Raw genomic sequence first — 57,671 nt, 5'->3', positions numbered from 1 at the left:
CAGAATAAAAATTACAATAGTGTAACAGATTTTTCGAATGGTGATTTTTCAGTTGCCTATGCTAAAGAGGATAGCTTATGGAGTTTTGAAATAGGAGTAACTAATTTGTTTGAAACTAATTTTAAGCGTGACATAGATTATTCGGACTATGTGATTACCGATACCAAAACATTCATAATGCCTAGAATAGTAATGTTAAAAGTAAATTACAAGTTGTAACTTATTGTATGGTCAATTAAAGATAAAGCCAAAGGGTGCCAAAATTTTTAAAGCATTAAAAACTAGTAATATGAAAAAAGCACTTATATCTATCTTTTAGCTTTATATAGTTTATGTATAAGCTGTAATCAACATCAAAGCCAGCATCAAGTTCAATATCAAGGGAAGGCATTGTATACCATTCAAGTAGATAAGGAAAGGTTGGCGCATTATCTAACCGAAGGATCGGATAACAGCTATATAAACGCCATCTATAAGTTCTCTAACGGAGCTCAATTTTCATTACTACTTGATACAGATAGGTCTGTTTTTCGATTCAATAGCAAACCAGATGATCATGAAATAAAAGCAAAAGGTGTTAGTGCATTCTTAATTTTTTTTCATTTAAGTGGAACTATTTATTCAGATCTGGATAAGGGGAAAAGTTATCAACTTAAAGAAGCAGGTTCGGCAACTCATTTGTTAGCCCTTCCTTTAGAAGGCATTAATTGGAACATTACTACCGAAAGTAAAATGCATGGTAAATATAAGGTATATAAGGCTACTGCTATTTTAAAAGAAAAACGTAATTTACACTTAACCGCTTGGTTTTGTAGAGATGTACCAACCAAATTTGGACCAGGTGTGTATGCCGGGCTTCCTGGTTTAATTATGGACCTAACAGGGGATCAGCAAACGAAAGGAGTATTAAAATTTAATTTAAAATTAGAGACCCTTACCAAAGGCAACCAAGATATTACTATTCCTTTTGATACGTATAAGGTATATAATCAGCAAGAATCAGATGAAATTTACAGAAAGCTTAATGGAAATGCCAGACCTTAATAAGGCCTATTATAATGTAACATTACACGCTCAACGAGGTAGGTACTAGCTTAATATACTGGCACAAATACCTAATCCTACTATTAGGTAAATACCTGCTGCAATAAACAATTTTTTGGCTATAATTTTCTTCTTCTTCAGTATTGCAAATCCAATAATGACCATGATGATGGCTGGAGACATCATTACAAGGGTTACTGTTAGTATAAATATACCTAAATTTTCCATATCTTTAAGTGAATAAGGTAATTAAAATTAGCTATTTTTCAGAAATTAATCCTTCTAAAATGGTACGTTTCTCATCTCTGTAAAAAAGATTCATGGTTTCAAAAGGAATAATTTTATAATCTTTGTTTACAATGTGTACGCACGATTTTTTAATGGCTCTTACATCAAAATTATAGGCATCTATAAACTGCATGATAATAACACGAAATAAATTATCATATCCCAGATTAGGAGCATCAATTTGTGGCAAGCAGCACATAATAGATTGTAAATTCTCTTGTGCACATTCAACTGAGTTACCGGTACTAAAAAGTTCAATCATTTTACCATGCAGATGCTCATCTTGCTCGTATACAATGGTATTTTTGCTATTATCTAACAAATCGGTCGGGTTTACATAGCGTGTCAACGGAAGCACTTCATCACCTAATTTTAAAGCATACCCCATCACCAATGCATCGGGGTTACAAGGTACAGGTATTAAATCATCGGTGTTAAAAACACTGGTTTGTTCCAATATTTTTCGGCGTACTTCTGTGAGTGTAATACGGTCGGTTTGGGTATTAAAGTTGTCTAACCTACCTGCAATTTGTGTAGGCTGAATGGTAACTCCTCTTACACATTTTTGTTGCAAGCCAAAGTCTATTACTTTACCAATTTCGTGGTCGTTTAGCCCTTTTTGCAAAGTAACAACTAAGGTGGTTGATAGGTTTACCTTATTAAGGTTTTCAAGCGCTTTCATACGGGTATCGTATAAGTCTGCACCTCGTAGTTCTTGCAATACGCTATTTTCAAAAGAATCAAATTGCAAGTAGATTTCAAAGTCGGGAGAATAGCTCTTTAAGCGTTTCGTAAACTCAAGGTCTTTAGCAATTTTAATACCGTTGGTATTTAACATTAAATGGCGTATTGGCAACGACTTCGCATAATCTAATATTTCAAAAAACTGTGGGTGTATGGTTGGTTCGCCACCACTAATTTGTACCACATCGGGTTCCTTTTCATTGGCTACCACTACATCCAGCATTTTTTTAATTTCTTCCAGTGTACGGTGTCTTCCGTAATTGGGAGATGAACCCGCATAACACGTAGGGCAGGTAAGGTTACAACGGTCGGTTACCTCTACAATCGTTAAGCACGAATGCTGTTCATGGTCAGGGCATAAGCCACAATCGTACGGACAACCATAATGCGTTTTGGTGTTAAATGTATACGGCATTTCAGAGGGCTTGTTATAGTTTCTGATGTTTTTATAATAGGGTACATCATCGGCTATAAGAATTTTAGAGGCCCCATGTTCCGGGCATCTTTTAAGCATGTATACGTTGTCGTTTTCAAAAACTATTTTAGCGTCAACGCGTTTTAAACATTCTGGGCACAGGCTTAATGTAAAGTCATAGTACGTGTATTTTCTTACCGGCATAAGTAACTAATTTTATGATGGTTTTATAATAATATTGATAGCAAATAACACATAACCATTGTATAGAACTGAGCCCTGCCACAAAAAATACATTGGGCTTTAAAAATTCTATACATAACCTAAAACCAAAATACGCTAACATAAATAGTTTAAAAATGGTTCCGTTTGGTAATGTATATGTTTTAAGTAATCGTTTTAAAAAGATGAATAGACATAGTAAAAATACCAGTTCATATAGGGCTAACGGATGTCTGTTAACTCCATCACCCAGATTCATTCCTAAGAAAAAGGAGGTAGGTTTTCCGTAGGTAAACTCATTAGTCCCTTTTAAAAAGCAACCTATTCTACCAATAAATATGCCTACAATAATGGGAAGTGTAAACAAATCACCCGAGGATTGTTTTTCACCAATCATTTTCTTGGCTATTTCAACTCCCAACAATCCGCCAAACAAACCTCCCATTATGGTTTTCGCATTTAGTAGTAGCATCATGTTCTCTTTCGTGAGTTTAAAAATCGGATTCTCTAAAATTCCAACAATGCGCGACCCTAAAAAAGCACCCAAAGTGGCACCTATAATAATAGAGAGTCGGTTGGTGCTGGTAATATCATCTCTTTGATTTTTACGCAAGTACACATAATACCGGAAGCCTACAAAAAAGGCTACATATTCTAGTATCCAGTGAATGTTGATATGAATACCAAATAGGGATGGCTCAAAAGGTATATGCAATGGTTACGGTTGAAAAATAGTGCAATTATATACGTTAAAACTACAAAAAATTGAATTTAGTATAAATGTTTTAATTTTGCAGCTTAAATAGAATACATTTTGGTAAAAATAGGAAACATAGAGTTAGGAGAATTTCCGTTGTTGTTAGCACCAATGGAAGATGTGAGTGATCCGCCATTTCGCAGGCTGTGTAAAATGCATGGGGCAGATATGCTATACTCAGAGTTTATTTCTTCTGAAGGGTTGATACGTGATGCGATTAAGAGCAAAATGAAGCTGGATATTTTTGATTACGAGCGCCCTGTGGGTATTCAGATATTTGGTGGGGATGAGGAGGCTATGGCGATGTCTGCCAAAATTGTTGAAACCGTAAAGCCCGATGTATTAGATATTAATTTTGGGTGCCCGGTAAAAAAGGTGGTTACCAAAGGAGCCGGAGCAGGTGTATTGAAGGATGTAGATTTAATGATACGTCTTACTAAGGCAGTGATTGATAGCACTAGTTTACCGGTAACCGTAAAGACACGTTTGGGTTGGGATGATAGTTCTATTAATATAGATGAAGTTGCCGAGCGTTTACAAGATGTGGGTGTAAAAGCCTTAAGTATACATGGTAGAACCCGAGCTCAGTTGTATAAAGGTGAAGCCGACTGGACACATATTGCTCGTGTAAAAGAGAACCCTCGTATTACCATGCCTATTTTTGGTAACGGAGATATAGACACTCCTGAAAAAGCATTGGAGTACCGAAATAAGTATGGAGTTGATGGTATTATGATAGGGAGAGCTGCCATTGGATACCCTTGGATATTTAATGAAGTTAAGCACTTTTTTAAAACCGGTGAGCATCTAGATCCGCCTACCATAGCAGATAGAGTAGAGGCGGCTAAAAACCACCTTATCTGGTCTACGGAATGGAAAGGAGAGCGTTTGGGTATTATGGAAATGCGTAGACACTATACCAATTACTTTAAGGGTATTCCACATTTTAAAGAGTATCGTCAAAAATTGGTGACCAATGATAATTTAGAAGAGTTATATGGTGTTTTTGATGCTATTCTTGAAAATTTTAAGAATGTAATAAAGGCTTAGTCATTTTTTACTCAATAATTGAGATTAAATGCTTTGTGGGCTTGCCCCGAAGTAGGTTAGTACTTAAAAGTGCTATAGCTGTTTTTGATTTTTGTTATAATTTTAAAGCAACCTTCTCTATGAATTGTCATCTATAAATAATAATAGATAAACATTAAAAATCTTATTCATGAATAAACTATTTGTATTGTTAATTACTTTATGTACATTTTGTAAACTGCAAGCACAGAATCAAGATGAATCTAATTATTTTGGAAATAATGAAATAAAATTAAACGTATTATATACCTTAATTGGTTTGCCTGAAGTAACTTATGAACGAATACTTGATGAAGAGTCGGCTATAGGTATTTCTATTGCAACTGCTATAGATGAAGACATCACTTTAAAATTTATAGCATCTCCTTATTACCGTGTTTATTTTGGGAAAAAAAGGGCTGCTGGTTTCTTTTTAGAAGGGAATGTATCTTTTCTCAGTATTGAGGATGATTTAGAATATGATAGCCTTCTTATGGGAACTTTTTATAAAGAAGAGAACAAATTGGGTTATGGAGTAGGTATAGCTGTGGGAGGTAAATTTATGACGCGTTCTAATTGGGTAGCAGAGCTATACACAGGTGTTGGTAGAAATTTTGTGGATAGTGAAAATTATCAATTTTACCCTAGAGCTGGTATTACTATAGGAAAAAGGTTTTAAGTATACGTTATACGTAATTCTAAAAAATGGTTGTGATTTTTAAAATCACAACCATTTTTTGTTTATATCAATATTTTTTACACTTTTAATTAGATAATTCGTATTTTAACACAAAAATATTTTACAAATGATTAAAAAAGTAGTTTCCGGAGTTCATGAGGCTTTAGAAGGTGTTACCGACGGAATGACCCTTATGTTAGGAGGGTTTGGTTTGTGCGGTATACCCGAAAATTGCATTGCTCATTTGGTAACCTTAAATATAAAAGGACTTACATGTATTTCTAATAATGCTGGTGTAGATGATTTTGGACTGGGATTATTGCTTCAGAAACGACAAATACGTAAGATGATTTCTTCTTATGTAGGGGAGAATGATGAATTTGAAAGACAAATGTTAAGTGGAGAGCTAGAGGTAGAATTAACCCCTCAAGGTACGTTAGCTGAAAAATGTAGAGCTGCAAAAGCAGGTATTCCGGCATTCTTTACGCCCGCAGGATATGGTACTGAGGTAGCTAAGGGTAAAGAAACTAGAGAGTTTAACGGGAAAATGTATTTAATGGAAGAAGCTTATAAGGCAGATTTCGCTTTTGTAAAAGCTTGGAAGGGAGATGAGGCTGGTAACTTAATTTTTAAAGGAACCGCCCGAAATTTTAATCCGTGTATGTGTGGGGCTGCTAAGGTAACAGTAGTTGAGGTAGAAGAATTAGTGCCCGCAGGAAGTTTAGATCCTAACCAAATACATGTACCAGGTATATTTGTAAATAGAATTTTTAAGGGTGAAACCTACGAGAAACGAATAGAGAAACGTACGGTTAGAACAAAATAGCTTAGTATCCATTTTAATGATAAAAAGATGTTAGATAAAAACGGTATAGCAAAACGCATAGCAAAAGAAGTACAAGACGGTTATTATGTAAATCTTGGCATTGGTATACCTACGTTGGTAGCCAACTTTGTTAGGGAAGATATTTCGGTAGAATTTCAAAGTGAAAATGGGGTATTAGGTATGGGCCCTTTTCCGTTTGAAGGGGAAGAAGATGCAGATATTATAAATGCGGGTAAGCAAACGATTACTACCTTACCTGGGGCAAGTTTTTTTGATTCGGCTACCAGTTTTGGTATGATTAGAGGAAAGCATGTAGACCTAACTATTTTAGGAGCCATGGAAGTTTCTGAAAATGGCGATATAGCCAACTGGAAAATACCCGGCAAAATGGTAAAAGGTATGGGAGGTGCTATGGATTTGGTTGCCTCTGCAGAAAATATAATTGTTGCTATGATGCATACCAATAGAGCAGGAGAATCTAAACTATTAAAAAATTGTACGCTACCACTTACGGGAGTAGAATGCGTAAAAAAAATAGTAACTAATTTGGCAGTATTAGAGGTAACCAATGAAGGTTTCTTGTTATTAGAAAGAGCACCCGGAGTTACCGTAGAAGAAATACAAAAAGCAACCGAAGGAAACTTAATAATTAAAGGGGATGTACCCGAAATGATACTTTAAAAAAGAAAGAAAAAGACTGGCTAAAAAATATGTTTGTTAGAGCGATTAAGTACAAGTAAAAGCTCTTTATTTATGGCCAGTCTTTTCTGCTATTAACTAACGTAAGACGAAGCGACTTCTTTATGTTGAGTGTTTAAAGTTTTTGGGATAAGGGATAAAATTTTAGCAGTATTTTGTCTGCTATTCAAATAATGCGCTTCGTCTAAATCGGTTCTTCCATAAGAAGGAATCATATCTTGAATTTTAGTTTTCCATTCACTATCAAATTGTTCAGGAAAACATCTTTGAATAAGACCAATCATAATAGAAACTGCGGTTGAAGCACCTGGAGATGCACCTAACAATCCAGCAATAGAGCCATCTTGTGCACATACAATCTCGGTACCAAATTTAAGGGCACCGCCTTTTCCGTCTTTTTGAATAACCTGAACACGTTGTCCGGCTAATTCTTCATCCCAGTCTTCTGCTTTTGCATCTGGGAAATAATCTCTTAAGGTAGCAATTTTATCTTCTTTAGATTGTCTTACCTGATCTATTAAATATTTGGTTAATGGAACATTATGAGCTCCAGCAGATATCATAGGAATGATATTGTCTTTTCTCATAGATCCCATAAAATCCCAATAAGATCCGTTTTTAAGGAATTTTGTAGAAAAACCTGCAAAAGGACCAAAAAGTAACGTGGTTTTACCATTAATTCTTCTGGTATCTAAGTGAGGTACAGACATTGGTGGAGCGCCTATTTTAGCTTTACCATATACTTTTGCCTGATGCTGTTCTACTACCTCAGGGTTGTTACATACCAACCATTCACCACTCACAGGGAAACCACCATAGCCTTTAGCCTCTTTAATATTAGATTTTTCTAAAAGTGTAATGGCTTTACCTCCGGCACCAATAAATACAAAGTTGGCTTTTTTGGTAAATTTCTTTTTGGTAGTAAGGTTTTTAACCTTTAATTCCCAAGACCCATCGGTTTGTTTTGCAAGGTCTTTTATTTCATGAGCAATATGAAGTTCTATATCGTTATTAAACATTAAGTTTAATAAAATTTTTCTAGTAAGTTCACCGTAATTAACATCGGTACCAGACTCCATTCGGGTGGCAGCAACAGGCTCGCCCGGCTTACGATCTTTCATCACTAAAGGAATCCATTTCGCAATTTGTTCCGGATCTTCCGAATATTCCATGTCTTTAAATAACGGATGCGTTGTAATGGTTTCCCATCGTGTCCTTAAGAAGTTAACATCATCTTTACCCCAAACAAAACTTAAGTGAGGTGTTGCAGAAATAAAATCTTCAGCATTATCAATTAAATTGTTTTTAATAAGATAAGACCAAAATTCTCTGGAAAGTTCAAAAGAACTGGCAACATCTATGGCTTTTTTAATATCTATTGAACCATCTTCATTTTGTGGAGTGTAGTTAAGTTCACAAAAACCGGCATGTCCGGTTCCGGCATTATTCATAGCATTCGAGCTTTCACCAGAAATTACATCTAATTTTTCGTAAACAGTAATCGCAAGAGTCGGATATAATTTTTTAAGTAGTACAGCAAGCGTTGCACTCATAATTCCGGCTCCTATTAATACAACTTCTTGAGTTTCAGGAACAGAATTCTTACGCATGTTATTAATATTTAGGTAGCACAAATGTATAACATTACGACTTAAAGAATTATAAAATTTTTATTAAAAAATGATAAATGTTAGTTTTTCAACAAAAATTATGAACGAAAACGTTTTTTTATTGCATTTTCTTTAGGGATTGCGTCGATTAGGTTGTAAGTATATTCTGATTTTGGATGCGAATAAATAAAATCTGCGTCTCCTAGTTCTTCTATTTTACCTTTGTTCATTACAATGAGTTGATCGCTCATGTATTTTACAACGGCTAAATCATGCGAAATAAATATATAAGTAAAACCAAAATTTTCTTTTAGTTCGTTTAGTAAATTGAGTACTTGTGCCTGTACCGAAATATCTAAAGCCGAGACCGATTCGTCACAAATAATAAGTTTGGGTTGTAATGCTATGGTACGGGCAATACCAATACGTTGACGTTGCCCTCCTGAAAATTCATGAGGATAGCGGTTGTAATGAGAAGCATCTAACCCTACCCGTTCTAATAATTCAAGTACTTTTTCTTTACGTTCTGTATCATCTTTGTAAAGTTTGTGTACTTTCATGGGTTCTAAAATAGCGTTGCCAACACTTATTCTAGGGTTTAGAGAAGAATACGGATCTTGAAAAATAAGCTGAATTTCTTTACGTAGTTTTCGAACCTCTTTAGTAGCTAATTGGGTAATATCGGTTCCTCTGTATACAATACTACCTGCAGTAGCTTTATCTAATTGTAAAATGGCATTTCCTAAGGTAGATTTTCCGCAACCACTTTCACCCACCAAACCAATGGTTTCTCCTTCATACACATTGAAAGAAACATTGTTTACTGCTTTAAATGTATTGTTTTTGCCAAAAATTGAAGTATGTGTTATGTATTCTTTCTCTACATTTTTAACTTCCAGAATGGGTGGTTTACTGTAGAGTTGTGTATGTTGTTCAGTTCTTTTTTCAGAGGTTATTTCTTGGGTGCTGGTAGTATTATTTAAAAAGTCAGAGATTGTGGGTAATTTTGCCAGTCTCACCTCTAATGAAGGTCTAGAGGCTAAAAGTGCCTTGGTATACGTATGTTGCGGGGTATTAAATATGGTATTGGTGGTGCCTTGTTCTACAATTTCTCCCTTGTACATGACCAATACCTTATCTGCAATTTCTGAAACCAGCGTAAGATCGTGTGAAATGAATAGAATACTCATTTTGGTCTGCTCTTGTAATTGCTTTAAAAGTTTAATGATTTCCTTTTGTACGGTAACATCCAAGGCCGTAGTAGGTTCATCGGCAATGAGTAATTTGGGTTTACAGGCAATAGCCATGGCTATCATTACCCGCTGTTTTTGTCCGCCAGAAATTTGGTGCGGATATTTATGAAACAACACTGAGGGTTCTGGTAGCTGTACCTTTTCAAACAGGGCGATTACTTTTGCTTTCATCTCTTTTTTGGTGAGGGAGGTATGCTGTTGCAAAATTTCCATGACCTGTTTTCCGCATTTCATAGACGGATTTAAAGAGGACATAGGTTCCTGAAAAATCATGGAAATTTGATTTCCTCGAATGTCCTGAAAAGCTTTTTCAGATAATCCGTTTAATTCTTGTTCCTGAAATTGGATGTTTCCGTTGGTAATGGCACTAATTTTTTTGGGAAGCAACCCCATAAGAGCCAAAGACGAAACCGATTTACCGCTGCCCGATTCACCTACAATACCTACAATTTCATTAGCTCCTACTTCATAGGAGATGCCATGAATAACATTGGTAAACTCGTTTTCTTTTTTAAACGCAACAGATAAATTGGTAACCTTTAACATAGGCTAAAGATAGGGAAATGCTTTAATAAGCTTCATTGCACCTTATAAAATTGTTATTAATTGTATGATATAATGATTTATTAAATAGCAATTAATTGTAACATAAGTACTATTTTGCATACCTATGCAAAAAATAGTATAAGATGACATTTTCTCAGTGGTTGGTATTTATACTGGTAATACAGGTAATCCATTTTTTAGCAACTTTTAAACTATACCAAAGAGCGGGCAGAAAAGCCTGGGAAGCAATTGTACCTATTTACAACGCGGTAATTTTAATGAAAATTATTAACCGCCCATGGTGGTGGGTATTGTTGTTATTTGTACCTATTATTAATTTGGTAATGATACCTGTTATATGGGTAGAAACTATTAGAAGTTTTGGTAAAAACAGTACTAAGGAAACTTGGTTAGTAGTACTTACCCTTGGTTTTTATATATTTTATGTTAGCTATGTAACTAATGATGCTTACATTAAAGACCGAAGTTTAAAACCAAAAAATGTCTTAGGAGAGTGGACCAACTCTATTGTGTTTGCGGTTGTAGCCGCTACTTTTGTGCACATCTACATTATGCAGCCGTTTGTGATACCTTCGTCATCTTTAGAAAAAACATTGTTGGTAGGCGATTTATTATTTGTGAGTAAGTTTCATTACGGAGCAAGGGTACCTATGACTATGGTATCGGCACCTTTTGTACATGACACACTACCATTGGTAAAATTGAAGTCGTATTTATTTGACGACAGATATGAGGAACGTAACACCTCTATCTGGAACAAGTTTCAATTACCTTATATGCGTTTACCTGGTTTACAAGATATAGCGCGTAACGATATTGTGGTGTTTAACCAGCCGGCAGATACGTTACTGGATATGAATGATTTTCATCCAGATAGAAATTATTATAAGCCTATAGATAAAAAGACCAACTTAGTAAAACGTTGTGTGGCTATTGCAGGTGATAGTTTAGAAATAAGAGAAGGGTATGTATATATAAACGGAAAACGTACAGTATTGCCAGAGCGTGCCAAGCCACAATATATATTTAAGGTAGATACAGATGGCCAGCAGATCCCTTATGAAATGTTGGTAGAACGCTATGGGTATAGAGAAGGAGGTTTTAATGGAAAAGAGTATACGCTAGTATTGACAGATAAAGAAGCCGAACTTATTAAAAGCCATCCGGCAGTTAAGAGTGTTACTAAAATGCTGACGCCTAAAGGAGTTAAAGATGCTGTTTTCCCATATATTGATTCATTGGATTGGAATATGGATAATTTTGGTCCTATTTACATACCTAAAAAAGGAGATGAACTGAAAATTACAAGAGCAAATCTTCCATTTTATAAGCGTTTGATTGCTGAGTATGAAAATAATAATTTATCGGTTGCTGGAGATGATATTTATATTAATGGTAAACAAACCGATACGTATACAGTAAAGCAAAATTACTATTGGATGATGGGCGATAACCGTCACCGATCTCTAGATGCACGTAAGTGGGGGTATGTACCTTTTGATCACGTGGTTGGTAAACCGGTGTTTATTTGGATGAGTTATGAGAGCAACGCCAGTGGTATTAAGAATAAGATACGTTGGGATAGGTTATTTACTACGGTTGGTGGAGATGGTCAGCCGAAGTCCTATTTTTGGTATGCAGTTGTAGTGGGGGTATTACTGTATTTTGGATCTAAATTTTATAAGAAGAAAAAAGGATAATAATTAGACCTACTATTAGGTATTAAGAGAGTTTAACTTTTATAAAAGTTAAACTCTTTTTTTTACTCAATAATTGAGATTAAATGCTTCGAGACTTGTCTTGAAATAGATATGCAATGCTTACTAAATGCTTTGTGAGCTTGCCCCTAAGCGTTTACCGCTTTTTTTAGAAAGTCTTAGTGCTTAGCATACCATTTTTGTTTTAAAGTTATAATGGTTCGTACAGCTTGTTTGTTAGGATCATTTTTATAAAACTCAGATATCCAATTAAGATAGTTTAATTGAGGTATAAAGGTATACCCTATTTTTTCACTGAATTTCTTGTAATGCTCTTCTAAATACTCCGGGTTTTTTAGCATGTCACGGGCATTGGTTTGGTAGCCTTCAAAGATAGACAGCATACCATTATACATAGAAGGGATTACTACAGTACCATGGTCGTATTGGTGAAACACCTCATGTTTCCAACGTACGTTTTCAGGGTTGTATTTTTCTAATACCTTTTTAAAATCCATGTTGGGAAGCGTCATGTTTGTAACATCATCTGGTGAATTATTATGGTGTGCTAACACCATGTACAAACTTGTTTTTTTAGTAATAGTATGGTTAGCAAATATACGATCTGCTTTTTTAAGCATTGATTGGTTGTCCCACCATAAACTAGGATCTAATGCCAGATAGGCATTAAAAGGTGCATCTTCTAAAAATGCATTTACCACTGCCAAACCACCAAAGGAATGACCAACTAATATGTGATAATCTTCGGTTCTGTAGTTGGCCTTAATGTAGGGTAATAATTCAGTATTGATGTATTTTAAAAAAGCTTCATTACCGCCACCATCAGCAAACATAGGTTGTTCATTTCCAGAATGGTCTATACCTTCAATTTTAGAAGGTGTAAGATCGCGGGTTCTATGTGTGTTTTCTATACCTACCACAATCATTTTTGGGATAGAAGCATGCGGATCTTTACTTAAGTTTTTTTGTATACCCACATAGCTTTCAAAATACATTTCACTATCTAACAGCACTACTATTGGGTAGTTTTGCTGCGGATATTTTTCGTAATCGTCAGGTAAATGAATATTAAGGGTGCGCTCTTCGTTAAGTACCGCAGAGTGGTGTTGTATTGTAAACCCAACCAAAATAGCATCGGTTTGTGCAAAACTGCACAAACCAATGAACAAACTAGTTAATATTATAAAATGTCTCAAACTATTGCCTTTTTTTTTCTTTTGTTTGCCCCACCATACTATAAATCCGGTTATAGGTAAACTTGTGGCTACAATACCAGCCAAAAAGGTAAGCAGCTTACCAAGTTGCCCCCACCATTGTCCCATGTGTAATTGCCAAACCGTATTTTCGGTTTTTTCATGGGTAAGGGTTTCCGGTTTAATAGTAATTTTTTCACCCGTGTACTTATTATAGGCGGTTACATCATCTTTTTCAATACTCTTTAAACCTGGTTTACCGGTGGTAAAGGTAAATGAACCCACTTTTTCTGATTGGTATACCCTAATAGAAGCCGCTTCTTTTTCAGGATATTCCTCTTCAAGAGTTTTATAAGCAAAAGTAACCATATCTAGTTGTGTTTTGGTACTATCTGCTTTTGGTAGGTAGTGCATTAAACCAAGCTCATCACCGCCAGTAACTTTTACGGTAACATCCATTAAGGTATGAAAGAATATGATAAGTCCTGTTCCGCTTAAAATAACACATAATAGCAAAGAATAAAATCCAAAAACATTGTGCAAATCATAATTCAGACGCTTAAACTTAGCGCTCCATTTTACCGTAAAACTGGCTTTTCTTGTAGTCTTGTTCCATTTTTTTGGCCACCATAAAATAAGCCCAGTGATACTGCTTATAAAAAATATAATGGTAGATACTACCACAATCCAGCCACCTATAGGGCCTGCCAATAGTTGTGCATGTAGATGTGCCGTAATAAAGAAAAAATAAATGGTGGTATCTTCTTTAAGTATTTCCCCGGTATAAGGGTCTATGTACATCAATAACATTTTCACATTTTTACGATCAAAAATGCGAAGCCTCACACTACGTGTAGGGTCTTTGTAAAAAACAGCTTCTGATATACCGTAAAGTGAATTTTTTGCTAAAACACGTTCGTTAATTTCGGCATAGGTAAGGCGTGTATCTCCGGGGGTTACGTATTTGGCATCTCCTGCCGATAAATCCATAATCTCATCACCATAAACAATAATGGTACCTGTTAAACAAACAAATACCACTACAATACCCGATACAATACTAGGCCAAAGATGAATCCATGCTACAATTTTATTAAAGGTAGAAGACCCTTTTTTCTTCATGTGTTGTTTTTCTTTCATAGTGAATTGTTGGGAAGGTAAAGCTGTATACTTGAGTGAACAAAAAAAGAAGTTGACCCTTACGAGTCAACTTCATGTAATCGGAGATATTAGAACTTGTATGTGAAATTCACTACAAAATTTCTAGTTTTTTGAGGTTGAGCCCAGTAATTGGCAGCCCAATATTCTGTATTTCCAATATTGTTAAGTTTAAAACCAATACGGTATTTAGGTTTTTCAAAGAATACAGTTCCGTTAACAACAGTGTGTTCTGGAATGGTAAAAGTGTTAGCATCATCTAAATAAGAGTCTCCTACGTAGTTCCCACCTAGTCCAATACCAAAACCTTCTAAGTTACCAGACATAAATTTATAAGTAGTCCAGAAGTTAGCCACGTTATACGGAGTAGAGTAAGGTCTGTTACCTTCTACATTCTCGTCAGCTTTTGTGTAGCGACTTTCGTTATAACCGTATCCTGCAATAATGTTCCATCCAGCAATTGGGTTGGCAATTACTTCAAGGTCTACACCTTTACTATTACGGGTACCATCTTGTACGGCATTGTAAACTCCAATGTTATTTGCATCCGGTACACTGCGTACAATATTTCTAACCTTAATGTCATAGTAACTAGCGGTGAAACTCAATTTGTTATCAAATAAATCGGCTTTAATACCTCCTTCCCATTGCGTTGCGTGTTCAGGTTTATATGTTTGAGTTGAGTTATTGGCTGTTTCCTCGGGAGTTACGTTAGAAAAACCATCCATAAAGTTACCAAAAGCGGTTAATTCATCTTTAATAATTTCATAGGTAGCACCAAATTTTGGAGATAGAGAAGTCTGGTCAAAATCAGTTGTTTTATCAATAAAGTGGTCTACACGTAGGGCAGCCATAATATTTAAACGGTCTGCAATGGTTAACACATCAGAAAAATAAGCACTATAGGTTTCTTGTTCACGTTTTACACTTGCATACGGATCGTTTTCTCCCAAAGTAGCTAAATACGATTGGTAGTTAATATCAACTTCAGGATCATCAGGTGTAATAATATCATATACAAAACGTGTTCTTTTATCTTTAGTAGTTAGGTAGAAATAGTCTAAACCAACTAATAATTTGTTCTCTACGTTCCCAAAATTCATGGTACCTGTAAAGTTTTGTTGTACCTGTGTGCTATTAAAATTACTTTCAATATTCATAGGCATTCTACGTACCTGACTATTATCTAAAAATGTTAAGAATAAGTAGTTGGCACTATTGTCTGTATTGGCAGTAGAGATGTTGGTTTGCGATGTCCAGTTATCAGATAATTTATATTCTGCCTGAGCAAATACGTTGAAAACATCGGCCTCACTTTGTAGTTGGTCACTACCGTACGAGTAGTCAAAATCATAATCCAACCCGTCAAAGCTGGTTGCAGTTACCCCACTACTAATACCAAAATAATTGCTAGGTCTATTGGTATGGTATAGTTCTGCTTCAATATTTAAGGTTAAACGGTCACTAGCCAAATACGTTAAGCTTGGCATTACCGCATAATTTTTTTGGTGTCCGTAGTTCTGAAAACTTTTCTCGTTGTGTTTAGCAGCATTAATTCTAAACAAAACTGTTTTCTCTTCGTTTAACGGAGCGTTTAAATCTGCTGTAATTCTAGACAATCCGAAGCTACCTAAATAGTAAGCTACTTCACCTTTCATAGTGCTGAACGGTTTTTTAGTTACCTTGTTTACAAGCCCACCATAAGAAGTTAAGGTAGAACCAAATAAGGTTGCAGATGGCCCTTTTATAATTTCTAAGCTTTCTACGTTAGCCATATCGGCAGTAGTTACAAAGTTGGTAGCCATACCGTTACGCATGTTAACGCTGGTACTAAATCCTCTTAAGTATAAAGAGAGTCCAACCCCACCAGAACCAACACTTCCTACAATATTACTTGCTCCGGGCGCAGATTGTAGTGCACTGTTTACATCGGCTACCATTTGGTCTACCAAAACTTGTTTGGTAATCACTGAATATACCTGTGGGTTTTGCATATATGTAATTGGCATTCTAGATACCATTTTACTTTCTTTTTTGCTGTATTTGTTTTGGTTAGCTTCAACAACAACCTCGTTTAACACTTCATTTTGCTCTTTAAGTGTAAAGTTTAATACCAGCTCGGTATTATCGGTAACAATCATTTTTTTGGTTTGAGTTTCTAAACCAACATAGGCTACTTTAAGGCTGTACGTACCATCGGGTACACCGCTAATAAAAAAGTATCCTTTGGCATCGGTAGTAGTACCTAAAGCAGTTCCTTCTATAGAAATATTTGCCTGAACTACCGGATTTCCGTAACTATCGGTTACATGCCCTGAAACCGAATTGGTAAGATGTTTCCTAAAAGAAGTTGAGGTTTTCTGCGTAGTTGCATTACTAAATTGTGGAGTAGTTAATACAAGGGCTAAAAGAGTACAGGTTAACGTGAGGTGTAACTCTTTTATGTGTTGCGGAAATTTCATTTTATAATTTGTTTAATTTTCCCGCAAATATAAATACTTATTTAGATTTAATAAAAATAAAGAAACGAAATATGCTATGCTATTTATAATTTTTGTAAACAACAATGTTTACATAGTACAATTGTTATATTGCTAAGGATTTTATAGGTAATCTTTTAAAATGTTTTTTGAATATGGTTCCGTTTTTAAAGAAGTATAGAACCACCATTTTATACGGTGTTAGCTTGGCAGCCCTTCTTTTTTTGTTGAAGTGGCTAGAGTTGCGCTTTATTATTTTTCATCATCATTTTGAAATTTACATTGGTTTTATGGCAGTTATTTTTACCGGACTAGGTATCTGGATTGCCGGAAAATTGACTAAACCAAAAGTAGAGACTCGCGTAGTTGAAAAAGAAGTTTACATTATACCAAAGGAAACCTTTACCATCAATACACAACAATTAGAGACTCTTGAAATTACTAAGCGTGAATTGGAGATTTTACAATTCATGGCATTAGGACATACCAATCAGGAAATAGCTTCGGAATTATTTGTATCTGTAAGTACCGTAAAATCGCATAATCAGAACTTATTTGCTAAATTAGAGGTACAACGACGTACGCAAGCCGTAGGGAAGGCAAAACGATTAGGGCTTGTACCCTAACTCATACTTTGGTACTAAAAAGGGGAAATTTTGTAAAAATGGCCAAAAGTATGAGATGAAGATTTGGTAAATGCTTTACTATTGCTGCGTTTTAAAAACTTATTACAATGAAAAAAATTACACTTACGTACGGACTTATTGCGGGTGCAATTGTTGCAGCACCTATGTTATTAATAGCAAATTATGTTACCAATTCCGATGGAGCTATTGACTTTCACAATTCCATGCTTATTGGTTATGCTTCTATGCTTTTAGCCTTTTCTATGGTATTTGTGGGTATTAGAAATTATAGAAATAACTATAACAATGGAGTTATAGGTTTTGGTAAGGCTTTTACCATTGGGGGCATTATTGTATTAATTGCCTCTACTATTTACGTTGGTACCTGGCTGATAGATTATTTTTATTTTGTACCCGATTTTGCTGAGGTATATGCTAAGGCAACTATAGCCGATTTAAAGGCTAATGGGGCTACACAAGCAGAAATTGATCTCCAGATACAAGAGATGGCTAGCTTTGCCGAAATGTATAAGAATCCGTTTTATAATGCTATGATTACGTATATGGAAATACTGCCTGTTGGATTGGTAGTTACCCTTATTAGTTCCCTTATTTTAAAGAAGAAAGCAACAAACTAAATTAGTTAGGAATACAGTAGGTTTATAAGTAGTTTAGGGTTTACAATATAACCAATCATTAAAATACATATAAACCTATTGCTTTTTGTAGTATCATCTATTCTAGTATTCTTAAAGTTTGAAAATTAGTTAATTTAAGCGCTAAGAGTGGAATATTTAATTATCAAATATTTTATTCTGTTTTCACTTACACATGCAAAATCTCATCATCGTTTAACAACTCTTCATTTCTAAAGCGTAGAAAAATTTGTGCAACGGCAATGGTATCTTTTTCGCAATAGGTGATAATACGATCTATATTTTTTTCTTCGTAAAAAACAGCACGTACCTCGCTACCATCTATATCGTCTTTAGGAGAAGGAATACCCAAAATATGGGTAAGCAATTTTAAGGAAGTATAGTTTTTAAAATCGCCAAACTTCCAGAGTTCCATGGTATCTAAATGGGGTACTTCCCAAGGTTTTTTACCAAACAGATTCAGCTTATAAGGTATTTGTATGCCATGTATTATCATACGTCGGGCAATGTACGGAAAGTCGAACTCTTTCCCATTATGCGCACAAAGCAATTGTTGCGGATGCTGGTAATGGGTGTCTAACAGGTTTTTAAAATCTAATAATAACTGTTTTTCTTCCCCGTAAAAGGTAGTTACCCTAAAAGAGCGGGTGTCTCCTTTTAACACAAAATACCCAACCGATATACAAATGATTTTACCAAACTCTGCCCAAATACCGGCGTTGTTATAAAACTCTTCTGCTGAAAACTCCTCTTTACGCTGGTAGGCCGATTTTAGCTCCCATAATTTTTGGGTAGTAGCATCCAGCTCGTCAAAGTTTTCTACTTCGGGCACGGTTTCAATATCAAGAAAAAGGATTTTATCTAAGCTAATTCGCTGTAGCATGTTCCATCATTTTATAGGCCTCGTCTATATAGCCGTAGGTATCTGCTGTAAACGGATCTCCAGGATATAAACGTTCTTCAGGGCGTGTATGTCCAAGCCTTACAATAATAACATTATCTTCTGGTTGTACAATAACATATTGCCCTAAATGCCCGCGTAACATAAAAAAGTCTTTATTGCGGTGATGCATTAGCCATAGTCCATAACCATACTCCGGACTCTCTTTAAATCTGGCATGGGTAGATTTTAATACAAATGCCTTAGGTAAAATACGTTTGCCATTCCATACCCCGCCATCTTTGTATAGTTTCCCCATACGTGCAAAGTCACGGGCATTACTGGCAATACAACAGTAAGCCTTTTCCATGCCGTGTTCTTCGCTATCTACTTGCCAAAGGGCTTCATTTTCGGCACCCATAGGTTGCCAAAATTTTTCTTCAAAATTTTCAGCCAACGATTTTCCTGTGGCTTTTGCTATCACCATACCTAATAACTGGGTATTACCACTAAGGTAAATGTACTCTTTACCGGGTTCTGAAATTATAGGTATATCTAGCATTACGCTACGTAAATCCTTATCAAAATAGGCTTGGGTGGTTACACTAAACGGACTGTAATAGCTCTCGTCCCATTCCATACCCGATGCCATCGAAGATAAATCACCTACGGTAAGGTCTTTGGCATATTTCCCGGGTAAATCAGGAAAATATTTTACAACCGGTTCTTCTAAACTTTTTATATCTCCACTCATAATAGCATTTCCCAATAATGCAGAGACCATGGTTTTGGCCATAGAAAAGGAGTTGCTTTTACTATCTTTATCGTATCCGTCAAAATATTCTTCGTACCATAAACTATCATTTTTAATAATAAGGTAAGCCACACTTTTATTGTCTGTATTTAGTGTGTTTAGTTGGTCTGTAGCCTTTACCGTATTATAGTTGGTATGTATAGGCCAGGCCTCTGGGTGCGAACTTGCCGGAATGATGTGGTTGTCAAATTCTTTATAGTCTTCTAGAAAGGCAGTGGTATGACCATTAAAATAAATTGTTTTTACTGCGGTGAATAAATATCCGTATCCAAGGGCGTATAAAGCAATGCATCCTACCACTAGTAGAATGAATAGCCATTTAAAGAATTTTTTTATGAATTTCATTATTTGATAGATTATGCTTAAAAATAATGAAAAAATTTTAAAATAAAGACTGTTGTTTTACGGGATTTTCATGTTCGAGTAGCCATTTTTTTCTCCAAAGCCCACCTGCATAGCCTGTAAGAGAGCCGTCTGAGCCTATCACTCTATGGCATGGTACTACAATCCATAAGGGATTTTTACCGTTGGCTGCAGCCACAGCACGTATTGCTTTTATATCGCCAAGTGCTATAGATAGCTCTGCATACGAAGTAGTTTTTCCGTATGGAATTTTTAACAAAGCATCCCAAACCTTTTTTTGAAAGTGGGTTCCTTGCGGATTTAACAAACAGCTAAATTCATTCAGTGTTCCCTCAAAATACTGTTGTAACTGACTAACGCACGATTGTAAAACGACGGGTATTTGAGTAGATATATCAAGTTCCTCATCGTGCACTTTTATGTATTGAATTCCGTTATTATCACCTCCAATTTCGGTAGTGCCAAGAGGTGTTTTTATAAAAGTGATCTCAAGATTTTCCATTGTTTTCTTCTTCAATCATTCCTAATAATCTGGCACGGCGTTCCCAGTTTTTACGAGCCAGTTGTTGTAAGTCTTCTATAGAATCGCTCTCATCCATAATTTCTAAACCTAACAAGGTTTCAATCACATCTTCCTGCGTAACCAATCCGCTAACCGAACCGTATTCATCTATCACCAATGCCATATGGTTTTTACCTTGTATCAATTCCTCAAACAGTTCTGGTATGGGGCGGGTTCTGTTGGTAATAAGTATGGGGCGTCTTATATTTGCTAAGGTATTGTTTCCTTTACCATTAGCCAACGCTTCTAAGACATCGGTTTTTAAAACGAGTCCTTTAATATTGTCGCTATCCTCATGGTATACCGGAATACGAGAAAATCGAAGTGTTTTATTTTTTTGGTAAAAGTTTTCTATGGTATGGGTTTCATTGGCAATTTTCATTACCGTACGTGGGGTCATTACATCTTTGGCCAAAATATCATTAAAAGAGATAAGGTTTTTAATAATTTTAGATTCCGATTCCAAGAAAATGCCTTCTTTTTCGGCAATCTCAGCCATGGCACTAAAATCTTCTCTACTTACCATAGAGGCATGTCCGCTACCACCAATGAGTCGTGTAATACGTTGAGCCAACCATAAAATACCTGTATATTTTAATGGGAAAATCATTATTTGTAACGCTGTAGTTGTAAAACCTGCTAACTTTTTCCAGTTAGAGGCGCCTATAGTTTTAGGTATAATTTCTGAAACCACTAAGATTAAAAAGGTCATTACCGCCGATACAATTCCAACTGCGTTAGCACCATCACCAAAAATATGTTGGGCTTGCGAACCCACCAAAATGGCACCTACCGTATGGGCTACGGTATTAATGGTTAAAATACTTATGAGAGGTTTATCTATGTCGTTTTTAAGCTGTTCTAGTGAATGTGCATATGTTTTGCCTTCTTCCTTTTTTATTGAGATGAAAGTAGGCGTAATGCTTAGTAGTACGGCTTCTAAAATCGAACATAAAAAAGAAAAGAAAATAGATATTACCGCGTAAACTATTAGTAGTGCCATTAATTTTCTAAAAAAGTTATACTACTAAGTTAAGAAAATAGGTTAATTAGCCTCTTAAGGAAATGTAAAAAGAAATTGCCGGGTTAACGAGTTTTGTTAAAAGTACTTACCAATATAGGAAAAAGCGTTAAACGAGAAGAAATGAAATAAAAGGGATTGGCAGTCTTGTAACCATTAACCACGGCAATTGTAGTTGTTGCTTTATAATTTATGTATTTGGTATACCATGTTTTTTGCCTGCTCTACAATATGTTTACAGTGTAGTTGATTCGGATATGTTTCATCAAAGGCATAAAACTGTTTTGATATATTGGCGTTTTTTAGGGTCAAAATAATTTTGCTAATAATACTTTTGCCATCTTCCAGAGTCTCATTTTCGTAGGAGGCAGATAAACTGGCTTCATGTTTTTTATCAAATTCTAAATAGTTTTCGGCGCCTGAATGATGGTCAAATACCAAACCTCTTCTGTTTTCTTTATCAATAAGAAACACCAAGTGGCCTACCTCTTCAGGTATACAACCCGAAAGATTATATTGGGAGGCTATTTGCTTAATTTGGTTGGTAAATCCTTTACTTTTTTTACGTTCTCGTAGCGCCAGATATAAAATAGGCCCTATAAATATTCCTAGGAATAGAATACCTAAAACGGTTACATTATTGCTCATTATGTATGGTATTAATTAATCTTATTTTTCTAGTGATTGCTATGAAAAACAGTTAATTAATAGAAGAAATGAGATGGGAAAATAATGTTGAGAAGCTGTTGCTTCTTAGTGTGAGAATTAAAAACGGCCTTAGTACTAATATCTAAAGCCGGAATATGTAAAGAGTGATTTTGATTTACTTTTGATTGGAAAACGGTATACTTTTGTACATCTTCCTTTTGTTGATCGGAATGTGAAATATTTATTTCCTCAATAAAAGCAACGGTAAATCCTTTATTATTTAAAGGGTTTATGTGTTGGTTAGTAACCGTAGTTTCTTTAGCTGCTGCTACTGTTGCTTTACCGTCTGCTTTAGAAGTAAAAAGCAAAAACGTAAAAAGTGCTGCTATAAGACTAAAAATATGTCTGTTACTAAATTTCACATTACAATATTAAACTATTCTATAAGAGTACTTTTTAAAAAAAAGTTAAAAGATTACTAGATAATCGAGATTAAGCGCTCTTAGACTTGTCTCGAAATTAAAATGTAATGTGGGCTTGTTTTAGAGCAGTTTACCAGCCTATGTATCTTGGAGGAGTGATGTCGTTTAAATTAAGATATACAATTACTTGCCCTCTATGATGTGTCACATGATCTTGCAGTAGGTTTAGTATTTGCAGTTTTGTTTTAGATCCTGCAAAAAATTCAACCTCTGCAATTAAGTCCTCTGGGTTTGTTTTACCAATAGCGTTTCTACCATTAGTAAATGCTTTGTGAAGAATAGCTATAGTTTCTTCTTTGGAGGTAATGCTTTGGTATTTATCAATTTTTTCACCGTTAAAATATGTATTGCTTAGCCAGTTAATATTGTTAGCAATATGCAACAACTGGTCGGCAAAAGTCATTTCTCTTTCTGTAGGTTTAAAGGTGTACTTCTCTTGCGGCATTGCCTGAGCAATTTCTATCAGATAATTTTCAGAGTTGTTCCATTTTTCTTGCCAGGCAGCAATAGGGGTATTTTGAGCCATAAGTGTTGAAGTTAGCATTAAAAATAAGATAACAGGAATGTACTTTTTCATGATTGAGTTTTTACATCAAACAAAAATCCCCGAATATACTTCAGGGATTGATGCTATTTATTTTTCTATTTGTTCAAAAGTATAGCGGCTTCTTTTGCAAAATAGGTAGAAATTATGCTGGCCCCTGCACGTTTAATACACATAAGCTGTTCCATCATAATTTTGTCATGGTCTAGCCAGCCCCTTTCAGAAGCAGCTTTTACCATGGCATATTCACCAGATACCTGATATACCGCTACCGGAACATCAACCGCATCTTTTACTTCGCGTACAATATCTAAATACGCCATACCCGGTTTTACCATCACTATATCAGCACCTTCGTTAACATCGTCTATAGCCTCTTTAATTGCTTCAATACGGTTGGCATAATCCATTTGATAAGTTTTCTTGTCTTTGGGTACTTCCATACCACTTTCTTTTGGTGCAGAATCTAATGCGTCACGGAAAGGACCATAAAAAGCCGAGGCATACTTAGCACTATAGCTCATAATACCTACATTATGAAAACCTTCTTCTTCCAATACCATACGGATAGCTTCTACACGACCATCCATCATATCACTTGGAGCTACAAAATCGGCTCCTGCTTGGGCATGACTCAAACTCATTCTGGTTAAGGCATCTACCGTAGCATCATTAATAATTTGACCATCTTCAATAATACCATCATGTCCGTAAATAGAGTATGGGTCTAAGGCAACATCGGGCATTACAATCATTTCTGGTACAGCATCCTTTATGGCTTTAATGGTTTGTTGCATTAACCCATCTTTATTCCATGCTTCTTTACCGGTATTATCTTTAAGAGTATCACTTACCTTTACATAAATATTCACCGCCTTTACTCCTAAGTTCCAAAGTTCTTTTACCTCTTTTACAGTACCATCTATAGATTGCCTGTAAATGCCTGGCATAGAAGCAATTTCTGTTTTTACATTACTTCCTTCGGCAACAAACATTGGAAACATAAAATCTTGCGGACTTAAACTTGTTTCTCTTACCAGACTTCTAATAGATTCATTGGTTCTTAGTCTTCTATTTCTTCTTAATGGAAACATATTTTTTATATTTGATACAAAGTTACTAAGATTTATATCGTTGGCTATTTAATTAAGAGGTTAGTTTAGGTTAAACCCACTCTTGAGGATTTGCCAATACCTCCAATAATTTAGCTTCATCGCTTCCTTCTTCAGGGTGATGATTGTACACCCATTGTACATGTGGTGGCAGGCTCATTAAAATGCTTTCAATTCTACCATTGGTTTTTAATCCAAAAAGGGTTCCTTTATCATGTACCAAATTAAACTCTACATATCTGCCTCGTCTTATTTCCTGCCAGTTACGGTGTTCTTTAGTGTAATCGATATGTTTTCTTTTTTCAACAATAGGGGTATAGGCCTCTAAGAAACTGTTGCCTACTTCGGTTACAAAGTTATACCATTGTTGCATAGTCATGTTATCTGATGGTTTGCAATAATCAAAAAATAAACCACCTATACCACGGGCTTCGTTGCGGTGGGTATTCCAAAAATATTCATCACAGCGCTGCTTAAAGTTTGGATAAAATTCTGGATTGTGTTTATCGCATGCCGATTTACATGTAGCATGGAAATGTTGGACATCCTCTTCAAAAAGATAGTACGGAGTTAAATCTTGTCCACCGCCAAACCACTGATTAATAATGGTTCCATTCTCGTCATACATTTCAAAATATCTCCAATTTGCATGTACTGTAGGTACAAACGGATTTTTGGGATGAATCACCAAACTTAATCCGCAAGCAAAGAAATCGGCTTCGGCTACACCAAACATTTTTTGCATGGTATCGGGTAGTTTACCATGTACAGCAGAAATGTTTACACCTCCTTTTTCAAAAACAGCTCCGTTTTTAATAACTCGTGTTCTCCCACCACCACCTTCGGGTCTGTCCCATAGGTCTTCCTGAAATTTTGCAACACCATCTATGGTTTCTAACTTGTCTGTAATAGTATCTTGTAATTGCTTTATATAGGTGTAAAAATCTTTTTTCATTTAATACTTTTGCTTAAAGTTTAATTTTTATGCTATTAATTGTGGTATGTATCTAATTTGATGAATATAAAATGTTTAGATTCTTAAAAAAGGTGTTAATATCTTTTTAAAAATTTAATTTATATTACATTTGGAAAAATTTTCAAAAATCAGATAGTATTAATAGATGAAAAAATTACTAACGTTACTTATTTTACTTGCTTCTGTTTTCGCATTTGCCCAAAATTCGGTTGAACAGAAAATTCAAAATTACCTAGATGTAAATTACAGTACTTACAGACTGATATTTAACGATGTACAAGAATGGACAATTGAAAGTACAGCTACATCTAAGGCCACCAAAATTACCAATTATTATATAAAACAGCAGTATCAGGGAATTGATATTTTTAGAGCTGTTACTAATGTTTCTTATAAAGATGATGCTGTTATTAATTTAGGTAATAGATTTTTAGCTAATGTAGAAGATAAAATTAACACTACTAGTGCTGGCATAGGTGTTACAGATGGATTTGCAATAGCTTTAAATGCTACTGGTTATGATTTATTTACCACTAGTGTTATTGAGAAAAAGGATGCCAATAATTATGTGCTAAGCAACGGTAACTTAACAGATGAGCCTGTACAAGCAGAATTAGTATTTGCTAATTTGAATGATGGACAGACTCTAAAACTTGCTTGGGATTATACGTTTTTTGCACAAGATCATAATCATTATTGGAGTATTCGTGTAGATGCTGTTAGTGGTGATGTTTTACAGAAAGAAGATTGGACAATTTCTTGTAATTTCGGAGATCACTCTCATGCCTCTGTGGCCGATATGTTAAACGCGCATGCTAAAAAGAATGTATTTGATTTTGAAAAAATTGCGGCGGTAGAAACGAACTCCTATATGTTTAATCCTCCTTCGGCTACTTATAATGTTTTACCGTTTTATGTAGAAAGCCCCAATCATGGATCTAGACAATTATTAACAAATCCAGAAAATTTAACAGCTTCTCCTTATGGATGGCATGATATAAACGGTGCTGATGGTGCTGAATATACAATTACACGTGGAAATAATGTATTGGCGCAAGATGATCCTGATGGTGACAACGGTACTGGTTATTCACCAGATGCAGGATCTACGTTAGTTTTTGATTATACGTACCCTGGTACAAGTGTACAGGCATCTAATTACATAGATGCAGCGGTTACCAATTTATTTTACATGAATAATATTGTTCATGATATTACGTATCATTATGGTTTTGATGAAGCGAATGGTAATTTTCAGAAAAATAATTATGGTAATGGAGGAACTTTTTCTTTCTTAGGTGATTATGTGAATGCCGATGCGCAGGATGGAGCAGGAACAAATAATGCAAACTTCTCTACACCAACAGATGGTAATAACCCAAGAATGCAGATGTATTTATGGACTTATGGACCTTCTCCAAAATATTTAACAATTAACGCTCCTTCTTCAATTGCTGGAGAGATAGTTTCCTTAGATAATGTTTTTGATCCTGGTCATGTTGATTTGCCCGCTTCTCCTAGTGGAATTACAGCGGATTTAGTTTTATTTGATGATGGTGTAGGTTCAGATACTTCCGACGCTTGTACTGCTGCTGTTAATGCTACTGAGCTTAATGGTAATATTGCAGTTATTAGAAGAGGAGATTGTACATTTATAAGCAAGGTACTTGCTGCACAAAATGCTGGTGCTATTGGGGTTATTATGGTTAATAATGTTTCGTATGCTGAAGATGGAGAAAATGATTATGCAAATATGTCTGGTGCAGATGCGAGTGTTACTATACCAGCTATTTTTGTTTCTAAGGTAGACGGTGAAGCTATTATTGCAGCAATGTCAAATGGGAGTGTTACGGTAAATGGAACTTTATCTGAACCAGCAGAAGTATTTATTGAGTCTGATGGTGATTTTGACAACTTAGTAATTGCTCATGAATACGGACATGGTGTTTCTACTCGTTTGACTGGCGGATTTGGGAACTCTTCTTGTTTATATAATGAAGAACAAATGGGAGAAGGATGGTCTGATTGGTTAGGGTATATGCTTCAAATTGAAACTGGAGATACAGGAACAGATTATAGAGGTGTGTCTACTTTCTTAGCAGGTCAAGAAACTGACGGTGTAGGTATTAGAGAGTATCCTTATTCAACCGACTTTACTGTAGATCCGCTTACATTTGGTGATACTAACAATTATACATATACATATGATGGTGTTACTTATGTAGATGTGCATAGTGTTGGTACTGTTTGGGCTTCTATGTTATGGGATTTAACTTGGGCTTATATTGAAAAGTATGGATTTGATTCAGATATATATAATGGTACTGGCGGTAATAATAAAGTTTTCCAATTGGTACTTGATGCTATGAAGTTACAACCATGTAGCCCTGGATTTGTGGATGGTAGAGATGCTATTATTGCTGCAGATTTGGCAACAACTGGTGGTGAAGACTACTGCTTAATTTGGGAGGTATTTGCTAACAGGGGGTTAGGTGTTAATGCAAGTTCTGGTTCTACAGATAGTATTACTGACCAAACGGAAGATTTTACAGAGCCTGCTGCGGGATCTAACTGTACATTTCTTAAAACGGAAAGTTTTGATTTAGGTAGTAACGTAAGTATTTATCCAAATCCTTCTACGGGAGTATTTAATATTGAAATTGCTGATTTTACGGGTGATGTAGAGGTTACAGTTTTCGATACGAATGGTAGAATTGTTTATGAGGATATTAAAACGAACTTTAGTGCACAAACCCAAATTAATTTGAGTAACGTAGATAAAGGGATGTACATTATTCAATTAAAAGCAGACGGTGTACAGTACGTAAACAAATTGATGAAAAACTAATTTTTTAATAGCGAATTAATATATAAAAAGAGCGTTCTGAAAAACGCTCTTTTTGTTTTTATATGAAAAACCTTATGTTTATAAATATGATTTAACCTGACTTATTTTTTGAATTAAGCCAAAAGAGAATATGTGATTTTTATCTTGAGCATATTCATATATAGCGATTATGGTTTGCGCTAGGTTTTGTTGTTGTATATCTTTTTTAATTTGAAGAATCTTAAAAAGTACATCTGCTAAGAGCACATAGTTTTCAAAGGATAAATCTTTTTTTTGTAATATATCTAATAGTATTTCTTTGTTAATGGTTTCAATATTGGTTACGGATACCCCTAATAAGTCCTCTAGTATACTATCTACTTGTGCATTAGAATCATCAGGTATAAATTCTAACTGAAGAATTTTACCTAAGGCTTCTGTAATACGTCTTTGATGTTCGTCTTTAAAACCTTTGGTTAACATAGTGAATTATAATTTATAAGTAAGCATCAAGCCGCCTTCATAAGGTAGCCAGTCTCCACTAATATCAAAATGTCTGCCCCAGTCTTGGGCCTCATCTCTATCATATTGTTCCCCTGTGCTTAATAAGAATCCTCTGTAGTAGCTACCTATAAATCCACCTCCTATGAAAACTTCAAGTCCCCATTTATCATTTAGTTTGTGGTTATATCCTATAGATATGCCCCCAAGGTATGCATACCCTACCTGATATTTATCGGTATCCCAGTAGTTATATTTTTGCATTTTAAAGTTGGCGCCACCAACATTTAAACCTCCAAAAAAACCTTCATCTATCGCTTTAAGATGATATCTGAACTCAGTTATTAAGAAGAAAAACTTTTGAGGACCTCCATTTACAGATTCCCAAAAAGAAGCAGTTGCACTCGTTTGAAAAGACCAATTACCACCAATACTAGTTTCTACGGCTATATTGGGTATTAGAACGGCTGCGAGCGGTAAATTACCCTTAATATAGGTTTGAGCTTTTACATTGGTAGCTTGGAAAAGGCAAATAAAAAGTAAAAGGGTCGTAAGTAACGTTTTGGTTTTTTTCATCTTTTTAGTTGTTATGTGGGTGATATTCTTTAACAGCATCAACAAAAGCTTTGGCATGGTCTACCGGAATATTTGGTAGAATACCATGACCTAAATTTACAACATAATTGTTTACCCCAAAATCATCAATCATGCTATGAACCATTTTTTTTATGGTTGGAATTGGAGATAAAAGTCTTGATGGATCAAAGTTTCCTTGTAAGGTAATATTACCACCAGTTAGGTAACGTGCATTTTTAGCAGAGCATGTCCAGTCTACTCCCAATGCAGAAGCCTTACTCTTAGACATCTCATTTAATGCAAACCAACAACCCTTACCAAAAACAATTACTTTGGTATATGGAGCAAGTGCTTCTACTATTTGATTCATGTAATACCAAGAGAATTCTTGATAATCTTGCGGAGATAACATACCTCCCCAGCTATCAAAAACCTGTACAGCATTAACCCCTGCTTTTACTTTTTCTTTAAGATAGGCGATAGTAGTATCGGTTATCTTTTGTAATAGTTTATGTGCTGCTTCGGGTTGAGAGAAACAGAAGCCTTTGGCGATATCAAAATTTTTAGAACCTTGTCCTTGTACTGCATAGCATAAGATGGTCCATGGAGAACCAGCAAAACCAATTAAAGGCACTCTGTTGTCTAGCATTTGTTTGGTAAGTTTAATAGCTTCCATAACATAGCCTAGCTCCTCATGAATATCTGGTACAACAACCTGATCTACATCTTTCATAGAACGAATAGGATTTGGTAACCAAGGTCCCACACCTGGTTTCATCTCTACTTCTATATTCATGGCTTGTGGTACTACCAAAATATCCGAAAATAAAATAGCCGCATCTGTTTGTACAATGTCTATAGGTTGCACGGTTATTTCTGCAGCAAGTTCTGGTGTTCTGCAACGTGTAAAGAAATCATACTTTTCTTTTAATGCCATAAACTCTGGTAAATATCTACCTGCTTGTCTCATCATCCAAACTGGTGGACGACTTACTTTTTCATTAGTAAGAGCCTTTAAAAAAAGATCGTTCTGTATCATTGTATCTTTATAGTTCCGTATTAAAAATATATTCTTCTCGTCTCGAGATTAGATGTTTCTATTTGTCTTGAAGTGTTTAACCACTTGTACAATTACATTTTCAATAGTAGGTTGTGTAGCTGTAATTATATTGTTGGTATAAGGTCTTACAGTGTCTTCTGTTGTTTTACCAATACAAAACGCCATGGCATTTTGTAGTTTATTGCTAAAGAAAAAGCTTTCTGCTTGTGATGGACTAAAAAATAAAACGGCATCAAATTTTCCGGGAATATCTTGTGGTGCAAAAAAAGTTTTGTACGCCACTATTTCCTCTAAAGGAATATTGTTTTTCTTCAACATTCTTGGCATTTCTTTTCTCCTAATATTCCCACAGAAATAGCTAAAACGCTCTTCAGGTAGGTGCTCAATTATATAGGATCCTAATTCTTTAGAGTTAGGAAAGCTCTTTATCACGTTTAAGTTTTTAGAGGCTAGTAAAGAAGCGGTTTTACTCCCTACACAATAGAAATTAGCGTTGCTAAGAGTTTGTATTAAATGATTGTGCTCTAAACTTAAAACCCCGTTTTTGCTGGTAATAATTATATGGTCATATTTAGGAGGCTCTACAACATCTATAAAGGCTATTTTAATAAAATCTGTATGCACCAAAGCAAAACCTTTATTTAGCAAAAGTTCTTGCTGAGAAGAGGTTAATTTTTTTGCAGAAAGGATTCTAATGGTATCCATTACGAGTTTTTATCACAGATTTTTGAAATATTATCATTTAAACCAAACACTACCAGAATGTCATTTTTCTCAATAACGGTATCCGCAGAAGGAATCCCAATAACTTCCATAATACTGGTTGTGTTACCAATTATATTGGTTTTTTCCTTTTTTCTAAGAATGGTAATGATGTTTAATTTATATTTTGCTCTAATATTTAAATCAACAATAGATTTGCCAACAAATGCTGGAGGCGTTTTAATTTCTGAAATAGAATACTTAGCATCAATCTTAAAGTTATCTACAATATTTTTAAGGTTGATTTTATTAGTAAGTTTTTCAGCAGCCTCCTGCTCAGGGTGCACAATAGATACAATTCCCATGGCTTGCAGTACCGTGTCGTGAATAGGAGATAACGAACGGCTAATTACCTTCGCATTCGACATTTTTTTAATAATAGCGGTGGTAATAATAGCTGCCCCCTCATTTTCTCCAATAGCTACTACTGCCATGTCTGCCTGTTTCATAGGTAATGCCTGATATCCTAATTCATTGGTGGAATCCATACATACACTATGGGCAATTTTATCTTTCATCATGTCTGCCTTGGTAAGATCTTTATCTACACCTATCACTTCATTACCTGTTTCTGTTAAACTTAGGGCTAACGACATTCCAAAATTTCCGAGTCCAAAAATGATAATCTTCATTTTTCTTAGTTTATTAAAATGTTTTCCTGAGGATATTTATAAAACTTCTGTTTTACTTGTTTAAGCATTCCTATCATTAAGTTAAGCATACCAATACGGCCAATAAACATAACGGCTATAATAACATATTTACTTGGCGGACTTAATGTAGGTGTTACATTTAAGCTTAAACCAACCGTACTATAGGCCGAAAAGCACTCAAAAGCAATAGCTAGTAAATCTTTGTCTGGTTCAAAAAATAGAAGTAATAAAATGGCTACTCCTATAACTATTAAAGATATACAAATAATCGCAAATGCTTTATTAGTGGTACTGCTTGATATTTCTCTGGTATTTATTTCGATTCGTTTTTTACCTTTTGCTGTAGCTAAAATGTTTAAAGTAGCAATGGCAAAAGTACTAGTTTTAATACCACCACCCGTAGATGCAGGAGAAGCTCCAATCCACATTAATAAAATTACAAATAGTAAAGATGGTGTGGCAACCTGAGTATAATCTACCGTATTAAAACCGGCAGTTCTTGGGGTTACAGATGAAAACATAGCTGTGGTAATTTTACCGAAAGCAGTGGCGTGTTCTTTTAATGTATGTTGGCCTTCTGCAAAAAAGAAGAATACAAAACCTACAACCAATAATATAGAAGTGGTAATAAATATAATTTTAGAGTTTAAGGTAAATACCCTAACCGGAAAATGTTTTCTTCTTTTAATAAAGAAGTTTACAAATATGGCCTTAAAGTATGAAAAGGTATTAAATACAATGTTGTATCCCAATCCTCCAAAAATAATAAGCACCATAATAATCCATTGTAGTGAATAATTGAATCGTAATGATTCTGCATATAAACTAGCGGAAGAAGTGGAAAAACCGGCATTACAAAAAGCCGATACCGAATGGAACAATGAGAAGAATATTTTATCATTAATCTCAGCATTGTCTATAATAGTATAATAGATAGAAAAAGCACCTATTAACTCTAACGATAGTGTAAATAATACAATGCTTACAGCTACTTTAAAAACATCTTGTAAATGCTCCGAAGCGGTAAAATCTTTTACATACATACCTTCTCTAAAAGATGAGGTTTCCTTAAAGAAGAAAGCAAAGAAAGAAGTAAAGGTTAAGATACCTAACCCACCAATTTGTATAAGTACTAATATTACAATTTGCCCTAGTTGTGTAAAATCTTTTGCGGTATCCATAACAGCTAAACCAGTTACGCAGATAGCGCTTGTTGAGGTAAACAATGCATCTGTGAAGTTAATACCGTGGGTAGATACTTTTGGGAGCATTAGAAAAAATGCGCCTATAAGTGAAAAAATACCAAAACTACCTACAAACAGAATAGCAGGGTTGAAGTATATTTTATAAATATATTTTATTAAAAATGTTAGTCTTAGCAGTAAGTAAAAGAATAAGCCGACTTCAAAAATAACCTTGGTTCGTAAGGTTAATGAGAAGATAGAGGCGTCTTTGTGATAAACAATATACGTAATGGCAGTTAAGATAGTAACGGCTATAATAGCCATGTTAACGGCAACCGTACGTCTGGAACTTTTATCTTTATATTGAAAAAACTTTACAATATTAAAGGTTAGTAGCAGTGCGCTGAGTGTAAAGAAGCCAACTAATTTATAAGGTCTATACCCTTCGTTAATGTTAAACCCGAAGTCGAATATTAGGAAGAATAAGATAAAAACATCTATAAACCTATATATATTTTGAAGCGTCTTCTTATTCATTAGTTGATTTTGGCTTAAGTACTTCTCGTATTTTTTTCATTAGTTCAGAACCACCATTATTCAATACGTTAGTAGCACAAATATTACCAAAGTTACTAAAGGATTCTTTAGCGATACTATTTTCTACAATTAATTTTTGTTTACCATCTAGGCTAAATAGCCCACCTTTAAAGTTAATAACGTTGTTTTCTATAGTAGCTAACGCTCCTATTGGAGCGGTACACCCACCTTCTAAAGTTCTTAAAAAGTCACGTTCAACATGTGTACATATATCGGTATCTTCGTCGTTTAACTTTGCAAGAATGTTTTTTGTATAAGTGTCGTTTTCCATGGCAACCACCAACATAGCCCCTTGTGCGGGTGCTGGTATCATCCAATCTAATACGGTATGGTTTTCAGGGGTAAGCTCAATACGTTCCAATCCGGCTTTGGCAAAAATAGCTCCGTCCCAAGAGTTGTCTTCCAGTTTTTGTAAACGTGTATTAACATTTCCTCTTAGATCTTCTACTTGATGCTGCGGGTATTTATGTAGCCATTGGGCTTTTCTTCGTAAACTTCCGGTAGCAATGGTTCCGTTACCTTCAAAAAAAGCAGTATTTCCTTTATGAACTAAGATGTCTTCTGAAGGAGCACGTTTTAAAACAGCCGCTTTTACAATACCTTTAGGTAATAGTGTAGGTACATCTTTCATGCTATGTACCGCAATATCTGCTTTACCGGCTAACATGGCAACATCTAAGGTTTTGGTAAAAATACCGGTGATGCCAAGTTCGTATAAGGGTTTATCTAAAATAATATCTCCTGTAGATTTTACAGGAACTAATTCTGCTTTATACCCAAGGCTTTCTATTTTACTTTTTACAGTGTTTGCTTGCCATAGTGCCAATTCACTATCACGTGTACCAATTCGGATTGTTTTCATTAAAAATCTTTTTCCAGCTGAAACACTTGCTGAATTAATTCAATACTAACATCTGTTGTACCTCCCGAATCTTTTAAGTGGTTGGCAAAATGTGTAGTAATTTTTTGAATAATTCGGTTACTTAAAATCTCTGCTTGCTGCTCGTTAAAATCAACTATTTTTTTGCGTTGATAATCAATCTCGGCATCTTTTAAAGACTTAAGTTTTTTGTTTAGTGCTTTAATGGTTGGTGCAAATTTACGAGTTTCTAACCAATCTATAAATTCCTTTTTAATTTGTTCAATAATGGCTTCTGCCTGAGGAATGTATTGTCTTCTGTTTTCTAGCGTTTCATTGGTTAATTGCGACAGAAGATCTAGCGGAACTAAGGTTACATTATCCAATTCAGCAACGTCTTCAGCAACGTTGGCAGGTATAGATAAATCTAAAATCAATAATTTTTTATTTGGGAAAATAAGCTCTTTAGAAATAGTAGGGTTCTGAGCCCCAGTAGCCACAATAAGAATGTCTGCCTTTCTAATTTCAGAAGGTAAATCGGCGTAATCTTTAACGGTAAGATCAAACTTACCTGCAATTTTTTGTGCCTTATCTTTAGTTCTGTTAATTAAGGTAATCTTATTGTTTTTAGTATGTTTAATTAAGTTTTCGCAAGTATTTCTTCCAATTTTTCCGGTACCAAATAACAGAATATTTTTTTCGGAAACATTAGACACGTTGCGCAATATATACTGAACCGAGGCAAAAGATACAGAAGTAGCTCCTGAAGATATTTCGGTTTCGGTTTTAATTTTTTTACTGGCTTGAATTACCGAGTTGGTAAGACGCTCTAAAAACGGATTGGCTAAGCCATTTTCTTTAGCAGATACAAAACTTTGTTTAATCTGACTAATAATCTCAAAATCGCCTAAGATTTGGCTGTCTAAACCAGTGCCTACTTTGAACAAATGCGCAATGGCGTCGTGGTTTTTATGAACATAAGCCACTTTGCCAAACTCTTCTACGGTACCATGCGAATGCTCGCATAATAATTTAATAAGTTGAAATGGGTGTTGGGCAAAACCATATAATTCAGTACGGTTACAAGTAGAGGTAACCAACAGGGCATCTATACCTTCATTTTTAGCTTGAAGTAATAGATTTGATTTAGCTATATCTGATAAACTAAAAAGACCACGCGTTTTAGCGTCGGCTTTTTTGTAACTTAGACCAATAGCGTAAAATGTACTATTTTTAGAAATATTATATCGTTCCATTTGCTCAAAAGGAAATACGAAAACAAAAGTAGGCTTGTTGAAAATAAAAAAGTAACGCTAGAAGTACTTTTTTTATCGCTTAAGGAGAATGCATGTTACGAATGCCTTGAAACCCGTATAAAGTTATATATTAGCAGTGTTTGAAAGGTTTTGCACAACTCTAGTTTAGATTTGTTCTAAATAAAAATAAAATTAGATGATGGAAGAAATATCAATTAAAAATAACGCTCAAGGTACTTCAGAAGAAATTAGAATTGAGAATGGTTTCATTGTTTTAAAACATCAAAATGATACCTCTGAAACGGTATTGGTGACAAAGGATATTGACTGTAGTTTTATTCAGTTTCACTTTAGTTTGAAGGGCACCTCTAAATTTAACTTTAATGAGGGCGCATATAGTTTAAATGTAGGCGAGGAGAGTGCTTTGCTTTTGTACAATCCGAAACGAAATTTACCTATTAATTTAGAGATAGGAGCTAATTCGTGGTTGGTATCTATTTTAATTTCTATTCAGAAATTTCACTCGCTGTTTTCTACCGAGGCCGGTTATATCGACTTTTTAAGTACCGAAAATAAAGATAAGAAGTATTATAACGATTCTAAAATTACGCCAGGGATGGCGGTGGTATTGCATCAGTTATTAAATACTACCTTAAATAAATATATTCAGACTTTATATACGAAGGGTAAAGCGTATGAATTGTTGAGCTTGTATTTTAATAAGGAGGATGCCGATATAGAGCAATGCCCATTTTTAATTGACGAGGAGAATATTTTAAAAATAAGAAAAGCCAAAGACATTATCATAGCCAACATGGCCGAACCACCCGGACTGCAAGAGCTTGCCAATGAGGTAGGGTTGAATGTAAAGAAATTAAAGGTTGGGTTTAAACAATTATACGGCGATCCTGTTTACACCTTTTTATTTGATTACAAAATGGAGTTTGCTCGTAAGATGCTGGAAAGCGGGGAGCATAATGTAAACGAAATTAGTTTACGGGTAGGGTATAGTACTCCTAGTCATTTTATCTCGGCGTTTAAGAAAAAATATGGTACCACCCCAAAGCAATACGTAATCGCCTTACGATAGAAAAGAGGTATCTTAATAAAAATTCTTTATTCGTTCTCGGTCTTCAAATTCTATTTCCTCAAGTATATTTTTTATCAATTTTTCTTCTGAAGTGTATGTGTTAATGAGTTTACTTGTGTAGTCTATAAACTCCAGTGAAGGGTTTTCACTCTCAGGGATGTATAGAGCTTTTAACTTTTTGTTTTCGGTACCTGAGCTATATTTATAAATTACTTTATAGATGTATACCATAAATTTTCCTGATTTATTCGTAATACATTGTTTTGTGACTTGCTCATAACTTTTAATTTCAACATTAGAACTGAGGTTTCTAAATAGATATCCTATGTTTAGAGAATCTTGCTGAAAGTATTCTCTAGGAAATAAATTCAAAAGCTCGTACTCGTCCATTAATTCATATAATATTTGTCTGGTTTTTTCACTTTTAGCATAGCTAATAAAGTAATTAGAGTTAACAGGTTCACCTAGTTTTTTATTAATTAGCTGGTACACTATTTTAAAGTATGTATTGTCCGACTGTTCAATTTTCTTAAAAAAATCACTTATTTTTTGTTGCTTTTTATAAGGATATAGAAGCGTAATATAACTTGGTAAAAGTGATTCTTTGTAAGATGAATAGGATTTGTATCCATTAAACCCTTTGTAGTCCTTTTTTAATTCAATATTAGCTTCGTTTAAAAATTGTCCTATCAAGTGTTTGTACATTTTCGATTTTATTTTTTTCTGAAGAACCAATTGAGACAATAATTTTGAAACGGGTAATTTATAATTTTCTACTAGCGCGTAATCTAACAATTCTGGGAATAATTCTTTGCTAAGTGAAAGTGAGTCTGAAATGGTAGCTATAAAATTTTCTTTTATAATTGTTTTTACCGGGAAGTCGGCCTCTAACAACGCTAAAATATCTTTTACAGTTTCTTCATTTTCTTTTTCAGCAAGCGTATTTAATATGTATCCCTGAATATAAGAATCGTGATAAGAATCTATGTATAGCTTTTTAAGAAACGGTTTTACTCTTTTATCATTAGATGTAGCAATAGATCGTATAAACATATGCTTAATAGCTTCCTGTTTTTTAGAAAAATTAAAGTTGGAAACATAATAGAACAAAGAGTCGAGATGTTTATCTGAAAACACTATTTGATTATATATTTCTGTTACTATGGTGTCATTAGCTCTAAGTTTTTCAAAAAACAGAGGTGTTTTATCTTCAAACGGACTTTTTCCTTCCAGTGAATCAAATGGTGTGAAATTATTGTAGAATTCCGTTACATATTTAGTAGGTGTATTTAGGGTGTCGGTAACCGTACTAAGTATATAAATATTCCCTTGTTTATAGACACGTTTTATGTAAATAGCTCTACTACTAAGTGTATCTGTGAGCGTTCGTTCTTCGGTGTAATAATCTGTTCCCTCTTGAGTTCTTACAGGTAAATTTTCTTGTATAAACGTACGGTATTTTGGTAAGCTAAATTCGGTATCCCAAAGACTGTTTATGTTGTTGTACATCTGATAATCAGGAAGTCGAATTCTTTTTACTTCTATAGCTTCGTTACTATCATTTCTATAATTGTTTTTTAATATATAGCCTTCGTAATCATGGTCTCTTTTTTTATTGAAGTACCCATTGTTATAATTACTTTTTTTATAATTGGGTGGTAATTTAATAGTAGTGAGGGTTGTAAAGCATAGCCCAGTATCTTTTACTTTTTCATATGCCTTTTGGTAGGAGGGTTCCTTAGTTTTAAAGGAGTTGAAAAACGTATTGGCATCATCAACAGAGCTGTTAAAAGCAGCCATTAGGTAATAATTGTCTTTGTTTAAAGTAGTAGCCACATATAACTTAGCGTTTGTAGTTGAATCTATAATGCCAGATGAGGTAAGCATTGGGTGATTGTTTTGTAGTGCTACATCATTATAAGAAGGAGTTGAATTAAGCGCTTCATAAAACCTTCTTTGCAAATGTTTTAATTCAAAATAATCTTCTTCAATATAGTCGTAATCATGTAGTGAAATATTTTCTACTATATAATAAGCTCCTGTTGCTTGGTCATATGCCTGAAGTAATTTTTGACCTGTGTGATTCGGGTTATAGAATGCATAATCATCTGGCATCAGCACTTCAAAACTTTCATTGTAATCGGTGATTGTTTCCCATGTATTATGAGGTGTTTTAAAAGTAACTGAATTAAAAATTTCATTACTATAATTGAGTACGAAATCTTTCTTTCCACTCATTTTTAGAATAAAAATTTCAGTAGGGGTTTCATACAGATGAAAACGCTGATAATCGCCATTTTTTAATTTGCTAATAATCTCTAATCCCATATAGGGTTTAGTATCTAGTTCTTTTTTAGAAATAATAACTCCGGGTATAGCTTCAAAAAATAAGTCTTGAAGTTTCGCCAGCGTAATACTATCGGTACTCGGGATATAATTAAACTTACTATGTCTTAAAAGACTAATGTAAGAACCGTTTGTTAAATCTGGTGAAGCATAATATATGCCATTAGTACTTTGTCCGAAGTTATATAATTTAGTAGGTAATTTTAAGGTTATAATACTGTCTTCAGAAGCGGTTTCTTGTAATTGTATGGGTACAAAAGTATCTTCGAACTTAGCTTTTATGTTAGTTCCTATTTTAGATTTTTCAGAGGTTATAGGAGTTAAGGTGTATCCAGCATCTCTTAGTAGTTGAATAACGCCATCTTCACCGGCAAGGTGTGCTGCGCCAATACCCGTAAAGGTAGAGCCTTTTTGTATGGTGCTTATAATACCCTTTGCCATTACCTTATTACGTTCATACAGCATGTACTTAAGATAGTTGAACTCGTAGAGGGCTTTTTGTAAAGAATCAATTAAATAAATGTTGCGCTCTCTGTAAGCATTTTCAATAAGCTCACCGTAGTTCTCATTATTTTTTTCCATTCGGGTTTTTAACCACTCATCGGGGATCTTTTTAATATCGTCTTCATTAATAAGATTCATTAAAGAATCCGATTCTTTTAAATCTTCAAGCGGTACAAATTGTTTATTACCTTTTTTACAAGCCTGATAAATAAACATGTCCAGATATGTTTCGTCCTGAAAATTTTGTGCAAAAACATTGGTTCGGTAAAGTATGTTGTTAATCATACTGTTGTCTATACCCAGTGTAGTAGCAACTTGTGTTAACTTAGGGAGCTCAATAACAACGCTTTTATAAGTAGTTCCTCTGTCGTAATTGTTAAAATCTATTGATAAGGGGCTGTCTTTATAATAATCTAGCCATAAATTTGGATCGCTTTCCAGTGCTACATATTCGGCCTGATCTAAAGCTTTAAAAAATACATCATCTAATCTAAAAGCAATTTTATTGCTTACGTGCATAGTACCGTATAAATAGGATGGTTGTTTTAAATTGTTACCTGTAATTTTCCAAAGCAGGCTATTGTTAGAAGTAGTTTGTGCAAAGCAAAAACCAATGCTGAAAAACAGGACAAAGAAAAATTTAAAACGCATTATATACAGGTTAGATATGTAAAAATAGAATTAAATACTAATTTTGAAAAAAAATAACACATGAAAGGCGTATTATTTGTGAATCTTGGTTCTCCGGACAGTACTGATCCTAAGGATGTAAGGAAGTATTTAGATCAGTTTTTAATGGATGAGCGCGTAATTGACAAACCTTATTTGTTAAGAGCGTTTATTGTTAAAGGAATTATTTTAAATACCCGTCCAAAAAAATCAGCTGCTGCGTATAAAAAAATATGGTGGGAAGAAGGGTCACCCTTAATCGTATTGTCGGAACGATTACAGGAGAAGGTACAGGAAAAGGTATCGGTTCCGGTGGCATTGGCAATGCGATATGGAAATCCGTCTATAGAGAGTGGACTACAAGAGTTAGCAGATAAGGGAGTTGATGAGGTATTATTAGTGCCATTATATCCTCAGTTTGCCATGGCTACTACCGAAACTATTTTGGTGTTAGCAGAAGAAATTAGAAAGAAGAAGTTTCCTAAAATGTCTTTTACAGAGGTGCCTGCCTTTTATAATCATGCAGATTATGTACGTGTGTTATCGCAGTCAATTGCAGATGAACTGAAGGGTAAAAAATGGGATTACTTATTATTCTCATACCATGGAGTTCCAGAACGCCATATCAGAAAATCAGATGTTACAAAGTCTCATTGTCAGTTAGATGGTCAATGCTGTAAAACGCCTTCACCGGCACACCAGTTCTGTTACCGTCATCAGTGTTATGAAACAACCCGTCAGGTAATAGAAACTCTAGGATTAAAAGAAGGAACTTATAGTACTTCGTTTCAAAGTAGATTAGGTAGAGATCCTTGGTTACAACCATATACCGACAAAACTATTGAAGACTTAGCGCATAAGGGGGTTAAAAATCTGGCTATTGTTACTCCTGCCTTCGTATCTGATTGTTTAGAAACTTTGGAGGAAATAGGAATGGAAGGTAAAGAAGAATTTATAGAGGCTGGAGGTGAAAACTTTTATGCTATACCATGTTTAAATGATCGTGAGGACTGGGTTAATGTTTTAGCACGTTGGGTAGATCAATGGGCTGTGACAGAAACTACTGCATAAACATATAAAAATGGAAGAGTTTTACAACTATATAAAGTCACTACACTTAATATTTGTAGTTACCTGGTTTGCGGGTTTGTTTTATATTCCGCGTCTTTTTATATACTATATAGAGGCCAATGACAAAGCTGAGCCAGACAGAACTATTCTGTGTGATCAGTTACGACTAATGACTAAACGTTTGTGGATTATTATTACCTGGCCATCGGCGGTATTGGCAACGTTGTTTGCTATTGTTTTATTAATTGTAAGACCTTTCTATCTGCATCAACCCTGGATGCATGTAAAGCTACTGTTTGTTGTAGGTCTAATAATATATCATATAAAAACACACTTTATATTTAAACAACTACAGCAGGGGATTGTAAAATATACCTCTAATTATATGCGTATTTATAATGAGATAGCCACTATTATGCTATTTGCTGTGGTGTTTCTAGTGATTTTAAAAAGCGCTGTAAGCTGGGTGTTTGGTGTAGTTGGTTTATTAGGACTGGCTATTTTCTTAATGCTGGGTATAAAGTTGTATAAGCGTATACGTGCAAAAAATCCGGAGGCATAGTATCTTAATCATCAAAATTTATAGGCTGTCTGTGTAATGTAAGTAGTAGTGCATTTTAATTTTTAAGACCAGATAATTTCCTATCTTTAAACGGCAAAACTAAAAGTAGGTGCTTAAAAAAATATCTTTACGCTCACGTATTTTTGTAGCCATGATTACCTTGGTGGTAATAGCCTGTTTGTTAATAGCCATTGTTACTATTTATCAGTATCGAGAGCAAGCCAAAGATTACCACGAATCACGCTTACAAACAAAGGAAGAGCAGATTATGCTTAGCATAGATTATGTGCTAAAAGGAACCACCTACGAAGTAACTACCAATAATCTTCAGTACATTTTTAGAGATGCTATCTATGAGATAGCCGATATACAGAACGTAAATTTTAATATTTACGATTTAGACGGAAAAATTATCAAAAGCTCGCGCCCGCAATTAGTGTACAACGGTTTGGCAAGGCAGTTGAAAGATGATGTACTTAACAAATTGTACAACAGTCCTAATAAACGCTATGTAGCCTATCAACATGCGGCAGGTAACAGTTACCAGTCGTTATACGTATATATTACAGACACACGATTTAAACCTATAGGAATTCTTAACATACCCTATTTTGAAGATGATACCTTAACTAATAGAGAGTTAGAGGAGTTTCTATACCGTTTGGTAATTGTATACGTGTTTATGATTATAATAGCGGTATTTCTTGCGTATTTTGTGTCTACCTACATTACAAAATCTTTAAAAACGATCTCCGATAAATTACACGAAACTCAATTAAGCAAGGGCGACCAAAAAATTCACATTAAAGAACCTAATGATGAGTTACGTTATTTAATTGAAGCGTATAATGGAATGATTGATAAGTTGGAAGAAAGTGCCGTTAAACTTGCAAAGAGTGAGCGAGAACAGGCATGGAGAGAAATGGCAAAACAAGTAGCCCATGAAATTAAAAACCCGTTAACGCCTATGCGTTTAACGGTACAGGTTTTTCAACGTTATTTTGACGCTGAAGATCCGGAGGTACATAACAAGGTAAAAGAGTTTTCAGAAACGCTTATCCAGCAGATAGATACCATGAGTAGTATTGCATCTGCCTTCTCTAGTTTTGCCAATATGCCTGCACAGCAAAATGAAACTTTAAATGTAGTAGGTGTGGTAAAATTAGCCTTGGATATTTTTAAGGAGAAAACCATTATTTACCGTCCGCAACAAGAAGAACTTATAGCCAAATTAGATAGAACCCAGTTGGTACGTATTATTACCAATTTGGTTAAAAATGCATTACAGGCAATACCCGAAGATAAAGAACCCCGAATTTTAGTAACCGTATTTGAAGATGGAGAGCATATTAAAATTCAGGTTGCTGATAACGGAATAGGTATTTCGGAAGCGAATAAAGAAAAAATTTTTGAACCTAAATTTACCACCAAAACCAGCGGTATGGGACTTGGTTTAGGCATGGTAAAAAATATTGTAGAAACCTATAAGGGATCTATTACGTTTACTTCTAAATTACATATGGGTACGGTTTTTACCGTTAGTTTTCCTAAACAAAAAGAACTTTAAGTATTATGAGCTACAACAACATTATCACAACTAAAGAGAACAGTCTGGGAATGATTACTATTAACAGACCTACTAAATTAAATGCCTTAAATAATGAAACTATTTTAGAGTTACATACGGCATTCACAGATTTTGAAGAAGACCCCGAAGTACGTGTTATTATGATAACAGGTAACGGGGAAAAAGCATTTGTTGCTGGTGCCGATATTGCCGAATTTGCTTCGTATTCTAAAGAAGAGGGAGAAGCCTTGGCAGCAAAAGGACACCGTATTTTGTTTGATTTTGTAGAAGGTTTAAAAACGCCTGTAATTGCTGCTGTAAATGGTTTTGCATTAGGAGGTGGTTTAGAGCTGGCTATGGCTTGCCATATGCGAGTAGCTAGTGATAGTGCCCGTATGGGATTACCAGAAGTTTCTTTAGGGGTAATACCTGGGTATGGAGGTACGCAAAGATTACCAAATTTGGTAGGTAAAGGGCGTGCTATGGAGATGATCATGACCGGTGGCATGATTGGTACCGAGCAAGCATTGATGTGGGGATTAATTAATCATATGGTAGCACAGGAAGAGTTATTACCTTTCTGTAAAAAAATTGCTGAACGTATTGCTAAGAATTCTCCGGTAGCTATTGGTAAAGCTTTAGAGGTTATAAACGCTGGTTTTAAATATGGTGTAGATGGGTATAAAGCCGAAATTGAAGGCTTTGGATATTGTTTTGGTACCGAAGATTTTAAAGAAGGAACTACAGCCTTCCTAGAAAAAAGAAAGGCTGATTTTCCGGGGAAATAATAGGTTTCGATGTGTATTAACAGAGCATCTGGTTTTATAAAAGGGAATGTGTTTATATGCCTTTACAATAAGTATGAAAGATGGAGGTTTTGGATTTTAAGCGCTTCTATAAAAACAATAAATGGTATGCTTATAGAGAATAATTATACGGATAAGTGTAAAAAGTTTATTAAGATAATTTTATAGTTTTTAACGTTTTTAAAATTGCATTTAAGTAATATTTATTAAAACTTTGGTTTCCCGAAACCAAAGTTTTTTTATGTCAGATGCTTACCTAAAAGGGCGAGGCGCCCAAAAGAATGTGCATAACCGATTTCAGGAAGGGGAACACATCCCCGATCTAGAATTTTTGGAGTATTGCCATGTTGAGGGAGAGGAGCCTGCAAAAAACAAAACGAGGTATGTGCCGGTTTTTCCAAAAACTATTGTAAACAAAGTAAATAGCCCCGATGTGGGCATGTCGCATTCTATGAATCCGTATCAGGGGTGCGAGCATGGCTGTGTATATTGCTATGCCCGTAATTCTCACGAGTATTGGGGGTATAGTGCCGGACTCGATTTTGAGCGAACTATTCTTATTAAGAAGAATGCTCCCGAATTACTGGAAGCCAAACTGAAAAGTAAAAATTGGAAAGCACAAACCATTGTACTTTCAGGGAATACAGATTGCTACCAACCTGCGGAAAAAAAGTTTGAGCTTACCCGTAAATGTTTAGAAGTATTTTTAAAATACAAGCATCCGGTGGGTATTATTACTAAAAATGCCATGATTCTTAGAGATCTCGATATTTTAAAGGAGTTAGCGTCGGCTCAGTTAGTGGGGGTAAATATATCGGTTACCTCATTATCTGAAGATACACGAAGACTCCTAGAACCTAGGACTACGACCATTAAAAAGCGGTTGGAAACCATTACGCAATTGACAGAGAATGGAATTCCTGTAAATGCCATGTTGGCTCCTATTATTCCTGGGATTAATAGCCATGAGATATTACCCATGGCAAAAGCGGTGTCCAACGCTGGAGCTTTAGCTATAGGCTACACCGTAGTGCGCTTAAATGGTGCCATTGCCGACATATTTACCGATTGGTTAGAAAAGGCATTACCTGATAGAGCAGACAAGGTACTGAACCAAATTAAAGAATGTCATGGAGGTAGTTTAGGCGATAGTAGGTTTGGAGATCGAATGCGAGGTGAAGGTGTTTTTGCGTTACAGATTAAAAGACAAATAGCATTAGCAAGAGCTAAACACTTTAAAAATAAGGTATTTCCAAAGTTAGCTGTAGAGAAATATCAGAAGAATATAGATAACCAGTTACGTCTTTTTTAAAAAGATAATTTTGTAAGTAAAGTAGGTAATCTTTTAGTTACTACTTTAGCCAAAGTGAATTTGATAGTCTATGTTATATATCAAAAACTTATTAGTATCGAGTGGTACAAAAATCTCAGGAAATCAACACTTTAGCAATAAGTGCTTTTATACATCGTGTTTTTAAATAAAATGACGTAGAGCTTAAAAATAATAATTATATTAACCATATATAAGAATCAAATAATCAATTATAATTTAAAAGTATGAAAAAACCACTAGGATTATCGGATAACGAAATTTCTATTGCAGATGCTCAAGAGCGTATTGGCAGATACGCTAACAATATGGAAGCCATAGTAAGGATGTTTAATGATAAGTACAAAGACCGGCCACTACCAACCAATTTTGTAAAAGCTTTTTGGATTCCGAAAAAAGACATTGATGGGTTATATAAGCTTATGGATGAATTACAAGAATTAAAAAGTGATAAAGAAATTAATGGTTTTCGTGTGTATTTAGGAATGGATCCTGATAATAAAATGACACTTACCATTAATACTACTGAAGTAGCTAAAGATGCTGAAAAAAAGGAGTATAACAAAGATGTAATTATTTCAGGTTTGTTAGAAACAAAAGAAGGGTCGGTTGGTATAGATAAAACAACTACAGGGATTTACGACTTTATAGAACCGTGTCCAGATGATTGTGACCTTACCAGTATACTTATGGAGCCTTATGATGTAGAAGGGTGTAAAAAGTAAAATATTTTAAAGATTGTGGTTTAAAAAGAACGACCACAATCTTTTATTTTTCTAATTTAGCAATACCCAACCTTATTGCTAAATGATTAAAGATATTCTGAAGTATTCATGCTATACTTTTATTGTAATTAATACGTTGTTATTTACCTATTCATATCTTCGAAATAGAACAAAACCTCTGTTGTATTTTTTCTGTTATGTTTTTAGTATGGCAGTTGTACAGTTGGTTATGAGGGTCTTAAAGGAGAATCATATGGAGAATATTTATGTTTCTCATGCGTACTTTATACTTCAATTTGTGTTTGTTTCTTTATTGTTTAAAGAGCTAATTCCGAATTTAAGGTTTAGGATGCTCTCAAAGTATCTTCTAATAGGGATTCCAATTATCGTAAGCATCTTATTTGTATTTGATCCAAAGGCATTTTGGAATTTTTATATACCTGAAATTATAATGTGTTCTATCCCGCTTATTGGATATATAATATATTATTTATTCATTTCATTAGAAGTTAAAAAAAGTGTTTGGATCTTAGTAAGTATTGGATTGTTTGTGTATTTAATAAGCAGCCTTCTTGTATATGTAGGTGGAAATTATTTAATAAATAATGATACAGAAAGTGGTTATATAGGTCAATTATGGCTGGTAAATAATTTTATCTATCTGGGATATCAGGTATTAATTACTGTAGAATGGTATAAGAATTTTAGAAGAAAAGAAGTTGTTCTGTAATTTGTGCTAAAATAGGTACTATATGATTTAGTGAAGTATATTTGTGTGTTTTTAACACGTAAACGCGTAACTGATAACCCCAACCCATTTTGTTAGTATGGAACACTTTATTTTCGATTTAGAGTATGCAGCTATGGGGTTAAATACGTTGCTTTATACTTTTTTTACAAAAAAAAGTGCCAATTCGCCAAGCTTAAGACGGTTTAGATGGTATATGTGGTGTATTGTAGTAGTGCAAATAATAGCAACGTATTATGCAAAACATAATTGGATTAATTTACATTTAACACACTACTATTTTAATCTACAGTTTATTACGGTTTCTTTATTGTACCGTCACCTGTTTCGTAAAAAGATAGTTAAACAAGTAATTACGTATCTAATTTATCTAATTCCTGCCTTTTTAACCATTCGGTATCTAACAGATAAAGATATTTATAAGAACATTTATAATGTAGAGGTGTTTCTGTGCTCGGTACCATTAATAGCCTATGCAGTTATGTATTTATACAGGTCGATAGAAATAATGAATAAAAAGTGGATTTATTTCTCAGCGGGTATTATGCTGTATTTGTTAAGTAGTAGTATTGTTTTTTCGGGTTACGATATACTTATGAAAGAGTATTTTTTTAAGGGAAAAGAATATTATAGTTTCTGGTTTTTAAATAGCATAGTATATCTGTTGTATCAGCTTCTGGTGATTTTAGAATGGATAGAAAATTTCAGAGGAGTTAACTGGCATTTTAGGAAATAAGAGATTGTATACAATGAGTTATATTTATTCTAAAATAGTATTACATAATATGAACGCAACTCATATTATTTATGTAATTTAACCATTTATAAGTATTGCATCTTACAATAAGCTATTAAAAAAATCTAGTAGTTACATTAGTTATATGGAGAGTTTGTTTTCTGATGGTTATGGTTTTTTAACCATTATTGTTATTGCGGTGATATTGCTTTTAGTAATGTCACTAACCCTTATTCTTTTCTTTTATTTATCTCGTAAGAAGATTATAAAGAAAGAAATGGAGAAACAAAAATTGGTAATAGACCACCAGAAAGAAATGCTTTTAGCGTCTATAGAAACCCAAGAAGAGGAGCGTAAGCGTATTGCACAAGATTTGCATGATGATATTAGTTCTAAACTTAATGTAGTATCCTTAAATGCACAGTTTTTATTAGAGGAAGATATTGAAGGAGACGAGTTAAAGCAGATGTTAAACCAAGTGTTGCAAATAACCAATACTACGCTAGATACTTCGCGTAAAATTGCGCACAATTTATTACCTCCGGTACTGGAAAGATTTGGTTTGGGAGCAGCCATAGAAGAAGCTTGTGATGAATACCATAATAGTAAGAAAGTTTCTGTGACTTTAAATAATAATTACAAAACGGGCTTTTTAAAAGAAGAAAACGAGCTGCATATGTTTAGAATTGTACAAGAATTACTTAACAATTCGTTGAAACATGGCAAAGCAAAACATATTGTAGTAAATGTTACTACAGACCAAATTAAAGGGTTGTTATTAGTTTATAAAGATGATGGACAAGGGTTTGATGCTGAAAAGGCAATGAATAAAAAAGGGCTTGGTCTGCAAAATATAGAAAGTCGTTTAGATATACTTAAAGGGTCTATAACATACAAAAGCAAACCTGGTGAAGGGGTTTTAGCTACTATAAAAGTTTAGGGTATGGAAGAAAAAATAAAAATTGCAGTAACAGACGATGAAACATTATTTAGAGCAGGAATCTTATTTATATTAAAAAGGGTACCTGAATTTGAAGTGCTTTTTGAAGCTGAAAATGGAGCCGAACTAGTAAAGCAACTATCGGGTGCTTTAGTAAAACCCGATATTATTTTAATGGATATTAAAATGCCGGAAATGAACGGGGTTGAGTGCACTAAAGTAATTCAGAAAAAATACCCTGAAATTAATATTATAGCCTTAAGTAGTTATGGAGGTAGAGCCTTTATCACCAATATGATTAATGTAGGAGCGTCTTCTTACCTGTTAAAAAACACCTCTCCTAAAGAGGTGGTGTCTACTATCAAAAAAGTGTATAGTACTGGTTTTCATTATGACCAATGGGTACACGATGTGTTAGAAGAAGAAAAACAAAATGGGAAAGCTGTTAATATACAAGTGCTGTTGGGTAATCAGTTGTCTAAACGTGAGTTAGAGATTTTAGAACTTATCTGCAATCAATACACTAATCATGAAATCGCCGATAAACTATTTATTAGTCCGAGAACCGTTGAGGTGCATCGTAAAAAACTATTATTAAAAACCGAATCTAAAAATACTGCGGGATTAGTGGTATATGGTATACGTAATCAGTTGGTACAAGTATCGCCTGATATTTAATTGCATTGGCTTTTATACACCATTAAATTTTCAGCATTCATTTATTTTTATTGTAGAGATACCGTGGTTTTGCAGTAACTAGTATTAAAGTTGTAGTTAAGAAAGCTTAAAAAAGTGCTAGCATTTAGCGTGTTCCGTTCCACTCTGCATAAAATTGTTCTAGAAACTGCTCCATAAATGCATGGCGTTCCGCTGCTAATTTTTTACCTGTATTGGTGTTCATTCGGTCTTTTAAAAGCAATAACTTTTCGTAGAAATGATTAATAGTGGGAGCAGTAGACTTTTTATAAGTCTCTTTATCCATATGTAAATCAGGAGTAATTTCTGGATCGTATAACGCTCTGTTTTTAAATCCACCGTAGTTAAAAGTACGTGCTATACCAATGGCTCCAATAGCATCTAACCTATCGGCATCTTGTACAATGGCTAATTCCTTAGAAGCGAATTGAACAGTGTGGTTACCGCCTTTAAAAGAGATGTTCTCAATTATTTTAATTACATGCTCTATTACTTCAGGGGCTAATGATATAGATTTCATAAAGGCACTAGCCAATTTGGGACCTACTGTTTCATCCCCATTATAAAACTTGCTATCGGCAATATCATGTAACAAAGCACCAAGGGAAACTATAAGCGTATTATAACTATCAGGATCTTCATCCTTCGCTATTAATAAAGAATTTTTGAAAACACGTTGAATATGAAACCAGTCATGCCCGCCTTCAGCATCTGCTAAAGTTTCTTTTACAAAGGCAATTGTTTGTTCAATAATTTCTCTGTTTTTCACAATTATATAATATTCTTTTTTACAGCTTCTTCGGTGAGTGTAATTAGTGTTTCTGCATCATAATCGGCAATAGCAATAGGCTCACTTACTGCTAAGGTTATCTTATTTCCAATGCCCATAGGGAATTTGCCATACTCTAAAGTTTTCCATGAGTTGTTTATAGTAAGAGGCACTACATACCCATCAGGTATTTTTTTAAATAGTAGTTTAAGTCCAGTGTGCTGAAAAGCCTTAGGCTTACCGTCTCTACTTCTGGTCCCTTCAGGGAAAATAACTGCTGCAAACTTTTTATTATAGATGTACTGACCAAAGTTTAAAATTGCTGGTACAGATTGTCTTTTATCCTTTCGGTCTATTAAAACAGATCCGCCGTGCTTTAGATTATATGATACACTAGGAATACCTTTACCCAATTCTTTTTTACTGATGAACTTAGGGTGGTGTTTTCTTAAAAACCAAATAATAGGCGGTATGTCGTACATACTTTGGTGATTGGCAACAATAACCAAAGGAGCACCTTCCGGTAGGTTAAAATTATTTTCAAATTTTACAGAGGTACCAAGAACAAGTAAGCACTTGGTAAGAAAAAAATTAAGGATGGCAACACTTTTTTTATGTGCGCTGTATCCAAAAATATTTAGGCATATCCATTGAACAGGGTGAAAAATCACCAATAAAAGTCCAAATAATAAAAGGAAAATAACCGTTAAGGGGTAGGCAATTAGTTTTCTCATGAGTACTTAAAAGAAAACCACGCACCAGCGTGGTTTTATAAATTATGTGCTACTTATAGATTAACAAAATTCATCGTACGCATCTTTCAGGTTTTCGGCAATCATTTCTGCCGGTCTACCTTCAATATGGTGACGCTCTAACATATGTACCAATGCTCCGTTTCTAAATAACGCCATACTTGGTGATGATGGAGGAAAAGGAACCATATGTCCTCTTGCGGTATCAGTAGCTTCTTTGTCAACTCCTGCAAAAACCGTTACAATGTGATCTGGTTTTTTTGCATTTGCTAAACTTAATTTAGCTCCTGGTCTTGCGTTTGCTGCGGCACAACCACAAACTGAATTTACTACTACTAAAGTAGTACCTTCTTTAGCTAAAGCACTCTCTACTGCTTCAGATGTATGTAATTCTTCAAACCCTACTTGTGTAAGGTCTTCTCTCATTGGTTTTACTAATTCTGCTGGATACATATTTCTTACTTTTATATGGTTTGCATATAAGCACCAAAGGTACAAAATAAAATAGAGTTTCTATACAATTTAAACCTGGGTGCTTCTGTTATATTTTTATTTGTCGTAACTTATTGTTTTCTTTACACGAAAAAAGGAAAAATAAGCTTAGGTTCTATCTAAGGAGCTGGTTTTTTGTGGTTTATAATATAATTTAGTTTTTTAATGTTCAACGTTATCATATTTGTAGGATTACTGTATGTAATGTACAAATTAGGTTTAGGTACAGGATTATTTGGTAATGCGCCTGCAAATACAGATCCTAATCGTATTGTAGTTACCCCTTACGATGTAGAACTTAATATACTTTCTTTAACTTCATTGATTATAAAATCGGATGGGAATGTAAACCGTCCCGAGAAAGATTTTGTGCGTAATTACTTTGTAGAGAAATATGGTAAAGAACATGCCAATGCTACTTTTAAAACCTTTAATGAAACCCTTAAAAATAGAGAGATTGTCTCGCATAGGGTGTGTTATTATGTATTACATAAAACTACTTACCAAGAGCGTTTAGAAATTATTCAGTTGTTGTTTGGAGTGGCTTTATCCGATGGAAATATGAGTCCGAGAGAAGCTCATAAGATTGAGGAAATAGCTGGCTATCTTAAAATTTATAGAAACGATTTTGAGACAATTAAGCTTATGTTTAATATTAAGCAATACAAAAAAGAGGTACCACCAAATGCGTATAAAGTACTTAATATAGTGGTTGCAGCTACCGATGCAGAGGTTAAAAGAGCTTATAGAAATTTGGTAAAATTATATCACCCTGATAAAGTAGTATCTGGTAATGATACTGATAAAAAAGCGGCAGAACAAAAGTTTAGACAGGTTCAAGAGGCATACGAACAGATTCAAAAAGAACGTGGATTTTAAGTTAGCTGATAGTGCACCTACATATCAATTATAAATTGTAGCTTTGAGCGTACCCTAAATGCATTATTAATGGATGAGTTTTTATTTTATTCTAAATTAGGATTTAATCATGTGTTAGATATTAAGGCATATGATCACGTATTGTTTTTTGCGGCCTTGGTAGTGCCGTATTTATTTAAAGACTGGAAACGTGTTATACTTTTGGTTACCATTTTTACTGTTGGACATACGTTAACCTTACTTTTAGCGGTATACGGTCAGTTGTCGTTTAGTGGCACTTATATAGAGTTTCTTATTCCTATTACCATTTTTATTACTGCCTTGTACAATGTATTTACAGCTGGTAAATCGGTTTCAGGGAAAGGGTTGAATTTGGTGTTTTTTACCAGTTTGTTTTTTGGACTTATTCACGGACTTGGCTTTTCAAGGTATTTTAAACAGATTGTTGCTCAACAGGATACAAAATTTATAAAAACACTAGAGTTTGCACTTGGGGTTGAAGCTGCACAGGTTATTGTGGCGTTCCTTATTCTGCTTTTAGGGGTATTAATGCAAACGGTATTTAGGTTTAACAGACGTGACTGGATTTTGGTTTTATCGTCTATCATAATAGGCATGGTAATACCAATGCTTATTAATACGTACCCATTTTAATGAGTATTGTTTCTGAATATAAATCTAGCTATATTCGTTAAAAGATGTCTGTTTAAGTTTTAGGCATCGTTTTTGTTATTAAAAAGACACTATGGATACTGAAAAGCAATTGCGCTATGATAAGGCGTATTTAAGAATGGCTGCCGAATGGGGAAGATTGTCGCATTGTAAAAGAAAGCAAGTTGGTGCTATTATTGTAAAAGACCGAATGATTATTTCGGATGGTTATAATGGTACACCTACCAATTTTGAAAATGTATGTGAAGATGAAGAAGGTTATACCAAATGGTATGTGCTACATGCAGAAGCCAATGCCATATTAAAAGTAGCAGCGTCTACACATTCTTGCGAGGGGGCTACTTTATATATTACGCTTTCTCCTTGTAAAGAATGTAGTAAATTGGTGCACCAGGCAGGTATTAAAAGAGTTGTGTATGTTAATGCCTATAAAGATGATGCTGGATTGAAATTTTTAGAAAAAGCAGGCGTTACTTTAGAACATATACCTAATATAGAAGAATAAGCTTATGAAAGGAAGATCGTATCTAATACCCATATTTGTTGCATTGGCACTATCTGCCGGAATTGTAATAGGTAGTAAGATGCGTTTTAGTGATTCTGCAGATTTGTTTTTTACGTCTAACTCCAAGAAAGATAAATTAAACCGACTTATAGATTATATAGATTATGAGTATGTAGATGATGTTAATACTGATAGTATTGTAGATGTAACGGTGAATAATATTCTTGCCAAGTTAGATCCGCATTCTGTGTATATCCCAAATACACAAACAGAAAAGATTGCCGAAAATATGAAGGGTGAATTTGTAGGGGTTGGTATTAGTGTAATGATGTTGAATGATACTTTAATGGTTACCAGAACACTTGAAGATACACCTGCAGAAAGAGGTGGAATTTTGGCAGGTGACCGTATTTTGATGGCAGATAAAGATACCTTGTATGGTCAGGGATACTCTCGCGGGTTTGTAATTAGCAAACTGAAGGGCGTAGAAGGAGTAGAGGTAAATCTTAAAATATACAGAAAAAGTACTGATAAAGTATTGGATATTGCTTTAAACAGAGCACCGGTACCACTAAAAAGTGTAGATGCCTTTTTTATGGTCAATGATGAGGTTGGTTACATAAAAGTAAATCGATTTGCGGAAACTACGTATAAAGAATTTAGAACTGCCTTAACCTTATTAAGACATAATGGAGCAAAAGCTATTGCTATAGATTTAAGAGATAATCCGGGGGGCTATATGGAAATGGCTGAGCAAATGGCTGATGAGTTTTTACCTAAGGGAAGATTAATTGTATTTACCAGAAATAAGAGGGGTGAAGAGGACAAGATATTTGCTACGGATAGAGGCGATTTTGAGTCGGGCAAGGTATATGTCTTAATTAATGAAAACTCTGCTTCGGCCAGTGAAATTGTGGCAGGCGCATTACAAGATAATGATGTAGGAACCATTGTTGGTCGTAGATCATTTGGAAAAGGGTTGGTACAAAGAGAAATGCCGCTACCAGATGGTTCTGCTGTAAGATTAACTATAGCAAGATATTATACCCCTACAGGAAGATCGATTCAGAAATCATATAGCAATGGGATTGAAGATTACTATGATGATTTCCAAAAACGTTATGAAAGAGGGGAACTACAATATGCAGATAGTATTCAAGTGGCCGACTCGCTACGGTTTACTACTCCAAAAGGCAAAGTAGTATACGGAGGTGGAGGTATTATACCAGATGTGTTTGTTCCTTTAGAAACTATTTATAAGGGTCATTTAAATTATATTCTTCAGTCAGAATTGGTGCCAACCTATGTATTTGAATATTTAGATACAGATAGAGGTAGGTTTGCTAGTATGACAGAAGATGATTTTATAAAAAGGTTTCATCCTGAGGAAGATATGCTGAACGGATTTCAGGAATTCTTAAATAAAAAAGAGTTCGGATTAAATATTTCCTCTTATGATAAGGAGGTAAGCAAGGCATTAAAAGCGGCAATGGCAAATCAGCTATTCGGAGATAATGCATATCAGCGGGTACTTAAGAGTAATGATACTATGGTTCTAAAAGTGTTAGAGCTATACCATAATACTAAAATAACCGAATAAACACACCAGATTTCTGGTGTATATTTAAGTAACCAATAGATATAAGATTAATATTTAAAGATAGCCTTAATGCACGTTATAGTGTACATCTAAAGGAATATGATTGGGGGGTATCAATCGAAAATAAGTTTTAGGGATGTACTACAAAGAATATATTGTAAAAGTTAACAATAATCTTATATAATTATTTATACCAATTTATCGTGTACTTGTACAGGGTTACCCTCGTTCCAGATTGTAAGAACATCTAGTGCTACCTGAGCACCACTACCCATAGCAATAGGTAATTGGCTGCTCCATCCTGCAAGAGTGCCTGCAACATAGATAGCTTCTGTTACCACGTGGTTGGTGTTTTTTAATTGAATACGTTCTTTTACCGGATTTGCACGTTCATGAGGCACTATATATTGGTTGAGTCCTTCAATATTGAAAAGGTTGGTGTTACCCAAAGCAACTATAATGGTTTTAGTATTATAGGTGTTTTTATTAGTAGTTATTGTAAAATTACCGGCAGTACCAGATACTTCGGTTACCTTCTCTTTATGTATTTGAATTACTTCAGGGTACGTTGTTTCAAGATGCTGTATGCCCTCTTTAAGAATATCGGAACCTTTTGTGCCTGCAGGTAAACCAAGCACATTATTAAAAACAGCGGTTTGTAAATGTGAAGCCTTTTGGTGCATTATAATGCCTACCTTTTTGTTTTTAGCAAAGGGCTTGTTTAAAGCCGATCCAAGCATAATAGCACATTGCATTCCTGCTGCACCACCACCAATTACCAAAGCATCAAATGAAATCATCTTATTTCTCTTTAAGTTTTTCAGCTATTTTATAAGATGTTCTTAAGATAAGCATTAGTACAATAGCACATAACGAAGCAAAAATACCTATAAGCGCAATAGAACTATCACCTTCAAAAGGAGCTCTAAAGCTAACTTTGGTTGCATTAATGCCAATAAAACAAATGGCTATTGCTATGATGGTTAAGGTGAAAATTTTCATAAGATGTGTTTTTAAAATAATCCTGTTATGTTAGTGGCAAATAATTTTACCGATATAGCTAACAAAATTACACCAAATATTTTACGTATTACTCCTAATCCCGATTTTCCTAGAACCTTTTCTATCTTGCCCGATAATTTTAACACTATGTATACAAATACCATATTAATAATAATGGCTATAATAATGTTTACTACTTCATATTCAGCGCGTAATGATAGTAATGTAGTCATAGTACCAGCACCTGCAATAAGTGGAAAAGCAATAGGTACTATAGAGGCTGTTTCCGGCGCATCATCTTTGTGAAGTGTAATTCCTAAAATCATTTCAATAGCCAAAAAGAATAGAATAAAAGAACCGGCTACGGCAAATGAGTTTACATCAATACCAATTAATTTTAATATTTCATCTCCAACAAATAAAAAGGCAATCATAATTACCAATGCAACCAGAGATGCTTTTTCAGATTGTACATGTCCTACTTTAGCTCTTAGGTTAACTATAATAGGAATACTTCCAATAATATCAATCACCGAAAACAATACCATAGTGGCTGTTATTATTTGCTTAAAATCTACCATATCAACAATTTTTAAAAAAACGACGACAAAAATATTAAAAATGTAATAACTAAAATGTTATTTAAATTTAAAATATCAATTAAATAATTGTGTTTAACAACAATTTTTTTTTAACCTATATTTGCGGCATGTTTCAAATAGATAAAACCATAGTATCAGAAGAGGTTATTTCAAAGGATTTTGTTTGTAATCTTTCTGCCTGTAAAGGGGCTTGTTGTATAGACGGAGAGGCCGGAGCACCGGTAGAAGACGATGAAACCAAAATTTTGGATGAAATTTATCCGAAGGTAAAGCCATTTATGCGCCCTGAAGGTGTAAAGGTTATTGAAGAGCAAGGTACGTATGTAAAAGGTGAAGATGGCGAATGGGAAACACCATTAATTAACGGAGCAGATTGTGCCTATGTTATTTTTGATGATAAAGGAACTGCCCTTTGTGCTATTGAAGAAGCTTACAACCAGGGAGAAGTGAATTGGAAGAAACCTGTTTCGTGTCATTTATATCCGGTTAGGGTAAAGGAGTACTCATCTTTTTCTGCAGTAAATTATCATAAATGGCATATTTGTGATGATGCTTGTTCTCTGGGGAAAGAATTACAGGTGCCTATTTATAAGTTTGTAAAAGAAGCTCTAATACGAAAATATGGAGAAGCTTGGTACAATGAGTTAGAAGAAGTTGCGCAGGCTTGGAAAAACCAATAGGTTTAAACAGTATTTAAGTATATTTATCACAAATTCTACACAAGATGAAGCATAGCATTTCATTGTATTCAATAAGTATAGTAATGTTGCTAATGTTACTATCGTGTTCGGCCATTTCTGATATCTTTAATGGTAATGGTGTTGTGAAGGTTAAGAATAAGCAACGAATGGCATACTATGACGACTTTTTAAAAGATACGCTTCATTATGGGGTATATATTCATACGCTAAAAAATAAAGAAGCATTG

The 57,671-nt window shown here is 34.5% G+C and carries 58 protein-coding genes (2 of these 58 cut by a window edge); 27 read left to right on the top strand and 31 right to left on the bottom strand.

Going from position 1 to position 57,671, the window contains the following annotated elements:
- A protein-coding gene (locus NBRC110019_RS11225) for a carboxypeptidase-like regulatory domain-containing protein (protein ID WP_281754895.1) crosses the window boundary here: on the top strand, nt 1–219 show its final stretch. It extends 2,490 nt beyond the left edge of the window; only the last 219 of its 2,709 coding nucleotides appear in the window; the start codon falls outside the window, past its left edge; its stop codon occupies nt 217–219.
- Nucleotides 220–306: 87 nt separating this feature from the next.
- Nucleotides 307–1,044, top strand: coding sequence for a GLPGLI family protein (locus NBRC110019_RS11220; RefSeq protein WP_281754902.1), 738 nt, complete (start codon nt 307–309; stop codon nt 1,042–1,044).
- Nucleotides 1,045–1,089: 45 nt separating this feature from the next.
- On the opposite strand, the gene NBRC110019_RS11215 is transcribed toward NBRC110019_RS11220, so the two are convergent.
- From NBRC110019_RS11215 to NBRC110019_RS11205, 3 genes are read right to left on the bottom strand one after another with little or no spacing between them, the layout of a single operon-like run.
- A complete protein-coding gene (locus tag NBRC110019_RS11215) occupies nt 1,090–1,272 on the bottom strand; it encodes a hypothetical protein (protein WP_281754894.1) in 183 nt (60 codons plus the stop codon).
- 31 nt (nt 1,273–1,303) lie between these two features.
- Nucleotides 1,304–2,695 (bottom strand): radical SAM protein, encoded by a 1,392-nt coding sequence (locus tag NBRC110019_RS11210; RefSeq protein WP_281754893.1) that lies wholly within the window; start codon nt 2,693–2,695, stop codon nt 1,304–1,306.
- Nucleotides 2,667–3,428: a prolipoprotein diacylglyceryl transferase gene (locus tag NBRC110019_RS11205; protein WP_281754892.1), complete on the bottom strand. Its 762-nt coding sequence runs from the start codon at nt 3,426–3,428 to the stop codon at nt 2,667–2,669. The genes NBRC110019_RS11210 and NBRC110019_RS11205 overlap by 29 nt, the downstream gene beginning before the upstream one ends.
- Nucleotides 3,429–3,527: 99 nt before the next feature.
- Here NBRC110019_RS11205 and dusB point away from each other — a divergent pair, with 99 nt between their 5' ends.
- The 4 genes from dusB (at nt 3,528) to NBRC110019_RS11185 (ending at nt 6,724) form a co-directional block, all read left to right on the top strand.
- Nucleotides 3,528–4,520 (top strand): tRNA dihydrouridine synthase DusB, encoded by a 993-nt coding sequence (dusB, locus tag NBRC110019_RS11200; protein ID WP_281754891.1) that lies wholly within the window; start codon nt 3,528–3,530, stop codon nt 4,518–4,520.
- Between the two features lie 169 nt (nt 4,521–4,689).
- A complete protein-coding gene (locus NBRC110019_RS11195; protein ID WP_281754890.1) occupies nt 4,690–5,217 on the top strand; it encodes a DUF3575 domain-containing protein in 528 nt (175 codons plus the stop codon).
- Between the two features lie 127 nt (nt 5,218–5,344).
- Nucleotides 5,345–6,043: a CoA transferase subunit A gene (locus tag NBRC110019_RS11190; protein WP_281754889.1), complete on the top strand. Its 699-nt coding sequence runs from the start codon at nt 5,345–5,347 to the stop codon at nt 6,041–6,043.
- 27 nt (nt 6,044–6,070) lie between these two features.
- The gene (locus tag NBRC110019_RS11185) at nt 6,071–6,724 is read left to right on the top strand and encodes a CoA transferase subunit B (RefSeq protein ID WP_281754888.1); all 654 of its coding nucleotides are present in this window, start codon (nt 6,071–6,073) and stop codon (nt 6,722–6,724) included.
- Between the two features lie 92 nt (nt 6,725–6,816).
- Here NBRC110019_RS11185 and mqo read toward each other — a convergent pair whose 3' ends face one another.
- Nucleotides 6,817–8,376: a malate dehydrogenase (quinone) gene (gene mqo, locus NBRC110019_RS11180; RefSeq protein WP_281754887.1), complete on the bottom strand. Its 1,560-nt coding sequence runs from the start codon at nt 8,374–8,376 to the stop codon at nt 6,817–6,819.
- A 74-nt stretch (nt 8,377–8,450) separates the two neighbouring features.
- Nucleotides 8,451–10,151, bottom strand: a complete 1,701-nt coding sequence (locus NBRC110019_RS11175; RefSeq protein ID WP_281754886.1) for an ABC transporter ATP-binding protein — start codon at nt 10,149–10,151, stop codon at nt 8,451–8,453.
- A gap of 143 nt (nt 10,152–10,294) precedes the next feature.
- On the opposite strand from NBRC110019_RS11175, the gene lepB reads away from it, so the two are divergent.
- Entirely contained in the window at nt 10,295–11,872 is a 1,578-nt protein-coding gene (gene lepB, locus NBRC110019_RS11170; RefSeq protein ID WP_281754884.1) for a signal peptidase I, read from the top strand.
- Between the two features lie 176 nt (nt 11,873–12,048).
- Here the strand turns inward: lepB and NBRC110019_RS11165 are convergent, their stop codons facing one another.
- On the bottom strand, nt 12,049–14,223 hold the full coding sequence (locus NBRC110019_RS11165) for a PepSY domain-containing protein (protein WP_281754882.1): 2,175 nt from the start codon (nt 14,221–14,223) through the stop codon (nt 12,049–12,051).
- 89 nt (nt 14,224–14,312) lie between these two features.
- Nucleotides 14,313–16,703 carry a TonB-dependent receptor gene (locus tag NBRC110019_RS11160; protein ID WP_281754880.1) on the bottom strand — a complete coding sequence of 797 codons (2,391 nt, stop codon included), beginning with the start codon at nt 16,701–16,703 and terminating at the stop codon, nt 14,313–14,315.
- Nucleotides 16,704–16,876: 173 nt separating this feature from the next.
- Between NBRC110019_RS11160 and NBRC110019_RS11155 the strand changes: the two genes are divergently transcribed.
- A complete protein-coding gene (locus tag NBRC110019_RS11155; RefSeq protein WP_281754878.1) occupies nt 16,877–17,347 on the top strand; it encodes a response regulator transcription factor in 471 nt (156 codons plus the stop codon).
- Nucleotides 17,348–17,454: 107 nt separating this feature from the next.
- The gene (locus NBRC110019_RS11150; protein WP_281754876.1) at nt 17,455–17,985 is read left to right on the top strand and encodes a DUF4199 domain-containing protein; all 531 of its coding nucleotides are present in this window, start codon (nt 17,455–17,457) and stop codon (nt 17,983–17,985) included.
- Nucleotides 17,986–18,172: 187 nt separating this feature from the next.
- Here NBRC110019_RS11150 and NBRC110019_RS11145 read toward each other — a convergent pair whose 3' ends face one another.
- The 9 genes from NBRC110019_RS11145 to hemF form a co-directional block, all read right to left on the bottom strand.
- Nucleotides 18,173–18,886: a 3'-5' exonuclease gene (locus NBRC110019_RS11145; protein WP_281754874.1), complete on the bottom strand. Its 714-nt coding sequence runs from the start codon at nt 18,884–18,886 to the stop codon at nt 18,173–18,175.
- On the bottom strand, nt 18,870–20,042 hold the full coding sequence (locus tag NBRC110019_RS11140) for a serine hydrolase domain-containing protein (protein WP_281754871.1): 1,173 nt from the start codon (nt 20,040–20,042) through the stop codon (nt 18,870–18,872). Before NBRC110019_RS11140 ends, NBRC110019_RS11145 begins: the two co-directional genes overlap by 17 nt.
- A 37-nt stretch (nt 20,043–20,079) precedes the next feature.
- A complete protein-coding gene (locus tag NBRC110019_RS11135) occupies nt 20,080–20,562 on the bottom strand; it encodes a methylated-DNA--[protein]-cysteine S-methyltransferase (protein ID WP_281754869.1) in 483 nt (160 codons plus the stop codon).
- Nucleotides 20,549–21,625: a CNNM domain-containing protein gene (locus NBRC110019_RS11130; protein WP_281754867.1), complete on the bottom strand. Its 1,077-nt coding sequence runs from the start codon at nt 21,623–21,625 to the stop codon at nt 20,549–20,551. Before NBRC110019_RS11130 ends, NBRC110019_RS11135 begins: the two co-directional genes overlap by 14 nt.
- A 201-nt stretch (nt 21,626–21,826) precedes the next feature.
- Nucleotides 21,827–22,291, bottom strand: a complete 465-nt coding sequence (locus tag NBRC110019_RS11125) for a hypothetical protein (protein WP_281754865.1) — start codon at nt 22,289–22,291, stop codon at nt 21,827–21,829.
- A 56-nt stretch (nt 22,292–22,347) separates the two neighbouring features.
- Nucleotides 22,348–22,713 (bottom strand): hypothetical protein, encoded by a 366-nt coding sequence (locus NBRC110019_RS11120; RefSeq protein ID WP_281754863.1) that lies wholly within the window; start codon nt 22,711–22,713, stop codon nt 22,348–22,350.
- Nucleotides 22,714–22,843: 130 nt separating this feature from the next.
- Nucleotides 22,844–23,350 (bottom strand): DinB family protein, encoded by a 507-nt coding sequence (locus NBRC110019_RS11115; RefSeq protein WP_281754861.1) that lies wholly within the window; start codon nt 23,348–23,350, stop codon nt 22,844–22,846.
- Between the two features lie 65 nt (nt 23,351–23,415).
- Nucleotides 23,416–24,411, bottom strand: coding sequence for a porphobilinogen synthase (gene hemB, locus NBRC110019_RS11110; RefSeq protein ID WP_281754859.1), 996 nt, complete (start codon nt 24,409–24,411; stop codon nt 23,416–23,418).
- Nucleotides 24,412–24,481: 70 nt separating this feature from the next.
- A complete protein-coding gene (gene hemF, locus NBRC110019_RS11105) occupies nt 24,482–25,384 on the bottom strand; it encodes an oxygen-dependent coproporphyrinogen oxidase (protein ID WP_281754857.1) in 903 nt (300 codons plus the stop codon).
- A 166-nt stretch (nt 25,385–25,550) separates the two neighbouring features.
- Between hemF and NBRC110019_RS11100 the strand changes: the two genes are divergently transcribed.
- Complete coding sequence (locus tag NBRC110019_RS11100; protein ID WP_281754854.1) at nt 25,551–28,253, top strand: T9SS-dependent M36 family metallopeptidase; 2,703 nt, start codon at nt 25,551–25,553, stop codon at nt 28,251–28,253.
- 78 nt (nt 28,254–28,331) lie between these two features.
- Here NBRC110019_RS11100 and NBRC110019_RS11095 read toward each other — a convergent pair whose 3' ends face one another.
- From NBRC110019_RS11095 to hemA, 8 genes are read right to left on the bottom strand one after another with little or no spacing between them, the layout of a single operon-like run.
- Nucleotides 28,332–28,715, bottom strand: a complete 384-nt coding sequence (locus NBRC110019_RS11095) for a hypothetical protein (protein ID WP_281754852.1) — start codon at nt 28,713–28,715, stop codon at nt 28,332–28,334.
- 6 nt (nt 28,716–28,721) lie between these two features.
- The gene (locus NBRC110019_RS11090; protein ID WP_281754851.1) at nt 28,722–29,309 is read right to left on the bottom strand and encodes a DUF3575 domain-containing protein; all 588 of its coding nucleotides are present in this window, start codon (nt 29,307–29,309) and stop codon (nt 28,722–28,724) included.
- Nucleotides 29,310–29,313: 4 nt separating this feature from the next.
- A complete protein-coding gene (gene hemE, locus NBRC110019_RS11085; protein ID WP_281754848.1) occupies nt 29,314–30,348 on the bottom strand; it encodes a uroporphyrinogen decarboxylase in 1,035 nt (344 codons plus the stop codon).
- 48 nt (nt 30,349–30,396) lie between these two features.
- Nucleotides 30,397–31,074, bottom strand: coding sequence for a uroporphyrinogen-III synthase (locus NBRC110019_RS11080; RefSeq protein WP_281754845.1), 678 nt, complete (start codon nt 31,072–31,074; stop codon nt 30,397–30,399).
- Complete coding sequence (locus tag NBRC110019_RS11075) at nt 31,074–31,763, bottom strand: potassium channel family protein (protein WP_281754843.1); 690 nt, start codon at nt 31,761–31,763, stop codon at nt 31,074–31,076. Before NBRC110019_RS11075 ends, NBRC110019_RS11080 begins: the two co-directional genes overlap by 1 nt.
- A 5-nt stretch (nt 31,764–31,768) precedes the next feature.
- Nucleotides 31,769–33,505, bottom strand: coding sequence for a TrkH family potassium uptake protein (locus tag NBRC110019_RS11070; RefSeq protein ID WP_281754841.1), 1,737 nt, complete (start codon nt 33,503–33,505; stop codon nt 31,769–31,771).
- Nucleotides 33,498–34,427, bottom strand: a complete 930-nt coding sequence (gene hemC, locus NBRC110019_RS11065) for a hydroxymethylbilane synthase (RefSeq protein ID WP_281754839.1) — start codon at nt 34,425–34,427, stop codon at nt 33,498–33,500. The genes NBRC110019_RS11070 and hemC overlap by 8 nt, the downstream gene beginning before the upstream one ends.
- Nucleotides 34,427–35,680 carry a glutamyl-tRNA reductase gene (gene hemA / locus NBRC110019_RS11060; protein ID WP_281754837.1) on the bottom strand — a complete coding sequence of 418 codons (1,254 nt, stop codon included), beginning with the start codon at nt 35,678–35,680 and terminating at the stop codon, nt 34,427–34,429. The genes hemC and hemA overlap by 1 nt, the downstream gene beginning before the upstream one ends.
- A gap of 199 nt (nt 35,681–35,879) precedes the next feature.
- On the opposite strand from hemA, the gene NBRC110019_RS11055 reads away from it, so the two are divergent.
- On the top strand, nt 35,880–36,770 hold the full coding sequence (locus NBRC110019_RS11055) for an AraC family transcriptional regulator (RefSeq protein ID WP_281754900.1): 891 nt from the start codon (nt 35,880–35,882) through the stop codon (nt 36,768–36,770).
- A 12-nt stretch (nt 36,771–36,782) separates the two neighbouring features.
- Here NBRC110019_RS11055 and NBRC110019_RS11050 read toward each other — a convergent pair whose 3' ends face one another.
- Entirely contained in the window at nt 36,783–40,271 is a 3,489-nt protein-coding gene (locus NBRC110019_RS11050; RefSeq protein WP_281754835.1) for a TraB/GumN family protein, read from the bottom strand.
- 60 nt (nt 40,272–40,331) lie between these two features.
- Between NBRC110019_RS11050 and hemH the strand changes: the two genes are divergently transcribed.
- From hemH to NBRC110019_RS11000, 10 genes are all read left to right on the top strand, one after another.
- Nucleotides 40,332–41,360: a ferrochelatase gene (gene hemH, locus NBRC110019_RS11045; RefSeq protein WP_281754833.1), complete on the top strand. Its 1,029-nt coding sequence runs from the start codon at nt 40,332–40,334 to the stop codon at nt 41,358–41,360.
- Nucleotides 41,361–41,370: 10 nt separating this feature from the next.
- Nucleotides 41,371–41,922: a CopD family protein gene (locus NBRC110019_RS11040; RefSeq protein WP_281754830.1), complete on the top strand. Its 552-nt coding sequence runs from the start codon at nt 41,371–41,373 to the stop codon at nt 41,920–41,922.
- Nucleotides 41,923–42,073: 151 nt separating this feature from the next.
- On the top strand, nt 42,074–43,489 hold the full coding sequence (locus NBRC110019_RS11035; protein WP_281754899.1) for a sensor histidine kinase: 1,416 nt from the start codon (nt 42,074–42,076) through the stop codon (nt 43,487–43,489).
- A 5-nt stretch (nt 43,490–43,494) separates the two neighbouring features.
- Nucleotides 43,495–44,277: an enoyl-CoA hydratase/isomerase family protein gene (locus NBRC110019_RS11030; RefSeq protein WP_281754828.1), complete on the top strand. Its 783-nt coding sequence runs from the start codon at nt 43,495–43,497 to the stop codon at nt 44,275–44,277.
- Between the two features lie 259 nt (nt 44,278–44,536).
- On the top strand, nt 44,537–45,607 hold the full coding sequence (locus NBRC110019_RS11025; protein WP_281754825.1) for a PA0069 family radical SAM protein: 1,071 nt from the start codon (nt 44,537–44,539) through the stop codon (nt 45,605–45,607).
- Between the two features lie 245 nt (nt 45,608–45,852).
- Nucleotides 45,853–46,350 carry a hypothetical protein gene (locus NBRC110019_RS11020; protein WP_281754824.1) on the top strand — a complete coding sequence of 166 codons (498 nt, stop codon included), beginning with the start codon at nt 45,853–45,855 and terminating at the stop codon, nt 46,348–46,350.
- A 208-nt stretch (nt 46,351–46,558) separates the two neighbouring features.
- Nucleotides 46,559–47,080, top strand: a complete 522-nt coding sequence (locus tag NBRC110019_RS11015; RefSeq protein ID WP_281754822.1) for a hypothetical protein — start codon at nt 46,559–46,561, stop codon at nt 47,078–47,080.
- A 97-nt stretch (nt 47,081–47,177) separates the two neighbouring features.
- A complete protein-coding gene (locus NBRC110019_RS11010) occupies nt 47,178–47,834 on the top strand; it encodes a hypothetical protein (protein WP_281754821.1) in 657 nt (218 codons plus the stop codon).
- Nucleotides 47,835–47,979: 145 nt separating this feature from the next.
- A complete protein-coding gene (locus NBRC110019_RS11005; protein WP_281754820.1) occupies nt 47,980–48,774 on the top strand; it encodes a sensor histidine kinase in 795 nt (264 codons plus the stop codon).
- Between the two features lie 3 nt (nt 48,775–48,777).
- Nucleotides 48,778–49,452 (top strand): response regulator transcription factor, encoded by a 675-nt coding sequence (locus tag NBRC110019_RS11000; protein ID WP_281754819.1) that lies wholly within the window; start codon nt 48,778–48,780, stop codon nt 49,450–49,452.
- A gap of 124 nt (nt 49,453–49,576) precedes the next feature.
- Here the strand turns inward: NBRC110019_RS11000 and NBRC110019_RS10995 are convergent, their stop codons facing one another.
- From NBRC110019_RS10995 to NBRC110019_RS10985, 3 genes are read right to left on the bottom strand one after another with little or no spacing between them, the layout of a single operon-like run.
- Nucleotides 49,577–50,239, bottom strand: coding sequence for an HD domain-containing protein (locus NBRC110019_RS10995; RefSeq protein WP_281754817.1), 663 nt, complete (start codon nt 50,237–50,239; stop codon nt 49,577–49,579).
- Between the two features lie 2 nt (nt 50,240–50,241).
- Nucleotides 50,242–50,973: a lysophospholipid acyltransferase family protein gene (locus NBRC110019_RS10990; protein ID WP_281754815.1), complete on the bottom strand. Its 732-nt coding sequence runs from the start codon at nt 50,971–50,973 to the stop codon at nt 50,242–50,244.
- Between the two features lie 60 nt (nt 50,974–51,033).
- Nucleotides 51,034–51,444: a BrxA/BrxB family bacilliredoxin gene (locus tag NBRC110019_RS10985; protein ID WP_281754814.1), complete on the bottom strand. Its 411-nt coding sequence runs from the start codon at nt 51,442–51,444 to the stop codon at nt 51,034–51,036.
- Nucleotides 51,445–51,648: 204 nt separating this feature from the next.
- Here NBRC110019_RS10985 and NBRC110019_RS10980 point away from each other — a divergent pair, with 204 nt between their 5' ends.
- The 4 genes from NBRC110019_RS10980 (at nt 51,649) to NBRC110019_RS10965 (ending at nt 55,139) form a co-directional block, all read left to right on the top strand.
- A complete protein-coding gene (locus tag NBRC110019_RS10980) occupies nt 51,649–52,362 on the top strand; it encodes a molecular chaperone DjiA (protein ID WP_281754812.1) in 714 nt (237 codons plus the stop codon).
- Nucleotides 52,363–52,431: 69 nt separating this feature from the next.
- Entirely contained in the window at nt 52,432–53,016 is a 585-nt protein-coding gene (locus NBRC110019_RS10975) for a HupE/UreJ family protein (protein ID WP_281754811.1), read from the top strand.
- A 91-nt stretch (nt 53,017–53,107) separates the two neighbouring features.
- Nucleotides 53,108–53,539: a deoxycytidylate deaminase gene (locus tag NBRC110019_RS10970; RefSeq protein WP_281754810.1), complete on the top strand. Its 432-nt coding sequence runs from the start codon at nt 53,108–53,110 to the stop codon at nt 53,537–53,539.
- A gap of 4 nt (nt 53,540–53,543) precedes the next feature.
- On the top strand, nt 53,544–55,139 hold the full coding sequence (locus NBRC110019_RS10965; RefSeq protein WP_281754808.1) for a S41 family peptidase: 1,596 nt from the start codon (nt 53,544–53,546) through the stop codon (nt 55,137–55,139).
- 188 nt (nt 55,140–55,327) lie between these two features.
- On the opposite strand, the gene NBRC110019_RS10960 is transcribed toward NBRC110019_RS10965, so the two are convergent.
- The 3 genes from NBRC110019_RS10960 to NBRC110019_RS10950 are packed head-to-tail and all read right to left on the bottom strand — an operon-like array spanning nt 55,328 to nt 56,722.
- Nucleotides 55,328–55,939 carry an FAD-dependent oxidoreductase gene (locus NBRC110019_RS10960; RefSeq protein WP_281754807.1) on the bottom strand — a complete coding sequence of 204 codons (612 nt, stop codon included), beginning with the start codon at nt 55,937–55,939 and terminating at the stop codon, nt 55,328–55,330.
- Between the two features lies 1 nt (nt 55,940).
- The gene (locus NBRC110019_RS10955; RefSeq protein WP_281754806.1) at nt 55,941–56,141 is read right to left on the bottom strand and encodes a hypothetical protein; all 201 of its coding nucleotides are present in this window, start codon (nt 56,139–56,141) and stop codon (nt 55,941–55,943) included.
- Between the two features lie 11 nt (nt 56,142–56,152).
- Nucleotides 56,153–56,722 (bottom strand): MarC family protein, encoded by a 570-nt coding sequence (locus NBRC110019_RS10950; RefSeq protein WP_281754805.1) that lies wholly within the window; start codon nt 56,720–56,722, stop codon nt 56,153–56,155.
- A gap of 128 nt (nt 56,723–56,850) precedes the next feature.
- On the opposite strand from NBRC110019_RS10950, the gene NBRC110019_RS10945 reads away from it, so the two are divergent.
- On the top strand, nt 56,851–57,423 hold the full coding sequence (locus NBRC110019_RS10945; protein ID WP_281754804.1) for a DUF3109 family protein: 573 nt from the start codon (nt 56,851–56,853) through the stop codon (nt 57,421–57,423).
- A 44-nt stretch (nt 57,424–57,467) separates the two neighbouring features.
- Nucleotides 57,468–57,671, top strand: partial view of a hypothetical protein gene (locus tag NBRC110019_RS10940; RefSeq protein WP_281754803.1) — the 5' end (the start) only. Its footprint extends 378 nt past the window's final position; only the first 204 of its 582 coding nucleotides appear in the window; its start codon is at nt 57,468–57,470; its stop codon lies off the right edge, out of view.

The organism is Neptunitalea chrysea (assembly GCF_027924145.1).
GTDB lineage: Bacteria > Bacteroidota > Bacteroidia > Flavobacteriales > Flavobacteriaceae > Neptunitalea > Neptunitalea chrysea.
Note: the sequence above shows the minus strand (reverse complement) of the source record. Positions and strands in the feature narration are given on the sequence as shown.

What these genes read in the sequence shown, in the direction of transcription:
- NBRC110019_RS11035 (WP_281754899.1), top strand. Translation starts at nt 42,074, where the DNA reads ATGATTACCTTGGTGGTAATAGCCTGTTTGTTAATAGCCATTGTTACT.
- NBRC110019_RS11090 (WP_281754851.1), bottom strand. Translation starts at nt 29,309, where the DNA reads ATGAAAAAAACCAAAACGTTACTTACGACCCTTTTACTTTTTATTTGC.
- NBRC110019_RS11210 (WP_281754893.1), bottom strand. Translation starts at nt 2,695, where the DNA reads ATGCCGGTAAGAAAATACACGTACTATGACTTTACATTAAGCCTGTGC.
- NBRC110019_RS11135 (WP_281754869.1), bottom strand. Translation starts at nt 20,562, where the DNA reads ATGGAAAATCTTGAGATCACTTTTATAAAAACACCTCTTGGCACTACC.
- NBRC110019_RS11215 (WP_281754894.1), bottom strand. Translation starts at nt 1,272, where the DNA reads ATGGAAAATTTAGGTATATTTATACTAACAGTAACCCTTGTAATGATG.
- hemA (WP_281754837.1), bottom strand. Translation starts at nt 35,680, where the DNA reads ATGGAACGATATAATATTTCTAAAAATAGTACATTTTACGCTATTGGT.
- NBRC110019_RS11095 (WP_281754852.1), bottom strand. Translation starts at nt 28,715, where the DNA reads ATGTTAACCAAAGGTTTTAAAGACGAACATCAAAGACGTATTACAGAA.
- NBRC110019_RS11185 (WP_281754888.1), top strand. Translation starts at nt 6,071, where the DNA reads ATGTTAGATAAAAACGGTATAGCAAAACGCATAGCAAAAGAAGTACAA.
- NBRC110019_RS11050 (WP_281754835.1), bottom strand. Translation starts at nt 40,271, where the DNA reads ATGCGTTTTAAATTTTTCTTTGTCCTGTTTTTCAGCATTGGTTTTTGC.
- hemH (WP_281754833.1), top strand. Translation starts at nt 40,332, where the DNA reads ATGAAAGGCGTATTATTTGTGAATCTTGGTTCTCCGGACAGTACTGAT.
- NBRC110019_RS10990 (WP_281754815.1), bottom strand. Translation starts at nt 50,973, where the DNA reads ATGAGAAAACTAATTGCCTACCCCTTAACGGTTATTTTCCTTTTATTA.
- NBRC110019_RS11070 (WP_281754841.1), bottom strand. Translation starts at nt 33,505, where the DNA reads ATGAATAAGAAGACGCTTCAAAATATATATAGGTTTATAGATGTTTTT.
- NBRC110019_RS10950 (WP_281754805.1), bottom strand. Translation starts at nt 56,722, where the DNA reads ATGGTAGATTTTAAGCAAATAATAACAGCCACTATGGTATTGTTTTCG.
- NBRC110019_RS10980 (WP_281754812.1), top strand. Translation starts at nt 51,649, where the DNA reads ATGTTCAACGTTATCATATTTGTAGGATTACTGTATGTAATGTACAAA.
- NBRC110019_RS10955 (WP_281754806.1), bottom strand. Translation starts at nt 56,141, where the DNA reads ATGAAAATTTTCACCTTAACCATCATAGCAATAGCCATTTGTTTTATT.
- NBRC110019_RS11160 (WP_281754880.1), bottom strand. Translation starts at nt 16,703, where the DNA reads ATGAAATTTCCGCAACACATAAAAGAGTTACACCTCACGTTAACCTGT.
- NBRC110019_RS11155 (WP_281754878.1), top strand. Translation starts at nt 16,877, where the DNA reads ATGGTTCCGTTTTTAAAGAAGTATAGAACCACCATTTTATACGGTGTT.
- hemF (WP_281754857.1), bottom strand. Translation starts at nt 25,384, where the DNA reads ATGAAAAAAGATTTTTACACCTATATAAAGCAATTACAAGATACTATT.
- NBRC110019_RS11040 (WP_281754830.1), top strand. Translation starts at nt 41,371, where the DNA reads ATGGAAGAGTTTTACAACTATATAAAGTCACTACACTTAATATTTGTA.
- NBRC110019_RS10945 (WP_281754804.1), top strand. Translation starts at nt 56,851, where the DNA reads ATGTTTCAAATAGATAAAACCATAGTATCAGAAGAGGTTATTTCAAAG.
- NBRC110019_RS10960 (WP_281754807.1), bottom strand. Translation starts at nt 55,939, where the DNA reads ATGATTTCATTTGATGCTTTGGTAATTGGTGGTGGTGCAGCAGGAATG.
- NBRC110019_RS11125 (WP_281754865.1), bottom strand. Translation starts at nt 22,291, where the DNA reads ATGAGCAATAATGTAACCGTTTTAGGTATTCTATTCCTAGGAATATTT.
- NBRC110019_RS11190 (WP_281754889.1), top strand. Translation starts at nt 5,345, where the DNA reads ATGATTAAAAAAGTAGTTTCCGGAGTTCATGAGGCTTTAGAAGGTGTT.
- NBRC110019_RS10975 (WP_281754811.1), top strand. Translation starts at nt 52,432, where the DNA reads ATGGATGAGTTTTTATTTTATTCTAAATTAGGATTTAATCATGTGTTA.
- NBRC110019_RS11145 (WP_281754874.1), bottom strand. Translation starts at nt 18,886, where the DNA reads ATGCTACAGCGAATTAGCTTAGATAAAATCCTTTTTCTTGATATTGAA.
- NBRC110019_RS10985 (WP_281754814.1), bottom strand. Translation starts at nt 51,444, where the DNA reads ATGTATCCAGCAGAATTAGTAAAACCAATGAGAGAAGACCTTACACAA.
- NBRC110019_RS11005 (WP_281754820.1), top strand. Translation starts at nt 47,980, where the DNA reads ATGGAGAGTTTGTTTTCTGATGGTTATGGTTTTTTAACCATTATTGTT.
- NBRC110019_RS11075 (WP_281754843.1), bottom strand. Translation starts at nt 31,763, where the DNA reads ATGAAGATTATCATTTTTGGACTCGGAAATTTTGGAATGTCGTTAGCC.
- NBRC110019_RS11195 (WP_281754890.1), top strand. Translation starts at nt 4,690, where the DNA reads ATGAATAAACTATTTGTATTGTTAATTACTTTATGTACATTTTGTAAA.
- NBRC110019_RS11020 (WP_281754824.1), top strand. Translation starts at nt 45,853, where the DNA reads ATGAAAAAACCACTAGGATTATCGGATAACGAAATTTCTATTGCAGAT.
- hemB (WP_281754859.1), bottom strand. Translation starts at nt 24,411, where the DNA reads ATGTTTCCATTAAGAAGAAATAGAAGACTAAGAACCAATGAATCTATT.
- NBRC110019_RS11140 (WP_281754871.1), bottom strand. Translation starts at nt 20,042, where the DNA reads ATGAAATTCATAAAAAAATTCTTTAAATGGCTATTCATTCTACTAGTG.
- NBRC110019_RS11030 (WP_281754828.1), top strand. Translation starts at nt 43,495, where the DNA reads ATGAGCTACAACAACATTATCACAACTAAAGAGAACAGTCTGGGAATG.
- NBRC110019_RS11150 (WP_281754876.1), top strand. Translation starts at nt 17,455, where the DNA reads ATGAAAAAAATTACACTTACGTACGGACTTATTGCGGGTGCAATTGTT.
- NBRC110019_RS11010 (WP_281754821.1), top strand. Translation starts at nt 47,178, where the DNA reads ATGGAACACTTTATTTTCGATTTAGAGTATGCAGCTATGGGGTTAAAT.
- hemC (WP_281754839.1), bottom strand. Translation starts at nt 34,427, where the DNA reads ATGAAAACAATCCGAATTGGTACACGTGATAGTGAATTGGCACTATGG.
- NBRC110019_RS11115 (WP_281754861.1), bottom strand. Translation starts at nt 23,350, where the DNA reads ATGAAAAAGTACATTCCTGTTATCTTATTTTTAATGCTAACTTCAACA.
- NBRC110019_RS10970 (WP_281754810.1), top strand. Translation starts at nt 53,108, where the DNA reads ATGGATACTGAAAAGCAATTGCGCTATGATAAGGCGTATTTAAGAATG.
- hemE (WP_281754848.1), bottom strand. Translation starts at nt 30,348, where the DNA reads ATGATACAGAACGATCTTTTTTTAAAGGCTCTTACTAATGAAAAAGTA.
- NBRC110019_RS11175 (WP_281754886.1), bottom strand. Translation starts at nt 10,151, where the DNA reads ATGTTAAAGGTTACCAATTTATCTGTTGCGTTTAAAAAAGAAAACGAG.
- NBRC110019_RS11025 (WP_281754825.1), top strand. Translation starts at nt 44,537, where the DNA reads ATGTCAGATGCTTACCTAAAAGGGCGAGGCGCCCAAAAGAATGTGCAT.
- NBRC110019_RS11055 (WP_281754900.1), top strand. Translation starts at nt 35,880, where the DNA reads ATGGAAGAAATATCAATTAAAAATAACGCTCAAGGTACTTCAGAAGAA.
- NBRC110019_RS11100 (WP_281754854.1), top strand. Translation starts at nt 25,551, where the DNA reads ATGAAAAAATTACTAACGTTACTTATTTTACTTGCTTCTGTTTTCGCA.
- NBRC110019_RS11130 (WP_281754867.1), bottom strand. Translation starts at nt 21,625, where the DNA reads ATGGCACTACTAATAGTTTACGCGGTAATATCTATTTTCTTTTCTTTT.
- NBRC110019_RS11015 (WP_281754822.1), top strand. Translation starts at nt 46,559, where the DNA reads ATGGCAGTTGTACAGTTGGTTATGAGGGTCTTAAAGGAGAATCATATG.
- lepB (WP_281754884.1), top strand. Translation starts at nt 10,295, where the DNA reads ATGACATTTTCTCAGTGGTTGGTATTTATACTGGTAATACAGGTAATC.
- NBRC110019_RS10965 (WP_281754808.1), top strand. Translation starts at nt 53,544, where the DNA reads ATGAAAGGAAGATCGTATCTAATACCCATATTTGTTGCATTGGCACTA.
- NBRC110019_RS11165 (WP_281754882.1), bottom strand. Translation starts at nt 14,223, where the DNA reads ATGAAAGAAAAACAACACATGAAGAAAAAAGGGTCTTCTACCTTTAAT.
- NBRC110019_RS11080 (WP_281754845.1), bottom strand. Translation starts at nt 31,074, where the DNA reads ATGGATACCATTAGAATCCTTTCTGCAAAAAAATTAACCTCTTCTCAG.
- NBRC110019_RS11000 (WP_281754819.1), top strand. Translation starts at nt 48,778, where the DNA reads ATGGAAGAAAAAATAAAAATTGCAGTAACAGACGATGAAACATTATTT.